A 57,671-nucleotide genomic window follows, 5' to 3' on the forward strand; every position below is an offset into this window, starting at 1 on the left:
ACTTTTAATACTTCCACGTTGTAAATCCCCCTTTAAATTTGTAATTGTAATTAAATATAATCATAAGTTAATTATAATTCATAATATATATTAAAGCAATAGAATTCTAGTCTTATTTACTAGAAAAATGTGTATTTATTAAAAATTATAGAAGAATTTTAGATTCATAAAAGATTTATATTGTTTAATATCTCATAAGTTAATATTAATTAAAATATATCTTATATAAGACATTAATGTCTTAATAAATTAATAAATTTAAAAAAAAGACTACTGTTTTCATAGTAGTCTTTTTTGTATATTATTTTGCATATTCAATTGCTCTTACTTCTCTAATAACATTAATTTTAATTTGTCCTGGGTATTCTAATTCTGCTTCAATTTGTTTAGCTATATCTCTACCCACTAAAACCATTTCTTCATCATTCACTTGGTCTGGAATCACCATTATACGAATTTCTCTACCCGCTTGTATTGCAAAAGATTTTTCAACACCTTTAAAGTTTTCTGCTATTTCTTCTAGTTTTTGTAATCGTTTTATATAAGTTTCTAACGTTTCTCTTCTAGCCCCTGGTCTAGCAGCTGATATAGTATCTGCCGCTTGAACAATAACAGCTATAATACTCTCTGGTTCAACATCTCCATGATGGGCTTCTAAAGCATTAATAACCACTTTAGACTCTTTATATTTTCTACATAAATCTGAACCGATTTGAATATGAGAGCCTTCCATTTCGTGATCAACAGATTTACCAATGTCATGTAATAATCCAGCTCTTTTAGCCAGTCTTATATCAACACCTATTTCTGCAGCAATTAAACCACATAAATGTGCAACTTCTATTGAATGTTTAAGTGCATTTTGGCCATAACTTGTTCTAAACTTCATTTTTCCTAGCAAACGAACAAGTTCCGGATGTATGCCGTGAACGCCTACATCAAATGTAGCCATTTCACCTTCTTCACGAATCATTGTTTCAACTTCTTTTTGAGCTTTTTCTACCATTTCTTCAATTCTTGCAGGATGTATACGACCATCTACAATAAGCTTTTCAAGTGCAATTCTTGCAACTTCTCTTCTTATTGGATCAAATCCTGATAAAATTACTGCTTCAGGCGTATCATCAATTATTAGATCAATTCCTGTTAAAGTTTCTAAAGTTCTAATATTTCTACCTTCTCTACCAATGATTCGACCTTTCATCTCATCACTTGGTAATTGTACAACAGATACTGTAGTCTCAGCTACATGATCAGCTGCACATTTTTGAATAGCAATTGCAAGTATGTCCTTAGCTTTTTTATTTGCTTCTTCTTTTGCTTTGTTCTCTAATTCTTTTACTAGAATGGCAGTTTCATGTTTCACTTCATTTTCAACGATTTCTAAAAGGTATTCTTTTGCCTGTTCGGAGGTGAGCCCAGATATTCTCTCTAATTCTTCCATTTGTTTTGATATCATTGTATCTACTTCTAATCTAAGATTATCAATTTCTTCTTCTTTACTAGCAAATTGACCTTCTTTTTTCTCTAACAACTCTGTTTTTCTATCTAAAGCCTCTTCTTTTTGAAGAAGTCTTCTTTCAAGTCGTTGTAGTTCATTTCTTCTTTCTTTGACTTCTTTATCAAGATCATTTTTTACTTTTAGAGTTTCTTCTTTTGTTTCAAGAAGAACTTCTCTTTTCTTAGATTCTGCATTTTTTAATGCATCATCAATGATTTCTCTTGATCTTTTTTCAGCCGATCCAATTTGAGCTTCAGCAATCTTTCTTCTATATGCTACTCCAAGCGCAAAAGCAATGGCTGCTACAAAGAAGAGGACTACAACAAAGATTATTATTGTTATAACATCTCCCACAGGTTGCACCTCCTTTATTAAGTTTTCATTGTACTAATATAAGTAAATATACGACAATTAAATTTTATAACTTTTTAGACATTATGTCAAGTTTAACAACTTTCTTTTTTGTATATTTTATTTTTTTTTTACTTGAACACCTCTAAATACCTATATAAAATCACTAATTTTTTATTGAATTTTTATGAAGTTATCTATTATCATTTTTACAAGACTTTATTAAATTTATAACAATCTTTTAGTGCATTATATACTATATATAAGCTACTTCTTTATTTATTTTGTTCATTTTCTTTAATGATCTTCATAACCAAAGAAGGGTTAAACCCTTTTCTCACTAAATAATAATATAGTTTTTGAATAGATTCTTTATTACTAGTATGGTTTTTTGTTTTTTTATGAATCAACGTCTTTATTATCTCTTCTTCATTCACTTCTATGTCTTTTAAAACATCAGAAATTATACTATCAGAAACACCTTTATTCTTTAATTCATATTTAATTTGGTATAGACTCTTTTTTTCTTTTTTTGCATTAAGATAGTTTGTTGCATATCTATAATCATCAATAATGTGGTAGTCTTTACAAAAAAATATAACTTTTTGTATAACCAAATCAATAAACCCTTCTTTTTTTAATTTCAAACAAACATCCTGTTCTGTTCTATCACAGTATTTTATGTAGTTTAATGCTTTTGATTTTGCCTTTTTATAGACTATATTGTCTATGATGCTATTAATTCTCTCTAGAGATAACTCTTGTTCTTCTTTTATGTCTAATTTTTTGATTTCTTTGTTTGTTAACCAAAAAAAGTATTCATCATTAAAATAAACTGATATTCTATCTTTTTTTGGGTCAACTATCAATTCAGTTACTTCCATTATTCTCTCCCTCTGTGTTTCTTTATAGTGTGTTGCTTTTTTAACAATGTTCATTATACACTAATATACATTACCCGACAAGTTTTTTAGTAGTAATTTTTAAAGTTATATATAAAAAGCCTTACTCTTGTAAAGTAAGGCCTAAATTAATTATTCATTAGATTGTTTTTTTTCTTTTTTCGGACTAGTAGCCACTTCTTCTTCTTTTTTAGCTGGAAGTTTATAATATTCTCTTACTAATCGTTCAACTTCGATTAATGTTTCAGGATTCTCAATTAAATATGCTTTAGCATTTTCTCTACCTTGACCTAATCTAATATCATTAAAAGAGTACCATGCCCCACTTTTGTTTATGATATTAATATTGGAAGCCAGATCAAGTATATCTCCTTCTTTAGAAATTCCCTTTCCAAACATAATATCAAATTCTGCTTCTTTAAAAGGCGGTGCTATTTTGTTTTTAACAACTTTTACTCTCGTTCTATTTCCAATCATCTCACTACTTTGTTTAAGAGTTTCGATTCTTCTTACATCCAACCTAATAGAAGAGTAAAACTTCAATGCACGTCCACCTGTTGTTGTTTCAGGGCTACCAAACATTATGCCTACTTTTTCTCTTAACTGATTAATGAAAATTACAATACATTTCGATTTATTAATAACTCCTGTTAGCTTTCTAAGAGCCTGAGACATAAGTCTTGCTTGCAAACCTACATGACTATCTCCCATCTCCCCTTCTATTTCCGCTCTAGGAACTAAAGCTGCTACAGAGTCAACGATTACAATATCAATAGCGCCAGAACGCACCATTGTTTCAGTTATTTCTAATGCTTGTTCCCCATTATCAGGTTGGGATATATATAAATTTTCAACGTCTACACCTATTTTACTAGCATACTCAGGATCTAAAGCATGTTCTGCATCAACAAATCCTGCTATACCACCTCTTTTTTGAACTTCAGCTACCATATGTAATGCTACTGTTGTCTTACCACTCGATTCAGGACCGTATACTTCTACTATTCTACCTTTTGGTACCCCCCCTGCTCCTAAAGCGATATCTAAACTTAAGGAACCTGTAGGAATTGTTTCAATATTCATATGCTCTCTAGATTGTCCTAATTTCATAACTGAACCTTTACCAAACTGCTTTTCTATCTGGGACAAAGCAGCGTCTAAGGCTTTTTGCTTATCATCATTCATAAATAAATCCCCCTTCAAACTTTTTCCGAACCTGTGTTCGTTTTTATTATAATACACTTTTATACGTCCGTCAACCTTAAATTTGAAAGTATTATTTTCAAACTTGCTTGCAAGGGTTTGAAAATAATACTTTCAAAGAAGCTTATGGCTTTTACAAGGTAAAAGGCATAAGGTGAGTTGTTATTTTCAAACTTGCTTGCAAGGGTTTGAAAATAATACTTTCAATGAAGCTTATGGCTTTTACAAGGTAAAAGGCATAAGGTGAGTTGTTGTTTTCAAACTTGCTTGCAAGGGTTTGAAAATAATACTTTCAATGAAGCTTATGGCTTTTACAAGGTAAAAGGCATAAGGTGAGTTGTTGTTTTCAAACTTGCTTGCAAGGGTTAGGGTTTGAAAATAATACTTTCAATGAAGCTTATGGCTTTTACAAGGTAAAAGGCATAAGGTGAGTTGTTGTTTTCAAACTTGCTTGCAAGGGTTAGAAGAACAAAAGTATAAAAAACAAACTCTGATTAAGAATTTGTTTTTATATTGTATTGTATTTAATTATTAAGCAGCTCTAATCTAAGTAAGTTTATAGCTGCTATAACGCTATTATTTCTTATTCTTTCCCTACTACCTACAAAATTGTATTCTTTAACAGTTGTTTTTCCATTTATATAACAACCAATATACACTAATCCAACAGGTTTATCTTCCGTTCCTCCTGTAGGACCAGCAATACCTGTTACAGATAATGATACCTCAGACCCAGAAACTTTAGCCATAGCCTCCACCATTTCTTTTGCAGTATGACCACTTACTGCACCATATTGATTAATTGTCTCTTCTTTTACACCTAGGTTTACCTTAGCCTCATTTGAATAAGTAATTTGACCTTCCTTATATACAGTAGAAATACCGCTACAGTTAATGATTCTACCACTAAGTAAACCACCTGTACAAGACTCTACAATTGAAAGGGTATATTCTTTTTCTAAAAGCAAATCCAAAACCACTTCTTCAAGGGTTTTGTCTTCATTGGTATAAATTGAATCCCCTAATATGTCATAAACGGCCTTTTCTGTTGGCTCTATTAATTCATAAGCTTCTTTTTCAGATAGAGCTTTTGCTGTTAGTCTTAAATGAACTTCCCCATCTTTTGCATAAGGTGCAATAGTGGGATTACTTTGACCATTAATTAACTCTGTTAATAATTCTTCTACTGTACTTTCTCCAATTCCTACAACTCTTAAAGTCTTAGAAGCAATGGTTTCAGAACTTATTTTTCTTATATAAGGCTTTACCTGCTCCTCAAATAAAGGCACCATTTCTTTAGGTGGTCCTGGTAATAATACTAATATTTTATTATCTTCGTTAACAATGAGGCCTGGTGCTGTTCCATTATTGTTTTCAAGAACAAGAGAACCTTCAGGAATTAAAGCTTGTTTTAAGTTATTACTAGCCATTTTTACTTTTCTTTTATTAAAAAAGTCTATAAGCTTTTTTTCAGTGTATTCATCCTTTACAAGAGGTTTATCAACTACTTTAGCCACAACCTCTTTTGTTAAATCGTCCTGTGTAGGGCCCAGCCCACCTGTTAAAAACACTATATCTGAACCTTGTAGTGCCCTTTTTATTGTCTCTTCTAACCTTTTTTCATTGTCCCCTACCACCGTTTGAAAAAACACCGAAAGACCTAACTCAGAACATTCTTCTGACAAGTACTTAGCATTGCTATTCAATATATTTCCCAGTAACAATTCTGTTCCCACTGAAATTATTTCTGCAATCATTTACTTGCTCCCTTCAGTTAAAACATGTTTGTTTTTAACCATATAGTCAACTGCAGATATTATTGTAAAGATTACTGCAATATAAACTAGAGCATTTTCAATATAGAATATATATTCACCATCAAATCTAGCCATTAATACTAAGATCATAACCATTTGAAAAACCGTTTTAATTTTTCCCCATTTACTAGCTGCAATAACCAATCCTTCTGATGCTGCAACCACTCTAAAGCCACTAATTAAAAATTCCCTACTAATAATAAGAATAACTACCCAAGGTGCTAACCATCCTAAATAAACAAAAGCTATTAAAGCAGATGCTACCAACAACTTATCTGCAAGTGGATCCATAAATTTACCAAAGTTGGTAACCAAGTTCATAGAACGGGCAAGGTAACCATCTAAAAAGTCAGTAAAACTAGCAACTGCAAATATAACCAATGCATAGATATGATTCATTGCAGTAAAATCCGTTAATATAAAAACAAGAAAAATTGGTATTAACATAACCCTTAAAATAGTAAGCTTATTCGCTATATTCACTAAATCATCTCCCCGATTAAATCGTATTCATTTGATTCTGTAATTAGCACTTTTATCATCTCTCCAGAAATAATTTCTTCATCAGCTTTTACAAAAACATACCCATCTACATTAGGTGCGTCTTTATAACTTCTACCAATATATACTTTATCTTCAGGTAAATAGCCCTCAATAAGTACATCAATGGTTCTTCCTATCATTTCTTTTGTCTTTTCAAAAGATATCTCTTGTTGTAGTTTCATAATGTCATTTTGTCTTTGCTTTTTAATTTTTTCTGTAATTTGACCTGGTAATAATGCCGCAGGAGTATCTTCTTCTTTTGAATAAGTGAATACGCCTAATCTGTCAAATTTCATTTCTTTAACAAATTCTACTACATTCTGATGTTGCTCCTGAGTTTCTCCAGGGAACCCTGTAATAATAGTTGTTCTTAAAGCAATATCTGGTACCAATTCCCTTATTCTATTGATTTTATTGCGTAAATCTTCTTGAGTGGTTTTTCTTCCCATTTTCTTCAGTATGGCACTGTCACCATGTTGAATAGGTATATCTAGATAATTACATATTTTATCATTTTTATTCATTACTTCTAATAATTCATCTGAAATTTCCTCTGGATAACAATAAAGAACCCTTATCCATCGTAACCCTTCAATAGTAGACAGTTCTTCTAACAACTTAGGTAAAAGATATTTACCATATAAGTCTATCCCATAAACTGTTGTATCTTGAGCAACTAGTATGATTTCTTTAATCCCTTTTTGTACTAAAAGAGTCGCTTCTTTAACAATGTCTTCAATTGGTCTACTTTTATACTTTCCTCTTAAGCTTGGAATAATACAATAGGTACAAAGTTTATCACAGCCTTCAGCAATTTTTATATAAGAATAAAAACCACCCGTTGTATTAATTCTATCTGTATAAGAAGACAAATTATCATTTACATCTTTATAAGAAGTAAATTTTTTACCTTCTAAAGCTTCATCTATAGCATTTAAAATCTCATCATAACTAGAGGTTCCCAGTAAAGCATCTACCTCTGGAATCTCTTTAATAATTTCATCTTTATATCGCTCTGATAAACAGCCAGCTGCAATTAAAACCTTACAAACACCTGTCTTTTTATGCTCAGCCATCTCTAAAATGGTATTAATACTCTCTTCTTTAGCATCACTAATAAAACAACAGGTATTAACAACAATTATATTAGCCTCTTCCTCATTATTGGTTAATTCATACCCTTTCTCTCTAATTAATCCTAACATTACTTCACTGTCAACTAGGTTCTTATCACAACCTAAAGATACAAACATAAGTTTCATTATAAGTGTTTCTCCTTCCAAAATTAAACAAATAGCAATTAATCGCTCTATATTTCATAACGCTCAAAATGACAAAGCTTTAAACTAAAACTTTGCCAATTGTAAAATGTCTTTATATTTTTCGCAAAAACAGCAAAAAACAACGGAATCTTATCTAGTGTATTCAAGGCATATATAATCTTATTGGCGTCGACCGGCTGAAAGGAACGGCAGCCAATAAGACTATATATGCCTTGAGTACACGTTCCATGAGCTTCCTCATTAAGTATTATACATCAATTCTTTAAAAAAAGAAAACCTTTTTAACCCAATCGCTCTGCAGACTGCACACAATTACTCATTAACATTGCAATGGTCATAGGCCCAACCCCACCAGGAACTGGCGTAATAGCACTAACATGTTCGACCACATCGTCAAAATCAACATCCCCACAAAGCTTTCCATCCACTCTGTGAATACCAACATCAATAACAACGGCTCCATCTTTAACAAACTCTTTCGTTACAAACTTAGGCTTCCCAATTGCAGCCACAAGTATATCTGCTCTTTTAGTAACTTCTTTTAAATCCTTTGTTCTAGAATGACATATTGTAACCGTTCCATTTTCTCTTAGTAATAACATACCCATAGGCTTCCCTACAATATTACTTCTACCAATTACAACACATTCTTTGCCTTCTATATCAATATTAGAACGTTTTAAAAGCTCTATAATCCCATACGGTGTACAGGAAACAAAACCTACTTGACCAATACTTAGTGCACCAACGCTTTCTGGATGAAAACCATCTACATCTTTACTTGGGTCAATGGCTTTTATCACTTTTTGTTCATCAATCCCTTTTGGTAATGGCAATTGAACTAGAATACCATGGACATCTTTTTTATTATTCAATTCATTAATTAAATTTAATAACTCTATTTCTGAAGTTTCTTCTGACATTTCATAAGATAAAGAGTGAATACCTATGTATTCACAAGCCTTCTTTTTATGAGATACATACACCTTAGAAGCTTCATCCTTACCAACTAAAACAACTGCTAAAGTTGGGGTAATGCCTTTGTTTTTTAATTCTGCTACTTTTCCCTTTAATTCTTCTTTAATATCATTAGAAATTTTCTTACCATCAATTAATTTTGCTGCCATCATCTCGTCCTCCCTTAACTTAAGCCTATTATTTTACCACTTTGATCCATATCTATATTTTCTGCTGCTGGTCTTTTGGGAAGCCCAGGCATAATCATAACATCACCCGTCACAACTACCACAAATCCAGCTCCTGCAGATACATACATTTCTCGCACATTAATTGTAAAATCTTTTGGTCTTCCCAGTAGATCTTTGTTATCAGATAAAGAATATTGAGTTTTTGCAATGCAGATAGGTAAATGCTCCATCCCTAATTCTTTAATTTGTTTAATTGTTTTTTCTGCACTTGCAGAATAAATCACGTCTTTTGCGCCATAAATCTCTCTAGCTACTGTTTCTACTTTTTCTTTAATAGTTGCTGAATCCTCATATAAAAGCTTAAAGTGACTTTCTTTGTTTTGCAATGTATAAAGGACTTTATTGGCAAGCTCGATACCACCTTCTCCCCCTTTTTCCCATACATTGGATAAAGCAAATTCACAGCCCAGTGTTTCACAATATTCTTTTACAAAATTGACTTCTTTATCTGTATCACTTACAAAGTGATTAAGGGTTACAACAATAGGCACTTGGTATTTCTGCATATTTTCAATATGTTTTTCTAAGTTTACTATTCCAGTTTTTAAAGCATTTAAATTCTCTTCTGAAAGACTTGCTTTATTTACCCCACCGTTATATTTTAAAGCTCTTATAGTTGCCACTAATACGATTGCATCAGGCTTTAATTTACTTTGTCTACATTTGATATCTAAGAATTTTTCTGCTCCTAAGTCTGCACCAAATCCTGCTTCTGTTACTACGATATCTGATAATTTTAAAGCCAATTTTGTAGCTCTTACACTATTACAACCATGTGCAATATTAGCAAATGGTCCGCCATGCATAATGGCAGGCGTATGTTCTAAGGTTTGAACCAAATTAGGTTTAATGGCATCTTTCAGTAACACAGATAAAGCACCTGTAATATTTAAGTCATTTACAGTAACAGGTTGACCTTTAAAATTATAAGCAATTATAATCTTACTTAATCTTTCTCTTAAATCATTGATATCTTCTGCAAGACATAGTATGGCCATTATTTCAGATGCTACTGTAATAATAAAACCGTCTTCTCTAGGGACACCTTGCATTTTCCCACCAAGACCAATTACAATATTTCTAAGGGCCCTGTCATTCATGTCCATGACTCTTTTCCAAACAATTTGCCTTGTATCAATTTCTAATAAATTCCCTTGTTGCAAATGATTATCCAGAATTGCAGATACTAAGTTGTGGGCACTGGTTACGGCATGTATATCCCCTGTAAAATGAAGATTAATATCTTCCATAGGAACGACTTGTGCATATCCGCCCCCTGCAGCACCACCCTTTATTCCCATACAAGGTCCTAATGAAGGTTCTCTAAGGGCTATAATAGCCTTTTGGCCTAGTTTACCTAAAGCTTGTCCTAATCCTACAGTAGTGGTTGTTTTTCCCTCACCTGCAGGTGTCGGATTGATTGCTGTTACAAGTACCAATTTGCCGTTTTTATTGTCTCCCACTTTGTCCCAAATTGAATCTGCAAATTTGGCTTTATATTTTCCATATAGCTCTAAATCATCATAGTCTACACCAATTGATTTAGCTACCTCTTCTATTAAATTTAATTTTGCCTCTTGTGCAATTGTAATATCATTTTTCATGTTTATGAACCTCCTAGAGTATTTGCTTATTTAATTGTACTTCTCTTTACTTTAATCCCCTACACTAAGGTCTTGAGGTACTTTAACTAAGCTTCAAGTTACCTTTATTATATCAGATTATATATATAAGCAATATTAATATTACTTAATAATATATTTAGCACAGCTAATAACTATTTTTTTCTAATAGGATTCATTGTTTGAATTAATATCTGCCATAGATTTTAACACTTTTCTTGGTTTAGAACCTTCATCTGGACCAACAATACCCGCTTCATGTAATTGATCCATTAATCTAGATGCTCTATTAAAACCTATTCTAAAAATTCTTTGAAACATAGATATAGATGCTTTTTCTTTTTCAGCAACAAGTTTTACTGCCTCATCAAAAAATTCGTCTTTTTCTTCTGCTGTATAACTTTGTTCAACTGTTGCGCTTGATATCTTTTCTATAACCTGTTCGTTATAATTGGCATCTTCTTGATTATTTTTAACAAATTCAACAATATTACTCACTTCTTTATCTGATATAAAAGCACCTTGGATTCTAAGTGGCTTTGTATAGCCTACTGGATAAAACAACATATCTCCTTTACCAAGGAGTTTTTCTGCTCCATTCATATCAATAATTGTTCTTGAATCCGTTCCTGATGACACAGAAAATGCTATTCTTGATGGTATATTAGCTTTAATGACGCCAGTAATGACATTTACAGATGGTCTTTGGGTAGCAATAACCAAATGAATACCTGCAGCCCTTGCCATTTGAGCCAAACGACAAATAGCATCTTCTACTTCTCCTGGTGCAACCATCATAAGATCCGCTAACTCATCTACAATAATTACAATTTTAGGCAATTCATTTTCATCTTCCATCTCTCTAACTTTTTCATTATAGCCATTTAAATCACGAACATTATATTCAGCAAACTTTTTATATCGATCTGTCATTTCTGCAACAGCCCAATTTAAAGCAGAAGATGCTTTTTTGGGATCTGTTACTACTGGTATTAACAGGTGTGGTATACCATTATACACACTTAATTCAACCATTTTAGGGTCTATCATAATCAATTTTACATCAGATGGTTTTGCTTTATAAATAATACTTGTAATTAATGTATTGATACAAACACTTTTCCCAGATCCAGTAGCCCCTGCCACAAGTAGATGTGGCATTTTTCCAATATCAGCAATTACGACTTTTCCAGCAATATCCTTACCAACAGAAAAAGCTAAACTTGAAGGGTATTTATCAAAATCATCTGTTTCAATTAAATCCCTAAGAAGTACCGGTTGATTATCCACATTAGGCACTTCAATACCAATAGCCGCTTTTCCTGGAATTGGTGCTTCTATTCTTAAATCCGATGCTGCTAAGTTAAGTTTAATATCGTCCATTAAGCTTACAATTCTACTAACCTTTACCCCTTGTTCTGGTTGTAATTCATATCGGGTTACCGTAGGACCACAACTTACATTTAAGATATTAACTTTTACGCCAAAGTTCTCAAGGGTTTGCTGTAGTTTATTTGCATTATCTATAATCAATTGTTTAGAATTACCAGTTTTATTGATTTTACCTTTTTGCAACAGTTCAATAGGAGGAAACTCATAGTTATAATCTCCTACAATGTTTTCTTTAGATATCTCTAGGGTTGTTGTTGCTGTCTCTTCTTTTTTTGTTCCTTCAGCTTTATTAGCTTCAACAGCACTTACTTCCTCCATAGGCATTGTCAGTTGTTCTATGTTTTCTGGCATAGTTACTCGCTCCAACATATTTGACTGATCTAAAGAGGCATAAGACAATTCTTTTTTGTTTTTTTTCTCTTCTTCATTACTATCTCCATCTACTTCTTGATAATGTTCTATGGTAAATGATTTTTTTTCTTTGTTTTCTTCTTTTTTAATCTTATTATTTTTAACTTGTTTGTTCAAATAATTATAGATAGATTTACTTACTTTATTCACTAATTTTACAAAAGACTTTTCCGTTAATAGAATCATTAATACAATAACCATACAACTTAAAACAATATATGTACCCCATCTACCAAAAAGCAAAATCATCATTTGCCCTATCATTCCACCTATTAAACCTCCACCTTCTTTTGTAGAAGATGAATAAGTAAAGTGGTCATATATGTTTCTAAATGTTTCGATTTCAATACCTTGAGTGATTTGCATAAATATGGTTACGACTAACAATAATAGTGATGAAAAAATCACTTTTCTTTTGGCCAATTGACTAGATTTATTAGCTAGTTTAAATATGGTTATAAAAATTAGATAAAAAGGTATTATATAAGCAGTAAAGCCAATCAAGCCAAAAATCACTTTATTAATCGCATTACCTACAACGCCAGCCCTTATTGTGTATATACTTATAAACAACAATAAGGCAATTGCTATCACAATTACGAGAGTGATTTCATCACTAAATATACTTTTTTCTTTTTTGTCTTTTTTAACTTTAGAACCTTTGGAACCTTTAGAAACAATTTGCTTCTTTATAGGTTTCTTTTTCACTGGTTTTTTCTGCATTAAAATGCCTCCTGTTATCTAATGACACTACTAATTATAGAAACAATCCCTACAACAACACAATAATAAGCAAAGTAGTGTAATTTTTTATTTCTAAGCAATATGATTAGAGTTTTAATACATATAAATCCTACTACCGCTGATGCTAAGGTACCTAATAAATAAGGTGCAGAGACCATATTATCAAAAGACTCGGTAACATCTCTTAATTCAAGTAATGTAGCACCTAGTACTGGGGGTATGGACATAATAAATGAAAATTTTATAGCAAAACCTTTGTCTAATCCATTTAATAATCCACCAACGATTGTTGATCCTGATCTTGATATGCCAGGGATTATAGCTAAACCTTGAAACAATCCTAAAACAAAAGCGTTTTTATATGTGGTCGTTTCTTCTGTTTTTTTCCCAACTTTAATTTTATCTGTTATGTATAATAGGGTTGCTGTTACCAGTAAAGCAATACCAACAACGAGCAAATTATTAAACAATCTATCCATATGATCTTTCATAAACAAACCAGCGATAGCTGTCGGGATAGTTGCAACCATAACCAACATTACAAATCTTCTATAAGGTGTATCAATGACTTTTCTATACTCTGGTTTTTTATTGGTTAATAGTCCCATGCCACTTTTAAATACATTAATTGTAAAATCTCTAACAATACATAAACCCTCAATAAACAACTGAATAATATCTTTATAGTAAACAGCAAATATCGCTAATAAAGTTCCTAAATGAACCATTACTTCAAATAAAATTCCCTCTGCCAAATCAAGTCCTAGTAAATTTCTTGCAAGGGCCAAATGTCCTGAACTACTTACAGGTAAAAATTCTGTAATACCCTGTACTATCCCCATTATTATTCCTTCTAATATACTCATCCTTTTATTTCCTCCTTTATCTATCTGGAATTATTGTACCTTTTTTACGGTATTTATTCAAGTTAGTTATACTATATTTATGGAATTTTTTAGGCATCACAAGTTAATTTAGCTTTGCATATAAAAAAAGAAAGCCTTACTTTTATTAAATAAGGTTTTCTTTACTTGATTTTTATTTTTCATTCATTAACTGGTTCATTCTTAATTCATTAAGCATTGCACCTGGTTGCAACTCTTTGTCCAAATAAGCAGCTGGATCAGTTGATATTATTCTATCAACTCTATAAGCGCTTCCTACTTTGCACACTTGTAATGTACAATTTTTTAGTGCAAATTCGTCGTATTGGTATTCTGTTTCCTCTTCTTTGTTTTTAAAAATATCTTCATCTGGAATAATTGTATATAACATTATATGACTTCCTTCCCATACCTAATTCATTGGGTTTTGATTGGGAGTTGGTTGAATCGCTGGGTTAATACTTGGGTTAATTGCTGGATTAATTGTCTCTGGAGCAATATTATTTATTGGATTTTGTTCATTGGTATTTTTTTTGACTTCAATAAATTCATAAAGCTTTGCTATGGCTTCATTAATGCCACCTATTTCGTTTATTAACCCTTCCCCTACTGCCTCTTTGCCCACTAAAATAGATCCTACATCTTTAGCCAATTGTCCAGTGTCTAACATCAAGTGTTTAAGCCTATCTTTTGAAATACTAGAATTTCTAGTAATAAATTCTAATATTCTTTCTTGCATTTTCTCAAAATACTCAAATGTTTGTGATATACCAATAACTGTTCCGCTCATTCTTACTGGGTGAATAATCATTGTTGCTGAAGGTACAATAAAACAGTAGTCTGCAGATACGGCTAATGGTACACCTATGGAGTGGCTTCCTCCTAAAACTAATGAAACAGTAGGTTTGCTAAGAGATGCTATCATTTCACTTATTGCTAAGCCAGCTTCTACATCGCCACCTACTGTATTTAATAGAATTAACAAACCTTCTATCTCTTCATTATCTTCTATGGATGCCAATTGTGGAAGTACATGCTCATATTTTGTTGTTTTATTCTGTTGAGGCAATGTCATATGTCCTTCTATTTGACCAACTATTGTTAATAAGTGTATTTTACTTTGTTTTACTTGATTTTCTAATGTTACCTGGCCAAATTCTTTTATTTGCTCACTTTGTATTTCATCTTTACTCTGTTGGTTTTTCATAATACGCCACCTTTTTATTTCACATTATCTATTAAAATGCAAAACTCCTTTTTCTAGTAGTATTATGCGAAGTCCTATAGAATTTAATTCACTCTAAAAACTAAAAATTAAACCTTTCTTACAAAGGGTTTAATTTTTTTCTAACTATTGTTCATATGTGATAATGACAGGTTGTAATTGTCTATCTTCAAGAGCTTCTAATATTGTTTCTGGTAATTTATTTAAATCCGCTACTAAGGAGCGTGGTTTTTTTCTATAATTATCTTGACCAAATGGAACAAAAAATAATCCCCTTGTGTTCATTAATGTTCCTAAATTTTTTAAATTTAATCCTAAACCATCGTTTGTAGAAATGGCAAGTACTACTGGCATACTATTTCTAAGAGTTGCTTTTATAGCCATCAAAGCAGCTGTATCTGTAATGGCATTTGCTAATTTTGCCATTGTATTGCCTGTACATGGTGCTACTACCAACATATCATATGGTTTGTTTGGACCTATCAATTCAGTTTCATTTATTTTTGTTTGGATTTCATTACCTGTGATCTCTCTAAATTTATTCATATTGTCTTCTGCCGTTCCAAATCTAGTATCCATAGAGATAGAGTTCTCTGACATAATTGGAAAAATAGTAGCACCCATCTCAATTAACCTTTTCATTTCTTCGAATATTTGTGGTATGGTACAAAAAGAGCCTGTGATTACAAATCCTATTTTAATGTTTTCAAATACTTTCATTATTCTTCCCTCCTCTAGATTGATTGCCAAGAATCATTTAACATTTCTAATGATGTTTTTATCTGTTAGTGTTTTATAAATGATTTCTGCTGCTGATTTGGGAGAATATTTTCCTGGGATACCTCTGGCATTTATTATTTTTGTTTTATTTATGATTTGATTATCCAACTGATTTGCAATATCAACAACTATTTGAGCTCTATTAATATGAGTAAAGTCAATATTCTTAACCAACCCTGCTGGAACAGTATTTATAATAAAATCAAACTCCCCTATATAATCATTTAATTCTATTTCTTCAATATTTAATGTGTTTAATCCCTTTATATTAGCCAAAGCCAATTGTGATTTATTTCTAGCACCAATAGTTACTGATGATCCCATTGCTTTTAATAAATCTCCTTGGGTTATACCACATTTACCAAATCCAAGAATTAAACTTTTACTGCCATAAATAGTAATTTCTGATCCCTGCATTAATAATTCAATAACCCCTTCTGCAGTAGGAATTGAATTATAAACTTCAAAGGCATCATCCTCCATTAACTCCACCAAAACCCCTTGATTCTTCTCAATAAACCCTTTAAACTCTTTGGTAAAAGCACCTCCAACAATGGTTTTATCGGAGAAATCTTTTTTATAAACATCCTCTAAAAACACATCTTCATTAGCAAAGGGTGCATAAATATCATTTTTATTTTTAGAAAATGGTATAGGAAAAATAATCGTATTGCTACAGTCAATAGCAACATCAAGATTATTGGTTTTGTGTATGGAAGGCAATAAATCTTTATGTTTATTCCCAAACACTAGTACATTTAATGAATCACTTAATTTATTTGCCAAATGAACAAGGCGTAAATCGCCACCTATAATTGAGATATTTCCACTTTTCGCCATAAAAACACCAGTGTTCTGTTTTAGTAATAAGATATGTTGGTACAAATTAAGTTGTGACTACTCACCCTTGACTTTATTTCTTCATCTCTCTAAAGAACTGATAATAGTTCTTTTCACGAACCGCCTCAGTTTATTGGAGGCCTATATTATAAATTTGGCGTCGACCCGTCGCAAGAGAAAGGCAGCCAAATTTATAATATAGGCCTTCAATAAACCCACAACATTTAACATATAAAACACTAACTCCAAGCTAATAGTAGCTTATAAAAACACAAAAAAAAGCAACAGTACATACTCATATACTATTGCTTTTTAGAGCTAAAGGTTACACTCCCGTATGTCCAAAACCACCTGAACCTCTTCCAGTTTCCTCCAGTTCAGTAGTCACTTCCCACTCTATCTGTTCAATCTTATTAATAACCATCTGAGCAATTCTTTCCCCACGTTTAATAATAAAATCCTCATCACCAAAATTAATCATAATCACTTTAATTTCACCACGATAATCTGCATCAATGGTGCCTGGCGTATTCACAAGACTTATCCCATGTTTTAATGCCAAACCACTTCTTGGTCTAATTTGAGCTTCATACCCATCTGGCAATGCAATTTTAATTCCAGTAGAGATCAATTTAATTTTACCTTTTTCTATGATTTCATCATTAACAACATTAGCATATAAATCCATGCCTGCCGCTTGTTCACTCATGTATTTAGGTAAAATTAAATCTTTTGCTTCTTCTAATTGTTGTATTCTAACTTTTATTCTTTTTCCCATAACTCTTTTATCCTCCCAATATCTAAATTATTGATCCTTCCTACTAATGAAAGGCTTAATTTATCATATTGTAGTATTTTATCTGTCAACACTTTGAAATCATCAAGGGTTACGCTATTAAGCTTCTCTATAATCTCATCTTGAGTTTTTACTCTTCCTAATAATATTATAGATTTTCCATTACTACTCATTTTACTATTGGTACTTTCTAATCCTATGATATAATTGCTTTTTAACTGTTCTTTTATTTTATTGAGTTCTTCTTCTGTAATCAAGTTTTCTCTTAACTTCTTAATTTCTTCTTTTATTTGAACAAAGACTTCTTCAACATATATAGGATTTGATGCTGCATAAATATATAATAATCCTGTATACTTATATGTGCTTGTATAAGAGTAAATTGAATAAGCTAGACCTTTTTCCTCTCTAATAGATTGAAATAATCTAGAATTCATTCCACCACCTAAAACCGTATTTAAAATAGCTAATGTATATAAATCTTTTGATAAGTAATCAATCCCAGGAAATCCTAGACACAGATGAGCTTGTTCAATATCTTTGTCTTTGTAAATAAAACTTTTATTGTATTCAGGATTGTATACCATTTCATTTTCAATATCACTTGGGATGTCTTTAAAGATTTCATTTAGAGCATTCATTATTTTAGTTTCTTCAAAATTACCTGCTACAGAGATCACAATATTTTGACCATAATAATTCTCATTAAAGTACTTTAACAGTTCATCTCTTTTTATTTTTTTTATGTTTTCTTTTGTTCCTAATATATTATAGCCTAAAGATTGACCTTGCCAAACATTCTGTTGAAATAGGTCGTGTGCAATATCTTCTGGACTATCTTCATACATATCAATTTCATCAAGTATCACTGTATGTTCTTTTTCAATATCTTCATCAGCAAATAAAGAATTTTGTAACATATCACCTAATATCTCCATAGCAATTTCTATATGTTCATCTAATGTTTGAGCATAATAACAAGTATATTCTTTTGCCGTGAAGGCATTAAGATGGCCACCTATAGCTGACATATCTTCTGCTATTTGTTTAGCAGTTCTATTTTTCGTTCCTTTAAACAGCATATGTTCAATAAAATGAGATATTCCATTATTCTCTAAATCTTCAAATACAGAACCTGTTCTAACCCAAACACCAACTGCCACAGAACGTACTGAATCCATTTTTTCTAATACAACTTTTATACCATTATCCAATGTATTTGTATTTATCATGTAAGCACCTCACTACAGTTTTTATCATCTACGCTTTTCTCATTTTTGAGAAACACCATTCTATTGATCATTGTTCTAAAATAGGAAAATGGCTTTTTCCCTAACATATAAAAACTTCTAATAATATAAGAAAACACAAACCTTAAAAGGTTTATGTTTTAGTATTTTACTCTGCATCATATTTTATTAAATTAATTCTTCCTTGGCCATCAATTTCTGCAACTTTTACTGTAATGACATCTCCAACTGAAACCACATCTTCAACATTTTCAACTCTCTCTTTTGAAAGTTTTGAGATATGAACAAGACCTTCTTTTCCTGGTGCTAATTCAACAAAAGCACCAAACTTCATAATCTTTGTCACTTTACCCGTATAAATTTGTCCTGCTTCTATTGTTTTTGTAATGGATTCAATAATTTCTAATGCTCGTTTAGCCATATCGGAATCTGGACCACAAATAAATACTCTTCCATCGTCTTCAATATCTATCTTAACTTTAGTTTCATCAATGATCTTATTGATTGTTTTTCCTCTTGGTCCTATAAGTTCACTGATTTTCTCTGGGTCTATTTTAATCTGAATAATTTGTGGTGCATATGGTGATAATTCTTTTCTAGGCTCTGAAATACATTTTAACATAACTTCATCAAGAATATACATTCTTGCTCTATTGGTTTGTTTAATAGATTCTCTTATGATTTCTCTTGTTAATCCTAAGATTTTCATATCTAATTGGATTGCTGTAATCCCTTTATGACTTCCTGCTACTTTAAAGTCCATATCTCCAAAAAAGTCTTCTAACCCTTGAATATCTGTTAGTAATACATAATCATCATCTGTATCACCTGTTACAAGACCTACTGAAATACCTGCAACAGCAGATTTTATTGGCACACCTGCAGCCATAAGTGCTAATGTAGAGGCACAGATACTTGCCTGAGATGTAGATCCATTAGAGCTTAGAATTTCAGAAACAAGTCTAATAGCATATGGGAATTCTTCTTCTGAAGGAATAACAGGTAATAAGGCTTTTTCCCCTAAAGCACCATGTCCAATTTCTCTTCTACCTGGTCCTCTTGATGGTCTTGCTTCTCCAACTGAGTACGCTGGGAAGTTATAGTGATGCATATAACGTTTGCTATCTTCTAATTCATCTAAGCCATCAATGACTTGAACATCTCCTAATGCACCTAAGGTAGCAACAGTTAATGCTTGTGTTTGACCTCTTGAGAATAAACCTGAACCATGTGTTTTTGGTAATATATCTACTTCTGCTGTTAATTTTCTTATTTCTTCTAAAGAACGTCCATCAGGGCGTTTGTGATCTTTTAATATCATTCTTCTAACTGTTTCTTTTTCGAACTTGTAAATTGCAGCACCAATGTATTGTGACCACTCTTCATTAGTTTGTTCAAAGTGACTTTTTACTTCATCTTTTAAAGCTGTCATTTGTTCATCTCTTACTTGCTTTATATCCGTAAATACAGCCGTTTCCATTCTTTCATCAGTAATATACTCTTTTACTGCTTGATATATTTCTGTTGGTAATGATGAACTTGGATACTCATGTTTTGGTTTTCCAACTTCTTTTACAATACCTTCTATGAATTCTACGATTTGTTTGTTAACATCGTCCCCTCTAAATATTGCTTCTAAAACAATATCATCTGGTACTTCATTGGCATTTGCTTCAATCATCATTACTTTGTCTTTAATAGATGCTACTGTTACAGCCATAGTAGATTTTTCTCTTTGAGCTGAAGTAGGGTTAATAACATATTCTCCATCTACATAACCCACAATTGTTGATCCTAATGGTCCATTAAAAGGAATATCTGATATAGATACTGCTATTGATGAACCAATCATAGCTGTTACTTCAGGACTAGCATCTTGATCTACAGATAATACCGCATTCACCACTGCTACATCATTTCTATAATCCTCTGGAAACAATGGTCTTAAGGGTCTATCAATAACCCTAGATGTAAGAACTGCATTCTCAGAAGGTCTACCTTCTCTTTTAATGAATCCTCCTGGAATCTTTCCTACTGAATAAAATCTTTCCTCATAATCCACACTTAAAGGGAAAAAATCAATGCCCTCTCTTGGTTTTGTTGAAGCTGTTGCAGTAGATAAAACCACTGTATCGCCATATTTTACAAGTGCTGCCCCATTTGCTTGTTCAGCTACTTTTCCTATCTCAACTGTTAATGTTTTTCCTGCTAACTCCATTGAATAAGTTTTTATCATATAAATCTCCTTTCTTGTTATCTTTTGTATTATTTTATTTTAATTCAAATCGCGTTATAGAGTTAAATTTAAAAGTATCATCTTTAAATAATATCTCCACTTTTACTTTAAAAATTATCAATCTAATATACAAAAATTGGAAGAATTAAAAAAGGTAAATAAATTACTTCGTCATGTAACGAAGCATTATCATAATTTTACAAGAAAGGATTTTTTCACTATGTTTATTCAAGAAATACAAAATGTACAAATTCATTTTATATTTCTTGAACAAACATTTTAGCTACTATTCCCAACCTATAAAATTATAGAGCGGATTCCTCCGCTCTCCAATTTATTATCTTCTTAATCCAAGTTTTGCTATTAAAGCACGGTATGCTTCAATATCGTTGTTCATAAGATATTTAAGTAAACCTCTTCTTTGACCAACCATTTTTAAAAGACCTCTTCTTGAATGATGATCTTTTTTGTGTGTTTTTAAATGCTCAGTTAATTGAGTAATTCTTTCTGTTAATAAAGCGATTTGAACTTCTGGTGAACCAGTGTCTCCCTCAGTTCTTCCAAATTCTTTCATGATTTCTTGTTTTCTTAATTTATCCATGTTAATCCTCCTAAAAGTATATTCACCTTATGCTAAGAAATGGGCGGAGATTCCTATTTCTGGGCATAGGCATTAATTTTTTACACTTTATTATATCATATGCAATTTTATTTGTAAACCAAATATGAAAGTCTAATCTGCAAACTTGCTTGCAAGGATTTGGAGATTAGACTTTCATTGAAACCTTGTGCCTGTAGCGTAGCGAAAGGCATGTTACAAGGTTGATATGAAAATATGATTTTCAAACTTGCTTGCAAGGATTTGGAGATTAGACTTTCATTGAAACCTTGTGCTGTAGCGTAGCGAAAGGCATGTTACAAGGTTGATATGAAAATATGATTTTCAAACTTGCTTGCAAGGATTTGGAGATTAGACTTTCATTGAAACCTTGTGCGTAGCGTAGCGAAAGGCATGTTACAAGGTTGATATGAAAATATGATTTTCAAACTTGCTTGCAAGGATTTGGAGATTAGACTTTCATTGAAACCTTGTGCCTGTAGCGTAGCGAAAGGCATGTTACAAGGCTTATCTAAACCTTCAAGTTTACACAGTGCTTTTCAGATAATTTTTAGCTTCTAAAATGTCTTTTACAATTTGGTTTTGTAACGTTTCAAACGAATCAAATTTTTGTTCTTCTCTCAAATACTTAAGCAATTCAACTTCTATAGTATGTCCATATAATTCTAAACTTATATCATATATATAAGTTTCCACTGTTCTATTTTTACCTTCACTATCTACAGTTGGATTAACCCCAATATTGGTAATACTATTATACCAAGTGTTGTCTATTCTTGTTCGAGTTGCATAGACTCCATTTGGTGGCAAAAGCTTATCTTTCTTGGTAACAAGGTTTGCTGTTGGAAACCCTAGTTTCCTTCCGATTTTCTTACCGTGATCTACTTTTCCAATAATCCTAAAAGATTCACCTAATAATTCTTTTGCCTTTTCCATATCCCCTTCTTTTATTGTTTCTCTTATCAGAGAGCTGCTAATAGCTATACCATTAATCTTCTTTTTTTCAATGATTTTAATTTCATAGCCATATGTAGAAGCATAGTTTTTTAAGAAATTGATATCCCCTTGCCTTTTATGACCAAACCTATAATCATTACCAACAACAATTAGTTTAGCATCTAATTGTTTGATTAATATTTCTTCAATAAAATTCAAAGGTGACATATGAAGGGTTTCTTCGTTAAAAGGATATTCAATTAAAACATCTATGCCTAATCTATCAAACTTGTTAGCTCTTTCTTCACCAACAAGAATAAGTTCTACTGGTTTTTTAGATGCAATAATATAACTTGGATGTGGATTGAATGTAAAGGCAACAGAAGTTAATCCCTCTTTTTTACCTTCTAGAACTTCCTTTAAGAGAAGTTGATGGCCTTTATGAATACCATCAAAATTACCAAGAGCTACTGCTGTATCTTTGAAGTTAAACTTTTTTTCTTTAACTATGTAGTTCATGTTATCACCTCAAAGAAATATTTTTATAGGCTTTAAAACTTTTTCATCTACAATATATTGGTACAAACCTATAAACTGATTGTTTTCATCATAAACTCTAATTATTTCATCAGGTTCCATAGTTATAGTAAGATTTAATTTATGGATATCTAATTTGTTACCATTGTATAAGTATTTGTATTGATCTTCTTTTACAATTGTAGAATTATATTCTTTAAATAAATCCTGAACAGGATATATATAGTCTTCTAGCTCATTATTGCTCATTAATATATCGATTTGATCAAGTGTAATACTTTGATCCACATTAAAAATACCTACTTCTGTTCTTTTCAGTGCCATCATATGACCACCACATCCTAATTTTTGTCCAATATCATGACATAGGGTTCTAATGTATGTGCCTTTTGAACATTTAACAACCATTTTAATTTCACTAGGCTTTATGTCTAGGACATTTATATAATGGATGAATATAGTCCTTGATTTTCTCTCTATTTCTATTCCTTCTCTTGCTAGTTCGTAGAGTTTTTTCCCTTTAACTTTAAGGGCTGAGTACATAGGTGGTATTTGATGATATTCTCCAATAAAGCTTTTAATCACTTCTTCTATTTGCTCCTGAGTTACTTCTATGGCTTTTTCTTCTAATATTCTACCTGTATGATCTTGGGTATCTGTTGTGATGCCCAGCTTTAACACAGCTTCATAAACTTTGTCTGTATCCGTTAATAGACCACTTACCTTAGTCCCTTTACCTAAGCATATAGGAAGAACCCCTTCTGCTTCAGGGTCTAAGGTTCCTGTATGACCTATTTTTCTTTGATTTAATATTCTTCTTAACTTGGCCACTACATCGTGGGATGTGTATCCTTTTTCTTTGTATACATTAATAATACCATTAATCAAATTTTATCACCCTTAAAGGATTTGTTGTTGAATCAGTTCAAGTATTTCATCTATAATTTTATTATAATCTCCTGTAATAGAACATCCAGCTGCTTTCGTATGCCCGCCACCATTAAATGCCATAGCAATTTTACATACATCAATTTTATCATTAGCTCTAAAACTTATTTTGAATGTACTATCTACAGTCTCATATAAGAAAAAAGCTACCATAACACCTTTTGTAACCCTTAAAGCATCAATAATTCCATCTGTATCTTTAAATGAACCATTATGCTTATTAAAATCCTCTGATTTTAGATAGGCGTAAATGCATTTACCACCAAAAGCTAATGATGCGTTCATTAAAGCTGCACCTAGTAATTTATTCTGTATATAGGTTTTTTCATTAAAAAGGAGATCAATAATATTTGAAAAATTAAATTGATACTCAATAAGATTACCTATAATTTCAAGGGTTTTTTTAGTTGTATTGCTATGCTTTAATCCACCTGTGTCAAATATTATACCAGTATACAATGCTTCCGCTATTTCTTTATTAATACAATCCTTTTCTATTAGGTCATATACCATTTCTGATGTTGAACTAGCATTTAATACATAATTTTCATTAGCAAATTTGGTATTGCTAATATGATGGTCAATATTAAAGGTTAAAGAAGCATTTTCAAAAATTTGAACTGCTTCTCCTAACCTTTCCTTATCTCCACAATCTAAGGCAATAAACAAATCATACTCATCTTTATCTATATTAGAAATAATCAATTCTTGACCCTTTAAAAAAGAATAGGTATCTGGCATGAATTCAATAAAAACATTAACTAATTTATCTGGATACACTTTTTTAATATACTGACCTAGAGCTAGAGATGAACCTATACTATCTCCATCAGGGTTCATATGTCCAGATAATATAATCTTATTACTGTTCTTAATAGCATCTAAGATTTTTTTTTTCAAAAGAATCACCTATTCGCTTTTTTTGTTTAAGTCATCTATTAGCTTAGACATATAAACACTTCGCTCAATAGAATCATCATTTACAAATTTAATTTCTGGTGTATTTCTTAAATTAATACGCTTTGCAATTTCTGTTCTAATAAAGGATGAGGCACTATTTAATCCTTTTATTGAATCATTCTGTTCAGTTTCATTGCCTAAGACACTAATAAATACTTTACAGTGCTTTAAATCACTAGTTGTATTAACATCAACTACTGAAGTCATAAGGTGTATTCTTGGGTCTTTTAATTGGTTTTGAATAATTGAACTGAGTTCCTTTTTAATTTCTTCATTAATTCTAATCATTCTTGATGAAGTTTTTTTCATGTTTTCCACCACCCAAATTTATTTTCTTGGTATTTCTTCCATGATAAATGCTTCTACTATGTCATTTTCTTTTAAATCGTTGAATTTCTCTAACATAATACCACATTCATATCCTGTATTAACTTCTTTTGCATCGTCTTTGAATCTTTTTAATGATGCCAATTGTCCTTCATAAATAACAATGCCGTCTCTTACAAGTCTTACACCTGCATTACGAACAAGTTTTCCATCTTGTACATACGCACCACCAATAGTACCTACACCAGATACTTTGAAGGTGTCTCTTATTTGAGCATGACCTATTATTTTCTCTGCAAATTCAGGATCTAACATACCTTTCATTGCAGCTTCAATGTCTTCAATTGCATTGTATATAATTCTGTATAATCTGATATCAATTTTCTCTCTATCTGCAACAGTCTTAGCACTTGTCTCTGGTCTTACGTTAAATCCTATTATAATAGCATTTGAAGCAGATGCTAATAATACGTCAGACTCTGTTACTGCACCTACACCACCATGAATTATTTTAATAACAACTTCGTCATTAGATAACTTTTGAAGGCTTTGTCTAACTGCTTCAACGGACCCTTGTACGTCTGCTTTAACAACTATATTTAATTCTTTAACTTTACCAGCTTGAATTTGGCTAAATAAGTCATCTAATGTTACTTTAGTGGCAGTATTTTGTATTAAATCTACTCTTCCTTTTTCAATTACTTTTTCAGCAACTTGGCGAGCTTCTCTATCGCTTTTTGCCATATAGAAAGGTTCCCCTGCAAAAGGCACTTCATTAAGACCTAATATTTCTACTGGCTTTGATGGTCCTGCTTCTTTTACTCTTCTACCTTTATCGTCCATCATTGCTCTTACTTTTCCATATGCACTACCTGCAACAATAGGATCTCCAACTCTTAATGTACCATTTTGAACCAATACAGTAGCAACTGGACCTCTACCTTTATCTAACTGAGCTTCAATGATAATTCCTCTAGCATTACGCTTTGGATTAGCTTTTAGTTCTGTCATTTCTGAAACAATAAGGACCATTTCTAATAATGTATCAATACCTGTTCCATCAATAGCTGAAACTGGCACAGCTATAGTCTCTCCGCCCCAATCTTCTACAACTAAACCATACTCTACAAGTTCTTGTTTTACGCGATCTGGATTAGCCCCTGGTTTATCAATTTTATTAATTGCTACAATTATTTCTACCCCTGCTGCTTTAGCATGGTTAATGGCTTCAATTGTTTGTGGCATAACACCATCATCTGCTGCTACAACAAGTATAGCTATATCTGTTGCCATAGCACCACGCATTCTCATTGCAGTGAACGCCTCATGTCCTGGTGTATCTAAAAATGTAATTTTGTTCCCATTAGATTCTACTACTGAAGCTCCAATATGTTGAGTTATTCCACCTGCTTCTCTAGAAGTAACATTGGTTTTTCTAATAGCATCCAGTAAAGAAGTTTTACCATGGTCAACATGCCCCATTACAACAACGATTGGTGGACGTGTTTTTAAATCCTTAGACTCACTAGGCGCTTCTTTAAAGAATTCTTCTAATATATCTACTTCATCTTCTTTTTCAACTAATATACCATATTTTTCTGCAATTTCTGTTGCTGTGTCAAAGTTTACTTCTTGATTGATATTAGCCATAATACCCATCAACATAAGTTCTTTAATGATTTCTGTGCTTCTTACTTCTAATTTTTCTGCTAACTCTTTAATAACAATTTTCTCTTGAACTTTTATTATGCCTGAATAGTCTTGAGTTGATTCTTCTACCTCTTCAACTTCATTTGCTACTTCTAATGCTTTCACTTGATTATCTTCTTTGATCTCTGCGATTTCTACCTTATTCTCTTCTTTCACTGAATCCTCTTTTCCGTAGTATTCCATTAATATGTTAATTTCTTCATCACTTAATGTACTCATATGACTTTGAACTTCAATGTCAAATTCCGTTAACGTAGTTATTAATTCTTTACTGGTTTTTCCTAATTGTTTGGCAATTTCATATACACGCACTTTTGACATGCTAACACCTCCATTTTTATTCCTGAGCCTTTACATAACTTTAAGGAACATATGTATAGCTCAATTCAGCAAATCTAGTTGTTTTTTTATGGCTTCACAAAAACCTTTATCTAGTACTGCTATTGAAGCACGGTAGGGTTTTCCAATGGCATGCCCTAATGAATCTTTATCACTATAAAAATACAAAGGGATATTTTTAGTATTACATTGATTTGTAAAAAGCTTTTTAGTATTAGCTGAAGCATCGTTAGCTACAATGACTAATAATGCTTTCTTCTCCCTAATAGCAGCTTCTGTTAAGGATTCTCCACTTGTTAGACTTCCTGATTTCATCATTAATCCTAACAGTGATAAAATTTTATTATTTTTCAAAACTTGACAATTCCTCCTTAAGTTCATTATAAACTTCTGCTGGAATACTTGTTTTAAATGATCTGTCCAGGCCTTTATTTTTAATAGCTAAGTTCAAGCAATCTGCACTATGGCAAATATATGCGCCTCTTCCGTTTTTCTTACCTGTGGTATCAATGACAAAGGTTTCTTCAGGTGTTTTCACTACCCGAATTAGCTCCCTTTTGTCTTTCATTGAATTACAACCCGTACATTTTCTTAAAGGTGTTTTTCTTTTAATCACTATTATCACTCCTTTAAGTTGAAGTCATTATTCTTCATCATCTTCTATAAAATTAATTTCATTAGCTTGTGATTCACTTTTAATATCAATCTTAAAGCCAGTTAATCTAGCCGCTAATCTTGCATTTTGACCTTGTTTTCCAATAGCAAGAGACAATTGGTAATCTGGGACAACAACTTTTGCTGTTTTTTCTTCTTCATTCACTCTTACTTTAACCACTTTAGCTGGACTTAAAGCATTTTCAATGTATGTAATTGGATTTTCACTCCAATTTACAATATCAATCTTTTCGCCTCTTAATTCTGTAACAATTACATTAACCCTTGCCCCATTTTGACCTACACAAGCGCCTACTGAGTCTACATCAGAATCGTTAGAATGTACGGCTATTTTTGTTCTAGAACCTGCTTCTCTAGATATGCTTTTGATTTCAACAATACCGTCATGGATTTCAGGCACTTCTTGCTCGAAAAGACGTTTTACTAACTCTGGATGTGTTCTTGACACAAGAATCTTAGGTCCTTTTGTTGTGTCTTTAACTTCAAGGATATATACTTTAAATCTTTCATTGTTATCGTAATATTCTCCAGGAACCTGTTCCGTTTCTGCCATTGTAGCATCTACTTTCCCAAGATTAATAATGACATTTCTACCAACATATCTTTGAACAATACCAGTAATTATATCTTTTTCTTTTCCTACGTATTGATTGAATAATACTTTTCTTTCTTCTTCTCTAATTTTTTGCACAACTACTTGCTTTGCTTTTTGTGCAGCAATTCTACCGAAGTTTTTAGGCGTGATTTCAATTTGAACCACATCACCATATCCGTATCTTTGGTTAATTCTTTTTGCTTCTTCTAAATTCACTTCTACTTGTGCGTCCTCAACTTCTTCAACTACAGTTTTTTCTGCATAAACTGAAATATCCCCATGTTCTCTATCAATTTCCACTTTAATATTATGTGCTGAACCATAATGATTTTTACATGCCGTTACCAAAGAAGTTTCAATTGCTTCAATTAATACATCTTTGCAAATCCCTTTGTCTTTTTCAATTTGATCTAATGCTTCAATAAACTCAGCATTCATTTTAAAAATCCTCCTCTTATATTTACAAAAAACTTTTTGTTTTAAAATACAATTGCTAAACGTATTAAAGCAATATCAGAACGGTTAAATTCGACTAATTCATTATTATCTAATTCAACTTTAATAGTATCTTTATCATATTCTCTTAATATGCCAATAAATTCTTTTTGTTTGTCTACAGCTTTATATAATTTTAACTCGATTAATTTATCAATACTTCTTTGGAAGTCTTTTTCTTTTTTTAGTGGTCTATCTAACCCTGGAGAACTTACTTCTAAAATATATTGAACAGGAATGAATTCTTTTTCATCTAGTTTTGCTTCAAGAGCTCTACTTACAAGTTCGCAATCGTCAATAGTAATGCCTCCTTCTTTATCAATAAATGCTCTTAAATACCAATTAGAGCCTTCTTTTACGTACTCTACATCTACTAATTCAAAGTTGTTCGCCTCTATTATAGGTTCTAATAGTCCTGTTGTTTTTTCTTCAATATTATCCTTTACTGACATGCTAACTTCACCCTTTCATCAAACAGTAAAACCAAAATAAATCCCTAGCATATAAGAAGAGTGGACTTATGCCCACTCTCATTTAGTATACCCTATTTATTGTCTTTATCATTATAGCATTATACTACCATTAATGCAAGTTTTATAATCCATTTTATACTATATATACCAATTTGTATACTATTATTTTACACATAAATCATTTTTTTAGTCATTCCACCATCAATAATAAAATTTTCTCCTGTAATAAATCCACCTTTTTCAATTAAAAACAAAACCATTTCACCAATATCAAAAGGATTTCCTACTCTTCCAACAGGATGTTGACTATGATCTTCTTTGCTTAATTCTACTTGATTCATATTAATAGATTTTTTCTTATAAGATGTTACATCAATCCAACCTGGACTAATGCAATTTACTCTTATAGCCGGACCTAAACTGACTGCTAAAGCATGGGTTAATGCAACAATCCCACCTTTTGAAGCAGAATAAGCTTCCGTATTTGCTTCAGACATAAAAGCTCTAGTAGAAGCAATGTTTATAATAGATCCTTTTGAATCTCTTAATTCTTTTTCTAATAACTTAGACATTAAAAACACACTTGTTAAATTTGTTCCAATTACTTTATTCCATTCTTCTAGTGTTAGTTGAGATATGGGTTTATTTATTGAAATACCTGCATTATTAATTAAAGCTATAATATTCATTTCCTGTATTTTTAGCTCATTAATTGTTTTTGTTAATGCCGTCTCATCTATAATATCGCAGACAACACCTTTAATACTCATATTGTTTTTTTCATCGTTAAGTTGACTAACTGCTTCAAAATCATTATCTAAAGAAATAACATTGTAATTGTTTTTTGCTAGAAGTAAGGATACTGCTTTTCCTATACCTTGGGCCCCACCTGTAATAATAACTGTACTTTTCATATTTTCCTCCAGTGCTTTATCTTCTATAAAATTCTTATTGTATTTATTATACTAAATATATGATTTACATCAATCCAAATAATTAGATAATTGTATAGTATATTGTTCTTTTCTACAGGTTCTTCATACTTAATAATAACTGAACCTTGGTATAATTTTTCACCATTATTTTTTTTGTGTTTTTGAGGAAGAATTAGTCTTGCATTATGATTATCAATCTTTATGGGTATTACCTGTGGATTTTTGCCATATGGTTCTAAGGTATGAAACGCATCTGAAATAGCCACCTCATGAAGGTTGTTATCAGAACGTATTAAAGATACCTGAACAAAACCATCTTCACCTACAAATCTGTTTTCACTTGTTTCTATCCAGTTTTTTGGATATCTAAGCATCACATTGTAAGATTCATTGTAATACACATTATCTAAATTCATAAAAATCCCTTTTTTATTAATATATGTAAAATGACAGATAAATACCAACTAAATTACACATACTTATAAAATAATATTATATTTATATACTTAGATGAAAGGTGATTCAAATATGGTTCTGCATAATTATTCTTTTAAGGCAACGAATAATCAAATTCAGTTAATACTTGAATTAGATAATAGCCTTTATGAGTTTGCAAATGAATTTAACAAGTTAAAACCTGATAAAGAAAGCATTCAAGTTTTAATTAAAAAAATCAATAAATTGTATCCTAATATTAAATTTACAGCCATTAATATTATGATTGGTTCTTTATTGGTAGCTTCTATTCCCATTTATAGTCAACAAGCCCAAAGTACAAATCTCCCTATTGTGAATGAAGTGAAACAAGAAACAAATCGTTTTAATATGACCTATTTATACTTTGGTAGTATGACAACTCAATATAATTCAGTAACTAAGGCAAAAGATACTTTACAGGTCATCTCACCTAGTTATTTTGATATTGACAAAAATGGCAAACTGATGCTTAATCATAATCAATTGAATACAAATTTTATTAATGCCATGAAGGCCCACAATATTCGAGTTGTTCCATTTTTAAGCAATCATTTTGATCGTGTCGCTGGCCAACTGGCATTGCAAGATTATATAGGACTAGCCAATGAATTGGCCTATTATATAGAGTTTTATAATCTTGATGGTATTAATGTGGACATAGAAAACATTAATCATACTGAAAAAAATCAGTTTACTAATTTTATTAAATATTTAAGAGAGATTGTACCAGAACATAAAGAAGTTTCTGTAGCCGTCCCTGCTAATCCTAAAGGATGGACCCTTGGGTGGCACGGCGCTTATGATTATACTGCCCTTGCTGAGTATGCAGATTATTTAATGATTATGGCCTACGATGAACATTATTTTAGTTCTAAGCCTGGGCCAGTGGCAAGTTATTCTTTTGTTGAAGACTCTATAAAGTATGCATTAAAGTATGCACCTAAAGAAAAGATTGTATTAGGTCTTCCGTTTTACGGAAGATATTGGCTAAATGGCGGTGCTACTGGTGGTCATGGCCTTCATTTAACACAGGTAGAAAGATTAAAGGACTTGTATCCTCATAAAGTTTATTATGATCATCACTTTAAGTCTCCTATGGTAGAAATCACCGTTAGGCAAACTGATCCTGTTACAAACATCCATGGCAGACCCCTAGCACCTGGCACATACACCATATGGTACGAAAATGATGATTCTATTAAAAGCAAATTATCCTTAGTACAAAAATATGACCTTAAGGGGACCGGCAGTTGGAGTTTAGGACAAGAAAATAACCATATCTGGAGTTTTTATAATTTATGGTTAAATGGCACATATTTTTCTGATATAGATACCACTTGGGCAAAAGACGCTATTTTAGAGATTGCAAATAGAAACTGGATGGTTGGTCTTGGAGAAACAAGGTTCGAGCCTAAGTCTAATCTAACTAGAGGGCAGGCTGCAACATTACTAACCAATATACTCAACCTACAAGTTGAAAAAAATCTAAATTCTAACTTTAACGATATCAATAACCATTGGGCAAAAGATTATATTAACACTGTATCTAAACATAATATAATGATTGGCTATGATAATGGCAATTTCAATCCAGACCAAGTGTTAACAAGAGAAGAAATGTCTATGTTACTCTTCAGAATACTAAGTTTAGATGATAATACGGTCTCAAATGCTGTTTTTTCAGATGTAGAAAATACTAGATGGTCTTTTGACGCCATACAAAGATTAGCCTCTAGTGGTGTTGTTCAAGGCTATGGAGATAATACCTTTAGACCTGCCCAACCTATAAAAAGAGATGAAATGGCTTCACTTTTATTTAGAATCTCTGATGAAATAGAGCAATTGTCTTTAAGTGATTAAGTAATCATAACAACGAAACCTTCCCTTACTTTAAAAGTAGGGAAGGTTTTATTTATTCTTTTTCTACAGCATCTTCTAATAACTTAAATAACTCTGGGAATTCTTTTTTTACATTAACTGGTTTAAATTCTTTAGTAACAAGTGCATGGATTGTTTCTCCAATATTAATAGCTTTTTCTCCATCATTTCTATATATACTGTATTCAAATACTATTTTGATGCCTTTAAAACTTTTTAAAGAAGTTTTGATGATTAATTCATCTTCATATAATGCTGGCTCTATGTATTTGCTTTTTAACTCTAACAAAGGAAAGAGTAAACCCATTTTTTCAATATCCGTATAAGTCATCCCTAATTTTTTTATTAAATCTGTTCTGGCAACTTCATACCATATAGGATAATTAGAATGGTGAACAACACCCATTTGATCTGTTTCTGCATATCTTACAATAACTTTGCTTTCTGAAATCATATTCTTATCCTTTCTATAAATAATTGACTGGTTATCTATCTAAATCTTAATGTGAATCATTACAACTTAATTGTTATTATATTACTTTTTCATAAACCACTTTAAAATTTACTTTATGAAGCTTGTCACAATTTTATCTTTTTAGAATATTATATACTATACCAACCAAAAGCGAGGTGATTTAATGTATTACGGTGGATATGGCTGTTATAAACCTTGTACAACTTGTCGTACCGGTTATGGAACTGGTTTTGGTGCTGGCTTCGGTGCTGGTTACGGTTTATACTCTCCTTGGGTAGGTTATGGTTATGGCTATGGCTACGGTTACGGTACTGGATTTGGTACAGGCTACGGTGCTGGTTACGGCTATGGAACTGGATTATTCTTCTAATCCAAAAAAGGGACAAGGATTTATCCTTGTTCCTTTTACATAGTAAATCACCTTACCCAAACAAAGACAATTGATTAGATTCTGGTAAATCCGATAATATATTATTATCCTTCATTATCTCAATAACGGTTTTACTTACTTTTGTTCGTTGTCTAAAATCATCTATAGATAAAAAGATACCATCTTCTCTAGCTTTTACAATGTTTTCAGCAGCCTTTTCTCCTAAACCTTGAATGGCACTAAGGGAAGGCATAATGCCTTCATCAAATATTTGAAAGTGCTTTGATTTTACTTTGTATAAATCTATTGGTACAAACTTTATACCTCTAGCATACATTTCTTGAACAACTTTCATATCTTTTAATGTGTCTTTTTCCTTTTTAGATAGATCATTACTTCTTCTTTTGTAGTCTTCAATATGACTATCCAATCTATCTTTGCCATTACACATTAATTCATAATCAAAATCAGAAGCTCTTATGCTAAAAAATGCTGTATAATATGCTTCTGGATAAAATACTTTAAAATAAGCAATTCTAAAGGCCATCATTACATATGCAACGGCATGGGCTTTAGGGAACATATATTTAATTTGTTTACAAGACCAAATATACCAGTCAGGCACATGGGCTTCTAACATAGCTTCTTCCCATTCTGGTTTTAAGCCTTTACCTTTACGAACACTTTCCATAATGGTAAATGATAACTCTTTGTCCATACCTTGGTTAATCAAGTATGTCATAATATCATCACGAGTCGAAATAACTTTTGAGATATCTGCCTTACCTTCTTTTATTAATGTTTGTGCATTATTAAGCCATACATCCGTTCCATGGGATAACCCTGATATGCGGACCAAATCAGAAAAGCTTTGAGGTTTTGTATCTAATAGCATCTGAATAACAAACTCAGTTCCAAACTCAGGAATTCCCAATGACCCAAGCGTACACCCACCTATATCTTCTGGCTTAATTTTTAAGACTTTAGTACTTTCAAACAAAGACATTACCTCTTTATTATCTAGCTTAATGGTGGTTGCATCTAATCCTGTTATATCCTCTAACATCCTTATCATAGTAGGATCGTCGTGACCTAGAATATCTAGTTTTAGAAGATTATGGTCAATAGAGTGATAATCAAAATGAGTTGTAATGATTTTTGTTTCCATATCATTAGCAGGTCTTTGTACTGGTGTAAAAGAATAAATCTCTTGATCTCTCGGAACAACGATTATACCACCTGGATGCTGACCTGTTGTTCTTCTAATACCCGTACATCTGCTAACCAAACGATTGATTTCTGCATTTTTTACTTGTAGTTCTCTTTCATCGTAATATTTTTTAACAAAGCCATAGGCTGTTTTTTCTGCCAAAGTCCCTATGGTTCCTGCCCTAAAAACATGACCTTCGCCAAATAATACTTCTGTATACTGATGAGCCTTACTTTGATATTCTCCTGAGAAATTTAAGTCAATATCTGGCTCTTTATTCCCTTTGAACCCTAAAAAAGTTTCAAATGGTATGTCATGACCTTCTTTTACTAAAAGGGTACCGCACTTAGGGCAGTCCTTATCGGGTAAGTCACACCCTGAATTTCCTGAATGTTGTTTTACCTCTTCTGAATCAAAGTCAGAGAATTTACATTCTGGACAAATATAATGGGCTGCTAACGGATTAACCTCTGTTATTCCTGCCATAGTTGCAGCAAAGGAGGAACCTACCGACCCCCTAGAACCTACTAGATAGCCATCTTCTAATGATTTCCAAACGAGTTTTTGAGAAATAATATACATCACAGCAAAACCATTAGAGATAATAGAATTCAATTCTCTCTCTAAACGACTGACAACTGGCTCAGGCAATTCTTCTCCATATAATGACCTTGCCTTTTCATAGCAAATTTTTCTTAGTTCTTCATCAGAACCTTCTATAACCGGTGGATACTTATCAGGTAATACTGGTGCAATTTTTTCTATCATACCTGCAACCTTTTTTGTATTATGTATAACCACTTCTTCTGCTTTTTCTTTGCCTAAAAAACTAAACTCTTCTAACATTTCTTCTGTTGTTCTAAAGTATAGGGGTGCTTGGTCATCTGCATCTGAAAAGCCTTTTGCAGCCATTACAATTCTTCTATATACTTCATCCTCAGGATCTAAGAAATGGACATCACAAGTTGCCACAACAGGTTTATTAAACTCTTCCCCAAGAGAAACAATTTCTTTTGCTATATCTTTTAATTCATCATAGGAGTTAATATTTATCTTTTCACTTTTCACCATAAATGCGTTGTTACCAATCGGTTGAATTTCAAGATAATCATAAAACTTTACAATGCTTATAATTTCTTCTCTTGGACTTTGACGAAGTATGGCTTGATACAATTCTCCTGCTTCACAAGCACTTCCAATTAAAAGACCTTCCCTGTTCTCCATAAAAACACTCTTTGGTATTCTTGGTCTACGCTTAAAGTAGTCAATATGGGACAAAGAAATTAACTTATAAAGATTTTTTAATCCTGTCCTATTTTGGGTAAGTATAATCCCATGGTATGTTGGTAGTTTTTTTATATCCTCAGGCGTCATTGTTAGCTCTTCATTTAGCTTATCTAGTGTGAAAATCTCTCTCTCTTTTAACCTAACTAAAAAATTTAGAAAAATCTCTGCAGTTGCTTTTGCATCATCTACAGCTCTATGATGGTTGTCTAGTTTAATATTTAATTCTTTAGCAATGGTATTTAACTTATATCGATTCAATTTAGGGAGTAACATTCTTGCCATCATTACTGTATCAAGAACTGTTACATCTAAGTTGTAATTTAATTCTGATGCAAAATAGTTGATAAAACTCATATCAAAATCTGCATTATGAGCCACAACAACACTATCACCTATAAAGTCAATAAACCCAGGTAATACCTCCTCAATTTTAGGAGCATCTTGTACCATAAAATCAGAAATTCCCGTTAATTTTTCTATTTCAGGAGGAATAGGTTGTTCTGGATTTACAAAAGAGCTATAATAATCAACAATCATACCATTATTAATTTTTACTGCGCCAATTTCCGTCACTTTATCTTTACCAGGTAAAAATCCTGTTGTTTCAATATCAAAAACAACATAGGTATCATCTAAACTTTGATTTTTACTGTTTTTAACGATATCCTTCAAGTCATCAACAATGTAAGCTTCAACACCATAAATCACTTTTATATCATCACCTGCAGCTTTATAAACTTCAGGGAATGCCTGCACAACACCATGATCTGTTATGGCAATAGCTTCGTGGCCCCAGGAAATGGCTCTTTTAATTAAATCTTTACCACTTACAACTGCATCCATATCACTCATCATGGTATGGGCATGTAGTTCAACACGTTTTAAATCTCTTCCATCTACACGATTGACTTTAAACGAGGGTATCTTTCTCATATTCCTTGCCATAACAACGATTTCTTTAGAAAAAGTATCATACTGAGCAATTCCTTTAACCTTAATAGTTGCCCCTACTTTAACTTCATCTTTAAAAGAAGCTTCAAACTGCTCTGTAGTAACAAAAACTTTTACAGTTATAGAGTCTTCATAGTCGGTTATATCAATAGCAACGATATACTTATCGTTTTTAATGGCTCGAGCTTCAAAAGATATAATACTTCCACGGATGATTACTTCACCCATTTCTTGCTCTATCTCTTTTATTTTTATTGTATCCCCTTCAAAAGCTTTACCATAAATCAAATCAGGATCTGCATTTTTTTGCTTAGGGCTTTGTTTTGTCTCTTCTTTTGGCGTTACTAATTCCACTGTTTCTTCCCGTACACTAGACTCTGCCATTACCTTCTGTACATACTCTAATTCAATATTTTTCTTTACCTGATCATAAGAGCTTTTTTCTTCCTCGGTAACACTGTCATATACAAATAAAACATTCAAACCCAAACCAAATCTTTCATTATATACATTCTCAACAAAAGAAATTAACTCTTTTTCCTTCAATCTAACAATAGGATTGTTCTTAACCTCTATAACAATACTATTGTTCTTAAGTTGCCACTTTGCTTTCCTTAAAATCCCATAACAAACAGGACTCATTTCTTTAAGCTCACAAAGAAGACTATCCGTATATAAAGAGATAATCTTATTAGGCGTATACTGATCCGATAACTCATAACGCTCACTAATTTTAAAATCAATATCATTGGTATTGTCTAAATGATTGCTTAAAATCCCTTCCATCTCAACAATAAAATTTCTATGTATCAACCTTTGACTAAGAACATACACCCTCAAAACATTCTTATCCTTATTAAGCGCCACCTTCTCAACAACAGTATCCCCAAAATAAAAATCCATATTTTCATTTAATCTAATATTACTAAATACCGCATTAAATGTTCTATTCATACAAACTCACCCATATTTTCTATAATAAGAAGTCATAATAAATTATCTTTAGTTCTTTTATACTCTTTTATATCTTCCTATATATTTAAGAAACCCGCCACCAGGTTAGGTTAAGGCCAATATTATAACTTTGGCGTCGACCGGCTGAAAGGAAAGGCAGCCAAAGTTATAATATTGGCCTTAACCTAACCCTTTCGCCAAACTCTAAAAAAAATAATAAAGGAGGAAACTATAATTTATTAATCTCCTCTTCCAATGCACTAAGCAACTCACATTCCTTAACCTTCTTAATAATCTGACCCTTCTTAAAAATCAACCCTTCGCCTTTACCACCAGCAATACCAAGATCAGCTTCTCTAGCTTCCCCAGGCCCATTAACAACACAACCCATAACAGCTATTTTAACACTCTTATTTAAATTCTCAACTAAAGTTTCTACTTTACTAGCAAGTTCAATTAAATTAATCTCTGTTCTACCACAAGTAGGGCAAGATATTAACTCAACACTATTTTTTCTTAACCCAAGGGTTGATAATATATGTTTTGCTACTTTAATTTCCTCTACTGGATCACCTGTTAATGAAACCCTTATGGTATCCCCAATGCCTTTGTATAAAATAATCCCTGTACCTATAGAAGATTTTACAGTTCCTCCCATAATGGTACCAGCCTCCGTAATGCCAATATGTAAAGGATAATTCATTTCCTTAACAATTAACTCATGTGCTTTTATACTCATAAGCACGTCTGAAGATTTTATACTTACTACTATATTATCATAATTCATCTCTTCTATCATAGTTATTTTTTTCAAGGCACTCTCAACGATGGCTTCAGCAGTTACTTTCCCATATTTTATCAGCAACTCTTTTTCAAGAGACCCACTGTTAACACCTACTCTCATAGGGATATTTCTCTCTTTTGATAATTTAACAATCTCTTCTACTCTATCTCTCGTTCCAATATTTCCAGGATTTATCCTGATTTTATCTGCACCATTTTCAATCGACTTAATGGCTAATCTATAATCAAAATGTATATCTGCTACTAAGGGGATATTAATTTGTTCTTTGATTGTTTTTAATGCCGTGGCAGCTTCCTCATTAGGTACAGCAACTCTTATAATATCACAACCAACTTTCTCTAATCTGTGAATTTGATTAACCGTTGATTCTATATCTTCAGTTTTTGTATTGGTCATAGATTGAATTAGAATTGGATTATTGCCACCTATTTTTTTATTGCCTATTTGAATTATTTTTGTATTCGCTCTCATTTCTCCCACTCCATTTTTTTAAATATTTCCCTATATTTTAAAGTAGGAAAGTTGGATTTTATCCAACTCTCCTACTTCCAATAAGTTATTTTTTTATTTAGTTATCGTGTTCTTATATTATGGATATCATTAAATAATAAAAACACCATTAAAACCATTAAGAAGGCAAATCCTATAAAATGTATAAAACCTTCTTTATCTCTATTAATCGGTTTTCCTCTAATGCCTTCTAGAATTAAAAATATAAGCCTTCCCCCATCAAGAGCAGGAATAGGAAGCAAATTCATAACCCCTAGGTTAAAACTAATAAGTATAATAAAGAATAGTAATACATATATGGCATTTAATGCACCACCTTGAACACCAGCTTGATATCCTTCACTAACAAAATTCACAAGACCAACAGGTCCAGCAACGTCTTCTCTACCTACATTCCCAGTAAAAATCATTCTTAGTGAAGCACTTATATATCTAACCCAATATCTAAATTCATAAACACCATATTGAAGAACTTCTAGTAAATTCCCTCTTTGAGATTGCATCGTAATACCAATTAAAAAGACATTGGTATCTACTTGGACAGGCTGAATAGTTGTGTTATATAATTGACCATCTCTTTCCAATTGAAAATCAAGAGCTCTTCCTTGTTCCACAGTAATAAACAAATTAATCTCATTTCTTGTGTTGACACTTTTATTATTTATTCTAACAATTGTATCTCCTGGTTGAACACCTGCAATACCGGCAGGCGCATTAGGCTCAACATCATAAACTGTTGTGTCTGTGAATCCAAAGATGCCTACCACCAATAAAGATGCTATAAATGCAAGTATAAAATTAAAAAATGGGCCTGCGCCAATCGTTGCCATTCTTGCTAAAACAGATTTTTTATTAAATGCTCTTTCATCTTCGACTTCATCATCTTCTCCAAGCATTTTACAAAATCCACCTAATGGAAGAAGTCTTATAGAGTACAAAGTTTCTTTTCCTTTAACACCAATCACTTTAGGACCCATACCAATTGCAAATTCTTCTACAAAAATACCATTTTTTCTAGCAACGATAAAGTGACCAAATTCATGCACTAAAACTACCAATGTAAATATTAAAAATGCCACTATAATTTGATTTGGTACTAAAAATATTAAAGCTAATAATATCACTAATCTCATAATATTTTTTTTATCCATTTAATCACCTGCTTTCTAATATTTCTTGTGTCCATTTTTCTGTTTCTAATATATCTTCAAGAGTTGGATTATTAATTGTACAGTGTTTTTCCATAGCATATTCAACTTCTACTGGAATATCTAAAAAAGCAATTTTATTGTTTAGAAATTTATTTACAGCATATTCATTAGCTGCATTTAAAACTGTCGGCATTGTCCCACCAATTTTTATAGATTCGTATGCTAAATTCAAACATTTAAAAGTATTGTAATCTGGTTCTTCAAAAGTTAATTGCCCTAATTTTAATAGATTGGTTGCTTTATGTTTTATATCTCTCCTAAGTGGATGATACAAGGCATACTGAATAGGGATTCTCATATCAGGTTCCCCTAATTGTGCTATAATTGAACCATCTATGTACTCAACCATAGAGTGAATAATGCTTTGGGGATGAATAACAACATCGATTTTTTCAATTTCAATGTCGAATAACCACTTCGCCTCTATAACTTCTAAACCTTTGTTCATTAAAGTTGCAGAATCTACTGAAATTTTTTTACCCATTGACCAATTGGGATGATTTAGTGCGTCTTCTAGTGTGACTTTTTTCAGCTCTTCTATGGACTTCCCTCTAAATGGACCTCCAGATGCAGTAAGTATCATTTTATCTACTGTATTTTTATCTTCCCCATTTAGGCATTGAAATATAGCACAATGTTCACTATCTATTGGAATAATTGGAACATCATATTCTTTTGCCAAAGGCATAATGATACTGCCCGCAGTAACTAAGGTTTCCTTATTTGCTAATGCTATTTTTTTTCTGGCTCTAATAGCTTCTATTGTTGGTTTTATGCCGATCATACCAACTAAGGCAGTGATTACTGAATCCACCTCATCTAAAGTGGCTATTTCTATTAGCCCTTCTATACCAGAAACTATCTGTACATCACTCATTACTAATCTTCTTTTTAATTCATTTGCTTTATCTTCAATCATAACACAAACTTTTTTAGGTTTATATCTGTATATTTGTTGTTCTAACAAATCAATATTTTGATAAGTCGATAATGCTACTACCTTTAAATCAGTATTTTTATCTACCACTTCTAAAGTTTGGGTTCCAATTGAACCTGTTGATCCAAGTATTGTGATTTTATTCATAAGTAACCTACCTTAATAATGTATTGGATTTTTGACTAATTCACACATTTAACTTAAAACCTGTGTATGAACAAAGGTATTAGTTTATAAATATAGTTACAACGTAATAAACAAAGGGTGCAGTAAATATTATGCTATCGAATCTGTCCAATATACCACCATGACCAGGAATAAGATTACCAAAATCTTTTATTTGAACTTTTCTTTTAATTGCTGATGCAGCCAAATCACCAATTTGAGATAAGATTGATGCAATTCCTGCCACAATAGCAAACAATACTATATATACACTATTTAAGTCATTAATCACAGTAAAAAAATATCCAAAGATACATGCCAAAAGAGTTGCTCCCACAACACCACCTATGGCACCTTCCTTTGTTTTTTTCGGACTTAACTCTGGCGCTAATAAGTTTTTCCCAATGGTTAATCCTGTAGCATAAGCAAAAGTATCACTTCCCCAAGCAGATATAAAAATTAACCAAACCAACCAAATACCATACTCAGGAATATTACGCACTAAATAGATATGGGAAAATAAAAAAGATACATAAAAAAAGCTAAAAAATACATATAAAATGGTATTTATTTCAAATTTTGGATATTGGAGTACAAATAGGATTAGTAAGCACAGTAAGTAAAAACTTATTAAATATGTCATATAAGTATTTTGATTATATGCAAGTATTATAAAATAAATAAAATGTGTAAAATAACCAATTACTTTAACACTCATACTTTTAACATTAAAGGCTCTAAATATTTCTACTAGACCTATAAAGGCAATTATTGATATGGATGTTAATAAAAGTAAATCTCCGTATATAACTATAAATAAAGCTATTGGGAACCCTATTATTGAACTTAATAATCGTATTTTCATTATATATGTCCTCCATATATTATATTTTACCAAATCTTCTATCTCTATTATTATAGTGTTCTATTGCTTCAATAAGATCTTTTTTTCCAAACTCAGGCCAATGTTTATCCGTAAAGTAAAATTCAGAATAAGCCAATTGCCATAACAAGAAATTTGACAATCTTTGCTCTCCACTTGTTCTAATTAATAAGTCCGGATTTGGAATGCCCTCTGTATCAAGATGTTTTTCAATTAAATCTTCATTGATATCCTCTATAGATATTACTTTATTTTCAATTTTATTAATAACGTTTTTCATTGCTCTAACCATTTCATCTCTACTACCATAGTTTAGAGCAATTTGTAAGCTTAAACCACTTAAATCTTTTGTTGCTTCTTCTAGAGTATTGATGCTGTCTCTTATATCTTTATCTAACTGCTCTCTATTTCCAATAATTCTTACACGCATATTATTCTTCTTAGCTTTTTTGATACTATCCTTAAGGAACTTCCTTAGTAAATTCATTAATGCCTCAACTTCTTCAGTAGGGCGATTCCAGTTTTCTGTAGAAAAAGCATAAACAGTAACATACTTTACACCTAATTTATCTGCTTCGCTACAAACTTTCTCTAAATTGTTACTACCTTGACTATGTCCATATGTTCTAGGCATATTTTTACTTTTAGCCCATCTTCCGTTTCCATCCATAATAATTGCTATATGTACAGGTATGTTTTTGCCTATTACCTTCCTAATCATGTTAATCCTCCAATAATACGCCTCTTTATATCTAATAAAGATAATTCTATAAATTTAAAGTCCCCTCATAGGAGGGGATTCTTTTTTATACCGTAAGTATTTCTTTTGCTTTTGCTTCAACCTTTTTATCAATAGATTCGATAAATTTGTCAGTGATTTTTTGAATTTCATCTTCAACATCTCTTAAATCATCTTCTGTTATGTCATTGTTTTTATGTAGCTTCTTATAAAAATCATTTGCATCTCTACGAATGTTTCTAATAGCTACTTTTGCACCTTCGCCTTTTTTCTTAACATCTTTAGATAAATCTTGTCTTCTCTCTTCCGTTAACTCTGGGAAAATAAGTCTAATTACTTTTCCATCATTATTAGGGGTTATACCGATATCAGATACATTAATTGCTTTTTCAATGTCTTTAATAATTGAAGAATCCCAAGGTTGAATTAAAATCATTCTTGCTTCTGGAACAGAAATATTACCAACTTGTTGTAATGCAGTAGGTTGTCCATAGTAGTCAACTTTAATTTTATCTAAAACATGAGGGTTTGCACGACCTGCTCTTATGGTATTAAAGTCTTCCTCTAACGTTTCAATTGTTTTTTCCATTTTGGTTTCAAATTGTTTTAAATCAGCTAACATAAAAATAAAATCCTCCTTATTTATATCGTTATATATGTTCCATTAAATTTCCCTTCAAGGGTATTAATTATTCCGTCTTTTTCATTTAAGCCAAATACCATCATAGGGATTTTATTTTCTAAACACATTATAGCTGCAGTTAAATCCATTACTTTAAGTTCTTTTTCAATAACTTCTTTTAGTGAAATTTCATTGAATTTTATTGCAGCACTATTTGTTTTTGGGTCTGAGTCATAAACACCATCAATATTCTTAGCCAATAATATTGTATCTGCTTTTATTTCTATTGCTCTAAGTGCAGCTGCAGTATCCGTAGAAAAGAATGGATGTCCTGTGCCTCCTGCAAAAAATACTACTTTGCCTTTACTTAGATATTTATGTGCTCTTTCTATTGAAAACAGTTTTGTAAATGTACCTACATTAAAGGGAGTCAATACTTCTGTGTGAAGTCCTACACTAGAAAATACTTCTGAAACATAAATAGCATTCATTATTGTGGCTAACATACCAATTTGATCTGCTTTTGATCTGCTAATATTCTGACTAGTTCTTCCTCTCCAGAAATTACCACCACCAATTACAACACCAACTTCAATACCTTTATCTATAGCTTTTTTAACTTGATTGGCAACTTCTAATACAATTTCTTCGCTAAAACCTGTATTTTGTTCTCCTGCTAAAGCTTCTCCACTTAATTTAAGTAATATACGTTTATTAGTCATGATTACACCTCTCATATCTAATTTATCACAAGTCAATTATTTTTTCTACACAAATATTATATTTATTTGAAAATATTTATTAAACTTTTATATTTTGCTCAATAAATATACTTTTTTCTCACTTAATTATTTCCAATCTTATTTAACTTATTTATAATCTTATTCTTTTTTTACTTTTTTAGAAAGAAATTCAGATGACAAAGTTTGTCAAAAAATCTCTAGTAGTTCATAAAAAAAGAAACACACATAAGTGTTTCTTTTTTTTATAATTTATTATTGGCCAAGTTGTCTTGCTACTTCCTCAGCAAAGTTTTCTTCTTTTTTCTCAATACCTTCACCAGTTTCGAATCTTACGAAACGTTTAACCGTTATAGAAGTTCCTAACTCTTTAGATACTTGCTCAAGATATTTACCTACAGTCAAGTCGCCATCTTTTACATATTGTTGATCTAATAAACAAACTTCTTTTAATTGTTTTGCTAATCTACCAACAATCATTTTATCAATAATATTTTCTGGTTTATCTGGATTTTCGTTCATTGCTTGTTGTTTTAATATTTCTCTTTCTTTTTCTTTAAACTCTTCAGAAACTTCATCGTTTGAAATATATTGTGGTGCAATAGCTGCGATTTGCATTGCGATATTTTTAGCTGCTTCCTTCGCGCTATCAGAAACATTATCAGTTGCCATTTCAACAATAACACCGATTCTTCCGCCACCGTGAATATATGACTCAACAAATCCATTTGATGCTTCATATTTTTCAAAACGTCTAATACTTAAGTTTTCACCAATTACTGCTATTTTTTGTACTAAAACTTCTTCTACAGTTTTAGAAGTATCTATTAACCATTGCTCTTTTAAGAATCCTTCTAAATCAGTAGCTGTAGTAACAGAAGCTTGAGCCGCTACATCAGCAGTAAATTTTTGAAAATCTTCATTTTTAGAAACGAAATCAGTTTCGCTATTAACTTCAACAATAGCTCCTACTTTAAAATCATCAGAAATATGTGCAGCTACTAAACCTTCAGCCGCAATTCTACCTGCTTTTTTTGCAGCAGCAGCTAGTCCTTTTTCTCTTAAAAATTCTATTGCTTTTTCCATATCTCCATTAGTTTCTGTTAAAGCTTTTTTACAATCCATCATTCCTGCACCAGTTGTTTCTCTTAACTCTTTTACCATACTCGCAGTAATAGCCATTTAAATATACCTCCAATATTATTTTATAAAATTAATATTATATATCAATTTGATACATATTTTTTCAATCATAATTTTTTATTCTGGGAAAGTACTTTCCTATTTTTAGAACAAAGTGACTTCGTCACTCTAAAAAACATTTGCCAACTCTTATCTAAGTCACCTTTGTTCTTGCGCATCAAGCTTTTAATCAATTTCCTATACAGTAAGAAATGCTTCAACCTAGCAGGCTGAAGCATAGAATGTCACAATTATTCAGCAACTTCTTTTTTTTCTTCTTTAGTATCAGTTGTTTGTACACCTTGATTTGCTTCGATAACTGCATCAGCCATTTTTGCAACAATTAATTTTACTGCTCTAATAGCATCATCATTACCTGGAATTACATAATCTATTTCTTCAGGATCACAGTTAGTATCTACTATACCAACTAATGGGATTCCTAAGTTATGAGCTTCTTGAATAGCAATTCTTTCTTTTCTTGGATCAACTATGAAAATAATATCAGGTATTTTTTTCATATCTTTAATACCACCAAGATTTCTTTCAAGTTTATCCATTTCATGTTTTAATTGAATTACTTCTTTTTTTGGTAATAATTTGAATGTACCATCTTGTTCCATAGCTTCTAACTCTTTTAATCTTCTAATTCTACTTTTGATTGTATTAAAGTTAGTTAACATACCACCTAACCATCTTTGGTTAACATAGTACATGCCACAACGTTCAGCTTCAGATTTCATTGAGTCTTGAGCTTGTTTTTTTGTACCTACAAATAATACAGTACCACCAGCTGCTACAGCATCTTTAATTGCTTTGTATGCATCGTCTACTTTGTGTACAGTTTTTTGTAAGTCAATGATGTAAATACCATTTCTCTCAGTATAAATATACTCAGCCATTTTAGGATTCCATCTTCTTGTTTGGTGTCCAAAATGTACACCTGCTTCTAGTAATTGTTTCATTGATATAACGCTCATTTTTCTACCTCCATGGTTTTAATCTTCCGCATAATTCATCCCTTTAGAATACCTGTCGGCACCTTTCTAAAGATCCATATGCGTGTTTTTTCACGATGGTAAGTATACCATACTCTCTATAACTTATCAAGATATTTTTTTAAAAAATTCAATATCTAACAAATAACTTATTTAAAATACACAAGCTAACATAGATACCTAATCTAAAAGATGATTATTTCGTTATCATTTCTAATATAGTGTCGTAATCTAAATTAATATTTAACGGATACCTTCCAGCAACAATTTTCTTTGTTAGATTTTGTTGTATAATATACCAATGAAAATCTTCTGAGTCTTCAATGATTCCTTTTTCGAATAACAAGTTGCTAACTTCTTGAGATGTCATCCCATAATTAATTCGAACAATTACATCTTCCTCAATAATCTGATCATCTTCATTAATAATCGTTTCATTAATATCATTATCATTGCTATCCGTTGGGAAAATCATACCTAAATTCTTAGCTTGTTCAATTATTTCATCATCTGTATAATTTCTAGAATTTTTCTCTAGAAATTCTCTTTGAGTTACCATTCCTAAATCCCTAGCTCTTAAAACAACTTCTTCATCACTTAGGGCGGTATTAGGTAGATTTGCAATTATAAGTATAGATGATAAAACAAGACCAATACCTAAACCTCTTATATAATATTTAGTTTTAATAGTCTTTCACCTCTTTAAACAAATCTAATACTAATTTCACTTCACCAATACCAATACCTAGTGCTTTAGCTATTTCTTTTACATCTTTTCCTTCATTAAAAAGTTGTAGTACTACTTGATTATTGTTAGTTACACCCTGGGCCATAGTAACACTTTGATAGGTCATTTCTTTTTTTACTTCTGTAACTTCTTTCTTAATCTCTAATATTTTTTCTACAGGCTCTTTTAGATCGTCTACATTTAAATTCTTAAGATTAGGTGTTTGATTTACTTTTTTCTCTTTTTCATTTATTAATTGGTACATAAATAACAATTCTTTATGCTTTTTCTCTATTTCTTCTAAAACAAAATCTGAGTATTCATTAATAGCAAGTAATTTTTGTGTTGTCTCTTCCCTATTAATCTCACTGTTATGCTCACTTTCTTTTATTGTATCAAATACATCCGTACTTTCATTCTGAACTTTATTCTTATTGCTATCCTTACTTTTAATAAAGAAGCTTATTGCTATAAGTATACAACCAAAAAAGAGCAAAAACATACTTATGAAATTTAAAGTGTTATTCACGTTTTCACTCCTATACTATCTATATTTTAATGTCAATGGTACTACCTAATTTATTATTATCTTCTATCTTTTTTGTATTCTTTTTCTTTTCTTTATTATTATTCTTGTTATAGCCATTACTACCTTTTTCCTTAGCATCGAAGGAGGGTTGATATTTCTCACTTTCATTTGACTCAATTACTTTTTGATTGTTTTTCAAGGAATTTTTATTAGCCTCATTAATGTTATTATTTTGGTCAAGAATATATTTTTGATTCTCTAAGCTTTTTAGATTGGATATTGGTTCAGTTCTTGGAATTAAAACTTGCATATCTAGAGGCCTAATAGACATACATCATCATCTCTCTTTCCTAATAACTTAACTTATACATAAGAAGCTATTTTGATATCTGCACCGTCTTTATATAGTGAACAGTACTTCTGTTCTTCTCTAATAAAATATTTAACATTACCAATAGTAACTCTAACCCCTGGATAAATAATATTCATTACTTTTATTCTACCTGCATTTTTGTTTTCTAATTCTTCCGAGAGTTCTTCAAATCTTCTATTACTTGTTTTCAATTTTCCTTCTAAGAAAATTTTATTTCTAGTTGCATTTTGTAACATTTGGATTTTATCAGGCTCTAATGTACCATTCTTAATTTGTCGAGTTTTAAGAAGGTTTATAATTTGATCCATTTTGTTCATTTCTTCTTTAATTTCTATTAATTCTTTATTAATTTGATTGTACTCATCAACAACTGATGGATCTATACCAACTGCAACATTAGTGATTGTTCCCATATGTGATCCTAGAATTTTAGTTCTAATTTCTACACCTGATCGAACTTCTCCACCAGTTACCATTCCTTTTTTACCTTCAACAATGATTTCGCCTTTTGCAGTAACATTACTATGTAGTATTGCATCGCTATGTATGTAGCCGCCTACTTTAACAGTAGAATTTTCAATAAATTTAGATATAAGATTGCCTTTAGCTTGTATAATGCCTTTTCCCATACCTTGCATACCACGTCTTAATATCACTTGGTTCTCACTAATAAGGGTTGCACCTTCAACAACACCATAAACTTCTATGTCACCTTTTGCTTTAATAGTAAAGCCAGTTCTTACATTTCCTTTTATTATAACTGTACCATCAAATACAATATTTCCCGTAGAGCTATCCACATCTGCAGCCACTTCATAGCAATCATAAACCACGATTTTATCGTCTTCAACGATTACAAAACCATCTTTTTCAGCATATAAGTTTAATTTATCATCAGAAATTCTTACATTTTTTCCGTATTTTAGAACCATTGGCTTTATTTTTTTAGGTTTTATTTCATTTCCTAATACATCTGTTCCAGTCTCACCTTCTTGTCCTGGAATAAGCTGTGCTAACAAATCATCCTTTTTAATATTATTAATAATATTTAAAGAATGAAAATCTACAGATCCATCTTCATTTACCATAGGCTTACCATCTAAATTCAATGAAAAAAAATAGTTAATTTCAGGTTGAATACCATCAATTACTTTTTTTCCTTTGGCAATAATATAATCTTTATAGTACTCTTTATTTTTTATAATTTGATTTATAAGCTCTATGTCAATACCAAATATAATATTTTTTTTATCTAACTCACTAATTAAAAAATCTCTAGTAATTTTTTCACCATTTCCGATTGGTGGAAAAAATCTTATAAACGCTTCTAATCTATCTTTAGAAATATTAATTTCAAAACTTTCATTAACATTACCTATAATACTCGTTGATATTTTAATTTCTTTTTCATCTTCAAGGTTTTTTACTGACTCTTTAATAATATCAGCATTATATTCTGTCAGCCCTTTGCTCTCAAGGGTTTTAAAAACTTTATTGATATCTATATCACTGCCATTATCCTTTCTTGGAAAGAGCTTCAAGAAAGTACCTTCATTATCTTTTACTATAATTTCAAAATAAGCATCATAAATATCCATCCCCATACATCCTCCAAATCAAAGTTATGTCTGTATTATAACATTATTATATCACTAAATTCACCTAATTTTAATCTCATCTTTTGTAGTGCTTTAGTATGAAGTTGGGAAATTCTAGATTCAGATACTTCCAAAATATAACTAATTTCTTTTAAAGTTAGCTCTTCAAAGTAATATAAAACAACAACTTTCTTTTCTTTTTCAGTTAACCCTTCAATAGATTCTTTTAAAGCTTTTTGCAATTCTTCTTTTTGTATGATTTTATCTGGTTGGTCATAATGTAAATCTTTTTTTGACGAGGTTATATTGGATTCGTATCCTTGTTCAATAAATTCATCTAAAGAAACCATATTAAGCATTTTTGTTTTTCCTAACCAATCGTGATATTGGTCAACGGACAATTCTAATGCTTCTGCCATTTCTTCATCAGTTCCTTGCCTACCTAGTTTATTCTCTAATGTGTAGAATGCCTCATCTATTTTCTTTTGTTTCTGCCGTAGAGAGCGAGGTATCCAGTCCATTTTCCTAATTTGATCTATAATAGACCCTCTTATTCTCAAGCTGGCATATGTTTCAAATTTTACACCTTTTAAATAGTCAAACTTGTCAATAGCATCAATCAAACCAAAAACACCATAACCTACCAAGTCTTCATATTCAACATTGTTACCTAAGTACATACTTAAGCGTCCTGCAACAAATTTAATTAAAGGTGCATATTCAATTATTAATTGATCTTTAATTTCTTTTGATTTTGTTTTTTTATATAATTCCCATAAATTATTTTTATTTACATCGTCCATAGACGCCTCCGAATAGAGTATTATGCTTTATTCTCTTTATTATTTAGTTCATCAATAACTTCAGTATTATCTAATTTATTATTTAGCTTTTTATTCTTAATTATTCTTAATAAAGAGAGACGTGCTAATAATCCAATGAAATAGAAGATTATTAGAACGACTAACAATATCTGTAATGAATAATCCAAAGAATAATTATTAATAATACTTATAACACAAGTAATTAAGCCCCCTAATAGCATAATAAATACTTGAATTAGACGTAGTTTCATAATATCATCCCAAATCACTATATTATTTTAGAATCTTTTCCTATGGTTTTTATTAATAAGTCACCATTTTCAGAGTAAAACTCAATTGTACGACCATAATTAGCTCCTGTATCTTCCGATAAAATTTTAATGCCTAATTGGTTCAATATGCGCTTAGATGCTTCTACATTTCTCTCACCAATTCTCATTAAGTCATTTGTAGAGCTAAAGGCAAACATTTGAGCGCCTCCGGCAAGTTTTGCAACTAATCTATCCTTTTTGGCTCCCATATTTACCATTTCATTTATCAACACATCTATAGCTGTGTCTGCAAATTTTGCCTTATTATCATTATTTCTAATTTGTGTACTATCTGGCAGCATTATATGAGCTAATCCAGATATTTTTTTTAATGGATCATAAAGTACTATCCCTACACAAGATCCTAATCCCAGCGTTGTTAAAATATTTGGTGCCATACAAGTTTTTAAATCAGCCATTCCAACCTTTATTGTTTCTGCCATATTAATCAACCCATTATTCCTAAAGTATTTAGTATAATATTGTATGACTCCATTTCTGGAATCAAAATAAAGTATCCTTTTACTTCTTCTTTTCCTTTGCCAAAGTCAGTTTGAATTAATAGAGCTTTATCACCAACTTTACCAAATTCTATGGCTGGAACACTGAGTATAGCCCCTGCCATATCCATAGCCATGTATGGGACAGATGCGATTATTTTTAATTCAGTCAAGCTAGACAACGATGATAAATATGCGCCTGCAATAATATTACCTATTTCATTTAATGCAGATAAATCCATTTCTGTAAATTCAGTAAAATCATCTAAGTCTCTTCCCATAAGTAAGTTGACTAAATTATGGGCAGATGATTGTTGCAATACAAACATCATCATACCATTAATTTGACCTTCTACATTTAGTAATATCCCAACAACAGGATTTTCAGCACCGCCAAGTATTTCAGATAAATCTTTAAACTCTAGAATATTTACTTTTGGTACTCCCATATCAATTTTTTTATTAATTAATTGAGAAAGTGCTGTTGTTGCGTTTCCAGCACCAATATTCCCAATTTCTTTTAACATATCAATATGTATTTCATTAAGCTCATTAAAATCCATCTTATCACTCATTAGAAAACTTCCTTTCCTAATTATTTATTATTGCATTAAGGTTTAATAATGATATTAATTCATCTCCTGATTTGCCAATTCCAGATAAAAAGTTAGCTTTTTCGCTACTAATGTCATAATTATTTTTTTCTATTAAGCTAGTATCCAATTGGACTACTTCTCTAACTTCATCAACTATTAATCCCATATCACCTTGTTCAAGCTTAACAATTATTATTCTTGTTTTATCTGTAAACTGATCTTGCTCTAGCTCAAATTTATTTCTTAGACTCATCACAGGAATAATTTCACCTCTAAGATTAATTACCCCCTTCAAATAATCAGGTGCTTTAGGCACTCTTGTTATTCTTTGCATTCTAACAATATTTTGAACGTATTTAATATTTATTCCATATTGCTCATTATCAAATTTTATAATTATATATTGTTTGTTTGCTGATTTGCTCATAAAAACACCCCCATTATACTAAAGTATTTATATCTAATATTAAAGCTACTTCTCCGTCGCCAAGTATTGTTGCACCAGCAACCATTTTTATATTGCTTAAATACTTTCCTAATGATTTAATTACTATTTCTTGCTGTCCAATCAAGCTATCTACAACAAAACCAGCTTTTCTATCACCTTTATTTACAATTACAACCGTAATATGTTCTCTTTCTTCAAGATCAAGATTATCTACTTGTAACATGTTTCCTAATCTTACAAGTGGGATAACATTACCTCTTAAGTGAATAACCTCTTTAGATTGTACATATTTTATTTCATTGATTTTAATGTCTTCAATGGTTTGTATTGTATTCAAAGGTATTGCATATTTTTCATTACCTAAGTTAACCATTAAAGCTTGAATAATAGCTAAAGTTAATGGCAATCTTATGATAAATTTACTTCCTTTAGTTAATTCAGTTCTTACTTCAATATCTCCACCAAGGGCTTCGATTTTCGTTTTAACAACATCAAGTCCCACACCTCTACCTGAAACATCTGAAATTTGATCAGCAGTAGAAAAACTTGGTTGGAACAATAGTTGAATCACTTCATTATCCGACATTCCTTGAGCTACTTCAGATGTAATTACACCATTAGCAAGGGCTTTTTTCTTAATCTTATCTACATTTATACCATTTCCATCGTCTTCTACTTCTATGACAACATTATTGCCATCTTGGTATGCTTTTAAATTAACAGTACCTGTTTCATTTTTACCAGCTTTTCTTCTTTCTTCTGGTATTTCTAGTCCATGATCAGCAGCATTTCTAAGTAAATGAACAAGTGGATCCCCAATTTCATCTATAACTGTTCTATCTAATTCTGTATCTTCACCTGAAATATAAAGCTCTATACTTTTATTTAATTTTCTTGATAAATCTCTAATCATTCTTGGGAATCTATTAAATACTCTTTCAATAGGTACCATTCGAACTTTCATAACAGCATCATGTAAATTGGTTGTAACTCTTTCTAAGTATTCAATGGATTCGTTAAAGTTTTGATTTTGATTGTCTAAATCTATTGTTTCTAGACCATTCTTAATAATGATAAGCTCACTAACTAAATTCATCAAATTATCTAGTCTCTCTATATCTACCCTAACCGTTCTATTGGTTTTAGGTTTGGTACTTTGTTGTCCTTTGTCAGATGGGCTTTCTTGCTCAAAATTAACATCTAATTCAGCCTGTACTGTTTCATTTGATTCAGTTGGGATTTGTCTTTCTTGCTCTCCAACAACTATTTCATCAATTAAAACTTCCCCAATCTCAGCTATGCTATTTATGTCATTTACTATTTTACTTTCGCTTTCACTAGATACTAAAAAAACGGAAAAATCATTATCAAAATTCTCATCCTCAATATCTTGTACAGATGGGTTTGATTTAATAACTTGTCCAAGTCCTTCAAGTGTTCTAAATATAATAAAGGCTCTTGCTGATTTTAGAATACAGGATTCCTGAATAAAAATTGTTAGTCCATAAACTTTATAGTCATCTTCATATGCTTTTAGAATTGCATTTTCTTCAAAATCTGTAATTCCTAACTTTTTATGTTTTCTTTTAGAATCACTTTCGTTAATTACAACTGTTTGTACTTCTTCTACAGTATTACTTTCTTTCTCTACACTATTATTCGTTTCACCATCTAAAATCTTATTAAGTGCTATTATTATTTTTTCAGTATCTTTTTCACCTTCTGAGCCAGTATTAATAATTGTATCTAAATAACCTTCTAGAGCGTCTAGACATTGAAATAATACATCTAGTAAATTTGGTGTAACACTAATCTTTCCATTTCTAATCTCTGACAATACATTTTCCATATCATGGGTTAATTTTTGAGTTCCTTTATAACCCATAGTTGCCGCCATACCTTTTAATGTATGTGCTGCTCTAAATACCTCATTAACAAGATTAATATTACTTGGTGTTTTCTCTAGTGCTAATAGTGATTCATTTAAATTTTGCAAATGTTCTCTTGATTCTTCAATAAATATTTCAAGATATTGGCTTATATCCATTTTAAAGCACCCCCACTTTATTTATTATGATTTCTGGGATATTCTCAAGTGGTACGATTTCATCAGCTAGGCCATTTTCCACTACTGATTTAGGCATACCATATACCACACAAGTTTCTTGGTTTTGTACAATATTATAAACTTTTTTTGTTTCACTAAGCAATTTTAGACCTTCAGTCCCATCAGAACCCATTCCCGTTAAGATAATCCCAATTATTTCGTCAAAATCACAGTCAATTAAAGATTCCATCATATTATTTACCGATGGTCGATGTCCTTGTCTAGGTTCACTATCACTTAATTTAATAATATGATGGTTTTGTTCTTTTTTAATTAACATATGATTTCCACCTCTAGCAATATAAACCGTTCCAGTTTGCAAAATTTCACCATCTTCTGCTTCTTTTACATTAATTTGGCTTAATTCATTTAAACGATCTGCTAAAGATTTTGTAAAACCTTTGGGCATATGTTGAACAATAACGACGCTTGAATTTAATGTTTTTGGTAATAAAGGTATTATATTATGTAATGCTTTTGGTCCTCCAGTTGAACACCCTAATGCAACAATTTTATTGTTTTTTTTATTTGTGTTCCCTTTGTTTTTTACGTAATTCATACTAAAACTCTTTCCAATATTACTCTCTACTTTTTTTGATTCTATAGCTAATGTTAATTTTTCTTTAAATATATCTATAAAATCGTTATTTTTCATGCTAAAAAGATTATCAGGTTTTGCTATAAAATCAAAGGCACCACCTTCAAGTGCTCTGATTGTTTCAATAGCATCTTTAGTTGTTATAGTACTAACAACTAACACAGGAATATATGGTTTTTTTTGTAATTGACTTAACATTTCAAGGCCATCCATAACCGGCATATTAATATCTAAAATAACAGCATCCGGTCTTTTATTCTCAATTAACTTTAAGCCTTCAACACCATTATTTGCAGTGCCGACAACTGTAAATGTCTCATCATTATTTAGTATATCAGATAATACCCTTCTCATAAATGCAGAGTCATCAATTACTGCGATTTTTTTACTTTTTTCCATATTAATCTCCTTTCCTGTCTTATTTTGTCCAGATGAAAGTTATCAATAGGAAGATAAACATATTTTATACTTTGTTTTTCTTTCTTTGTCTTCTTTCTTCCTCAAAGATAAATTTTATTATTTGTTCTTGATCTTCTATGTCAATGTTTTCAAATTGCACTCTATATTCATATTTTCTATCTTTTTCAATATACAAGTCATTAGCTGTTAATACTTTTCCTTCAACTGCTAAATTAATTTCTTTATTATTGGAACATAAGCTTAAATTACATACGATTAAATCATCAACTTTAAGCTTTTCTTTTGAAGTTATTCTTAATCCTCCACCACTTAAATCATTAATTGTTCCCTCGTGCCAAGTAGCATCTTTTTCTTCTTTTTTATATTGGAACATTAACACACAGTTTAATCTATAAAATTTTCTTCTTTGGTGTTTTTGTAACGAAGTAAGGAGTTCAATCAAAGTAAAATGTTGATTGTCTTCCTTACTTCTGTCTTTTACTTTAAATTTTGATTTGTATAAACTATTTTTTGAATAAAAACATATACTATATTCTTCACCTACTGTAAGTGGAATAATTTTCCCACCCTCAATTGGTGTTGCTACTTTTAAAGATTTTTCGTCTAGAATTTCTAATACTTGACTGATATAATTCTTATGGTTTTTATTTTTATCTACCACAGTAATATCAATTTTATCACCTAATGATACAATTTTACTAATCATAATAGACCCCCACCCTATTTAAAAAGTTTTTTTATTTTTATAAAATTTGTTAAAAACTGAGACATACTATTTTTATCTGTTTGACGATCCTGTTCTACCTCTAATAATTTCTCTGCAATTTCTTTAAAAGCCTTAGAAGCACTTGAGTTTGGGTATAATAAAGATATGGGTTTTTGTTCCATTACTGCTCTTTGAAGGTTCTGATCTTGTGGGACGATTCCTAAATGCTCAATTTTCATATCTAGAAACTTGTTTACAACTACATTGAGTTTAGAATAAACATTTTCTCCTTCTTTTACAGATGAGGCTCTATTGGTAATAACTTTAATTGAAGTATTTTCTTGATCAAAGGTATCTAGTTTTTTTAAGGCTTTAAGTAATGCATATGAATCCGTTATAGACGTTGGTTCTGGTGTTGATACAAGCAATACTTCTTTACTTGCTAAAACGAATTCTAATACACTACTTGATATACCTGCACCCGTATCAATAATAATAATATCTGCTAAATAATCTATTTCATTTAATTTTTGTAATAAAAAAAATAGTTGTTCTTTGCCTAGGTTTGTAAGTTCCTGAATACCAGATCCTCCAGATATAAATTCAATACCTAATGGTCCTGGTGTTAATATGTCTTTTATTTCTTTTCCATTAAACATTACTTCACCCAAATTTGACCCTGGAATTATGCCAAAAAGAACTTCTATATTGGCTAATCCAAAGTCAGCATCTAAAATAATTACTCTTTTACCCATTTTCTTAAATTGTATTGCTAAATTAACAGATACATTTGTTTTTCCCACGCCACCTTTTCCACTAGTAACGGTTATTACTCTTGCAGAGGTCTTATGCTGGTTTTGTTGCTTTATCATATTTCTTAATTGCGCAGCTTGATCCATTTCATTCATTGCCCCCTAATAAATGCTTAGCAATCTCTTGCACATCAATTTCTCCAATATCATCTGGAACATTTTGCCCAAATGTGGCATAGGAAAGGTTTGCT

Annotated in this window: 57 protein-coding genes (2 of these 57 running past the window's edge); 2 read left to right on the forward strand and 55 right to left on the reverse strand. The window is 31.2% G+C overall.

All coding sequences use genetic code 11. The annotated features are described in order from the left end of the window. The 30 genes from EDC18_RS07845 to EDC18_RS07990 all read right to left on the reverse strand — a co-directional run. Positions 1-17, reverse strand: the beginning of a protein-coding gene (locus tag EDC18_RS07845) for a stage V sporulation protein S (protein ID WP_132251947.1). 247 nt of this gene lie to the left of the window's left edge; 17 of the gene's 264 nt are visible here — the first part of the coding sequence; its start codon is at positions 15-17; the stop codon falls past the left edge of the window. Positions 18-301: 284 nt separating this feature from the next. Then, positions 302-1,798 (reverse strand): ribonuclease Y, encoded by a 1,497-nt coding sequence (rny, locus tag EDC18_RS07850; protein ID WP_442929353.1) that lies wholly within the window; start codon positions 1,796-1,798, stop codon positions 302-304. A 329-nt stretch (positions 1,799-2,127) separates the two neighbouring features. After that, complete coding sequence (locus EDC18_RS07855; protein ID WP_165878516.1) at positions 2,128-2,736, reverse strand: regulatory protein RecX; 609 nt, start codon at positions 2,734-2,736, stop codon at positions 2,128-2,130. 150 nt (positions 2,737-2,886) lie between these two features. Further along, positions 2,887-3,939, reverse strand: coding sequence for a recombinase RecA (gene recA, locus EDC18_RS07860; RefSeq protein WP_132251952.1), 1,053 nt, complete (start codon positions 3,937-3,939; stop codon positions 2,887-2,889). A 542-nt stretch (positions 3,940-4,481) separates the two neighbouring features. After that, positions 4,482-5,714, reverse strand: a complete 1,233-nt coding sequence (locus EDC18_RS07865; protein WP_132251954.1) for a competence/damage-inducible protein A — start codon at positions 5,712-5,714, stop codon at positions 4,482-4,484. Continuing rightward, the gene (gene pgsA / locus EDC18_RS07870) at positions 5,715-6,257 is read right to left on the reverse strand and encodes a CDP-diacylglycerol--glycerol-3-phosphate 3-phosphatidyltransferase (protein ID WP_132251955.1); all 543 of its coding nucleotides are present in this window, start codon (positions 6,255-6,257) and stop codon (positions 5,715-5,717) included. It lies immediately after the preceding gene. Then, the gene (rimO, locus tag EDC18_RS07875; protein WP_132251957.1) at positions 6,257-7,579 is read right to left on the reverse strand and encodes a 30S ribosomal protein S12 methylthiotransferase RimO; all 1,323 of its coding nucleotides are present in this window, start codon (positions 7,577-7,579) and stop codon (positions 6,257-6,259) included. Before rimO ends, pgsA begins: the two co-directional genes overlap by 1 nt. A gap of 302 nt (positions 7,580-7,881) precedes the next feature. Further along, positions 7,882-8,727 carry a bifunctional methylenetetrahydrofolate dehydrogenase/methenyltetrahydrofolate cyclohydrolase FolD gene (gene folD, locus EDC18_RS07880; RefSeq protein WP_132252074.1) on the reverse strand — a complete coding sequence of 282 codons (846 nt, stop codon included), beginning with the start codon at positions 8,725-8,727 and terminating at the stop codon, positions 7,882-7,884. A gap of 14 nt (positions 8,728-8,741) precedes the next feature. Further along, on the reverse strand, positions 8,742-10,412 hold the full coding sequence (locus EDC18_RS07885) for a formate--tetrahydrofolate ligase (protein ID WP_132251959.1): 1,671 nt from the start codon (positions 10,410-10,412) through the stop codon (positions 8,742-8,744). Positions 10,413-10,595: 183 nt separating this feature from the next. Beyond that, a complete protein-coding gene (locus tag EDC18_RS07890; protein ID WP_132251960.1) occupies positions 10,596-12,956 on the reverse strand; it encodes an FtsK/SpoIIIE family DNA translocase in 2,361 nt (786 codons plus the stop codon). A 14-nt stretch (positions 12,957-12,970) separates the two neighbouring features. Beyond that, entirely contained in the window at positions 12,971-13,843 is an 873-nt protein-coding gene (locus EDC18_RS07895; RefSeq protein WP_132251962.1) for an undecaprenyl-diphosphate phosphatase, read from the reverse strand. 172 nt (positions 13,844-14,015) lie between these two features. Further along, positions 14,016-14,252: a YlzJ-like family protein gene (locus EDC18_RS07900; protein WP_132251963.1), complete on the reverse strand. Its 237-nt coding sequence runs from the start codon at positions 14,250-14,252 to the stop codon at positions 14,016-14,018. Between the two features lie 21 nt (positions 14,253-14,273). Then, a complete protein-coding gene (locus EDC18_RS07905) occupies positions 14,274-15,068 on the reverse strand; it encodes a ClpP family protease (protein ID WP_132251965.1) in 795 nt (264 codons plus the stop codon). A gap of 144 nt (positions 15,069-15,212) precedes the next feature. Continuing rightward, positions 15,213-15,806, reverse strand: coding sequence for a dipicolinate synthase subunit B (locus EDC18_RS07910; RefSeq protein WP_132251967.1), 594 nt, complete (start codon positions 15,804-15,806; stop codon positions 15,213-15,215). A 33-nt stretch (positions 15,807-15,839) separates the two neighbouring features. After that, complete coding sequence (locus tag EDC18_RS07915) at positions 15,840-16,706, reverse strand: dipicolinate synthase subunit DpsA (RefSeq protein ID WP_132251969.1); 867 nt, start codon at positions 16,704-16,706, stop codon at positions 15,840-15,842. A 325-nt stretch (positions 16,707-17,031) separates the two neighbouring features. Beyond that, positions 17,032-17,484: a dUTP diphosphatase gene (gene dut / locus EDC18_RS07920; protein WP_132251970.1), complete on the reverse strand. Its 453-nt coding sequence runs from the start codon at positions 17,482-17,484 to the stop codon at positions 17,032-17,034. Continuing rightward, positions 17,469-18,734 carry a M16 family metallopeptidase gene (locus tag EDC18_RS07925; protein WP_132251972.1) on the reverse strand — a complete coding sequence of 422 codons (1,266 nt, stop codon included), beginning with the start codon at positions 18,732-18,734 and terminating at the stop codon, positions 17,469-17,471. The genes dut and EDC18_RS07925 overlap by 16 nt, the downstream gene beginning before the upstream one ends. A gap of 166 nt (positions 18,735-18,900) precedes the next feature. Further along, positions 18,901-20,988: a polyribonucleotide nucleotidyltransferase gene (locus EDC18_RS07930; RefSeq protein WP_132251974.1), complete on the reverse strand. Its 2,088-nt coding sequence runs from the start codon at positions 20,986-20,988 to the stop codon at positions 18,901-18,903. A 337-nt stretch (positions 20,989-21,325) separates the two neighbouring features. Next, positions 21,326-21,589, reverse strand: a complete 264-nt coding sequence (gene rpsO, locus EDC18_RS07935) for a 30S ribosomal protein S15 (RefSeq protein ID WP_132251975.1) — start codon at positions 21,587-21,589, stop codon at positions 21,326-21,328. Positions 21,590-22,132: 543 nt separating this feature from the next. Beyond that, a complete protein-coding gene (locus EDC18_RS07940; RefSeq protein ID WP_132251977.1) occupies positions 22,133-23,062 on the reverse strand; it encodes a bifunctional riboflavin kinase/FAD synthetase in 930 nt (309 codons plus the stop codon). Positions 23,063-23,071: 9 nt separating this feature from the next. Continuing rightward, a complete protein-coding gene (truB, locus tag EDC18_RS07945; protein WP_132251979.1) occupies positions 23,072-23,968 on the reverse strand; it encodes a tRNA pseudouridine(55) synthase TruB in 897 nt (298 codons plus the stop codon). Between the two features lie 12 nt (positions 23,969-23,980). Further along, complete coding sequence (locus EDC18_RS07950) at positions 23,981-24,928, reverse strand: DHH family phosphoesterase (protein WP_132251981.1); 948 nt, start codon at positions 24,926-24,928, stop codon at positions 23,981-23,983. A gap of 9 nt (positions 24,929-24,937) precedes the next feature. Continuing rightward, complete coding sequence (gene rbfA / locus EDC18_RS07955; RefSeq protein ID WP_132251983.1) at positions 24,938-25,297, reverse strand: 30S ribosome-binding factor RbfA; 360 nt, start codon at positions 25,295-25,297, stop codon at positions 24,938-24,940. An 18-nt stretch (positions 25,298-25,315) separates the two neighbouring features. Beyond that, a complete protein-coding gene (infB, locus tag EDC18_RS07960) occupies positions 25,316-27,346 on the reverse strand; it encodes a translation initiation factor IF-2 (RefSeq protein WP_132251984.1) in 2,031 nt (676 codons plus the stop codon). A 60-nt stretch (positions 27,347-27,406) separates the two neighbouring features. Further along, positions 27,407-27,718 carry a L7Ae/L30e/S12e/Gadd45 family ribosomal protein gene (locus EDC18_RS07965; RefSeq protein ID WP_243115091.1) on the reverse strand — a complete coding sequence of 104 codons (312 nt, stop codon included), beginning with the start codon at positions 27,716-27,718 and terminating at the stop codon, positions 27,407-27,409. Further along, a complete protein-coding gene (gene rnpM / locus EDC18_RS07970) occupies positions 27,708-27,983 on the reverse strand; it encodes an RNase P modulator RnpM (protein ID WP_132252076.1) in 276 nt (91 codons plus the stop codon). The genes EDC18_RS07965 and rnpM overlap by 11 nt, the downstream gene beginning before the upstream one ends. Before the next feature lie 24 nt (positions 27,984-28,007). Further along, positions 28,008-29,072, reverse strand: coding sequence for a transcription termination factor NusA (nusA, locus tag EDC18_RS07975; RefSeq protein WP_132251988.1), 1,065 nt, complete (start codon positions 29,070-29,072; stop codon positions 28,008-28,010). 41 nt (positions 29,073-29,113) lie between these two features. Further along, positions 29,114-29,581, reverse strand: a complete 468-nt coding sequence (gene rimP / locus EDC18_RS07980) for a ribosome maturation factor RimP (RefSeq protein ID WP_132251990.1) — start codon at positions 29,579-29,581, stop codon at positions 29,114-29,116. A gap of 188 nt (positions 29,582-29,769) precedes the next feature. Next, positions 29,770-30,516: an SDR family oxidoreductase gene (locus EDC18_RS07985; RefSeq protein WP_132251991.1), complete on the reverse strand. Its 747-nt coding sequence runs from the start codon at positions 30,514-30,516 to the stop codon at positions 29,770-29,772. A gap of 23 nt (positions 30,517-30,539) precedes the next feature. Continuing rightward, on the reverse strand, positions 30,540-30,953 hold the full coding sequence (locus EDC18_RS07990) for a hypothetical protein (protein ID WP_132251993.1): 414 nt from the start codon (positions 30,951-30,953) through the stop codon (positions 30,540-30,542). Positions 30,954-31,065: 112 nt separating this feature from the next. On the opposite strand from EDC18_RS07990, the gene EDC18_RS07995 reads away from it, so the two are divergent. After that, entirely contained in the window at positions 31,066-32,874 is a 1,809-nt protein-coding gene (locus EDC18_RS07995; protein ID WP_165878517.1) for an S-layer homology domain-containing protein, read from the forward strand. A gap of 52 nt (positions 32,875-32,926) precedes the next feature. On the opposite strand, the gene EDC18_RS08000 is transcribed toward EDC18_RS07995, so the two are convergent. Next, positions 32,927-33,346: an acyl-CoA thioesterase gene (locus EDC18_RS08000; RefSeq protein WP_132251997.1), complete on the reverse strand. Its 420-nt coding sequence runs from the start codon at positions 33,344-33,346 to the stop codon at positions 32,927-32,929. Positions 33,347-33,654: 308 nt separating this feature from the next. Between EDC18_RS08000 and EDC18_RS14870 the strand changes: the two genes are divergently transcribed. Next, entirely contained in the window at positions 33,655-33,780 is a 126-nt protein-coding gene (locus EDC18_RS14870) for a hypothetical protein (protein WP_279230915.1), read from the forward strand. A gap of 9 nt (positions 33,781-33,789) precedes the next feature. Here the strand turns inward: EDC18_RS14870 and EDC18_RS08010 are convergent, their stop codons facing one another. From EDC18_RS08010 to flhF, 24 genes are all read right to left on the reverse strand, one after another. Then, on the reverse strand, positions 33,790-38,139 hold the full coding sequence (locus tag EDC18_RS08010; protein ID WP_132252001.1) for a PolC-type DNA polymerase III: 4,350 nt from the start codon (positions 38,137-38,139) through the stop codon (positions 33,790-33,792). 229 nt (positions 38,140-38,368) lie between these two features. Next, positions 38,369-39,415 (reverse strand): flavodoxin-dependent (E)-4-hydroxy-3-methylbut-2-enyl-diphosphate synthase, encoded by a 1,047-nt coding sequence (ispG, locus tag EDC18_RS08015; protein ID WP_132252002.1) that lies wholly within the window; start codon positions 39,413-39,415, stop codon positions 38,369-38,371. 101 nt (positions 39,416-39,516) lie between these two features. Then, entirely contained in the window at positions 39,517-40,605 is a 1,089-nt protein-coding gene (gene rseP, locus EDC18_RS08020) for an RIP metalloprotease RseP (protein ID WP_132252004.1), read from the reverse strand. Between the two features lie 4 nt (positions 40,606-40,609). Continuing rightward, positions 40,610-41,749 carry a 1-deoxy-D-xylulose-5-phosphate reductoisomerase gene (locus EDC18_RS08025; RefSeq protein ID WP_132252006.1) on the reverse strand — a complete coding sequence of 380 codons (1,140 nt, stop codon included), beginning with the start codon at positions 41,747-41,749 and terminating at the stop codon, positions 40,610-40,612. Between the two features lie 79 nt (positions 41,750-41,828). Next, a complete protein-coding gene (locus EDC18_RS08030) occupies positions 41,829-42,632 on the reverse strand; it encodes a phosphatidate cytidylyltransferase (protein WP_132252008.1) in 804 nt (267 codons plus the stop codon). 19 nt (positions 42,633-42,651) lie between these two features. Further along, a complete protein-coding gene (gene uppS, locus EDC18_RS08035) occupies positions 42,652-43,371 on the reverse strand; it encodes an undecaprenyl pyrophosphate synthase (protein ID WP_132252010.1) in 720 nt (239 codons plus the stop codon). Positions 43,372-43,456: 85 nt separating this feature from the next. Further along, the gene (gene frr, locus EDC18_RS08040) at positions 43,457-44,011 is read right to left on the reverse strand and encodes a ribosome recycling factor (protein WP_132252012.1); all 555 of its coding nucleotides are present in this window, start codon (positions 44,009-44,011) and stop codon (positions 43,457-43,459) included. A 20-nt stretch (positions 44,012-44,031) separates the two neighbouring features. Beyond that, complete coding sequence (pyrH, locus tag EDC18_RS08045; protein ID WP_132252013.1) at positions 44,032-44,733, reverse strand: UMP kinase; 702 nt, start codon at positions 44,731-44,733, stop codon at positions 44,032-44,034. A 273-nt stretch (positions 44,734-45,006) separates the two neighbouring features. Beyond that, positions 45,007-45,933: a translation elongation factor Ts gene (tsf, locus tag EDC18_RS08050; RefSeq protein WP_132252015.1), complete on the reverse strand. Its 927-nt coding sequence runs from the start codon at positions 45,931-45,933 to the stop codon at positions 45,007-45,009. A gap of 251 nt (positions 45,934-46,184) precedes the next feature. Further along, positions 46,185-46,913, reverse strand: coding sequence for a 30S ribosomal protein S2 (gene rpsB / locus EDC18_RS08055; RefSeq protein ID WP_132252017.1), 729 nt, complete (start codon positions 46,911-46,913; stop codon positions 46,185-46,187). Between the two features lie 214 nt (positions 46,914-47,127). After that, positions 47,128-47,490 carry a hypothetical protein gene (locus EDC18_RS08060; protein ID WP_132252018.1) on the reverse strand — a complete coding sequence of 121 codons (363 nt, stop codon included), beginning with the start codon at positions 47,488-47,490 and terminating at the stop codon, positions 47,128-47,130. A gap of 124 nt (positions 47,491-47,614) precedes the next feature. Continuing rightward, positions 47,615-48,187, reverse strand: coding sequence for a DUF6115 domain-containing protein (locus tag EDC18_RS08065; RefSeq protein WP_132252020.1), 573 nt, complete (start codon positions 48,185-48,187; stop codon positions 47,615-47,617). Between the two features lie 19 nt (positions 48,188-48,206). Then, a complete protein-coding gene (locus EDC18_RS08070; RefSeq protein WP_165878518.1) occupies positions 48,207-48,518 on the reverse strand; it encodes a hypothetical protein in 312 nt (103 codons plus the stop codon). A 32-nt stretch (positions 48,519-48,550) separates the two neighbouring features. Next, positions 48,551-50,164: a flagellar assembly protein A gene (locus EDC18_RS08075; RefSeq protein WP_132252023.1), complete on the reverse strand. Its 1,614-nt coding sequence runs from the start codon at positions 50,162-50,164 to the stop codon at positions 48,551-48,553. A gap of 29 nt (positions 50,165-50,193) precedes the next feature. Next, positions 50,194-50,961, reverse strand: coding sequence for a FliA/WhiG family RNA polymerase sigma factor (locus EDC18_RS08080; RefSeq protein ID WP_132252025.1), 768 nt, complete (start codon positions 50,959-50,961; stop codon positions 50,194-50,196). A gap of 20 nt (positions 50,962-50,981) precedes the next feature. After that, positions 50,982-51,233 (reverse strand): hypothetical protein, encoded by a 252-nt coding sequence (locus tag EDC18_RS08085; protein ID WP_132252026.1) that lies wholly within the window; start codon positions 51,231-51,233, stop codon positions 50,982-50,984. Between the two features lie 17 nt (positions 51,234-51,250). Further along, positions 51,251-51,736 (reverse strand): chemotaxis protein CheD, encoded by a 486-nt coding sequence (locus EDC18_RS08090; protein WP_132252028.1) that lies wholly within the window; start codon positions 51,734-51,736, stop codon positions 51,251-51,253. A 5-nt stretch (positions 51,737-51,741) separates the two neighbouring features. Next, positions 51,742-52,368 carry a chemotaxis protein CheC gene (locus EDC18_RS08095; protein ID WP_132252030.1) on the reverse strand — a complete coding sequence of 209 codons (627 nt, stop codon included), beginning with the start codon at positions 52,366-52,368 and terminating at the stop codon, positions 51,742-51,744. A 16-nt stretch (positions 52,369-52,384) separates the two neighbouring features. Continuing rightward, entirely contained in the window at positions 52,385-52,816 is a 432-nt protein-coding gene (locus EDC18_RS08100) for a chemotaxis protein CheW (protein WP_132252032.1), read from the reverse strand. Between the two features lie 13 nt (positions 52,817-52,829). Next, positions 52,830-54,884, reverse strand: coding sequence for a chemotaxis protein CheA (locus tag EDC18_RS08105; RefSeq protein ID WP_132252034.1), 2,055 nt, complete (start codon positions 54,882-54,884; stop codon positions 52,830-52,832). Position 54,885: 1 nt separating this feature from the next. Next, the gene (locus tag EDC18_RS08110; RefSeq protein ID WP_132252036.1) at positions 54,886-55,941 is read right to left on the reverse strand and encodes a protein-glutamate methylesterase/protein-glutamine glutaminase; all 1,056 of its coding nucleotides are present in this window, start codon (positions 55,939-55,941) and stop codon (positions 54,886-54,888) included. A 64-nt stretch (positions 55,942-56,005) separates the two neighbouring features. Then, positions 56,006-56,668 carry a flagellar brake protein gene (locus tag EDC18_RS08115; protein WP_132252038.1) on the reverse strand — a complete coding sequence of 221 codons (663 nt, stop codon included), beginning with the start codon at positions 56,666-56,668 and terminating at the stop codon, positions 56,006-56,008. 14 nt (positions 56,669-56,682) lie between these two features. Then, on the reverse strand, positions 56,683-57,567 hold the full coding sequence (locus tag EDC18_RS08120) for a MinD/ParA family protein (RefSeq protein ID WP_132252040.1): 885 nt from the start codon (positions 57,565-57,567) through the stop codon (positions 56,683-56,685). Between the two features lies 1 nt (position 57,568). Then, positions 57,569-57,671, reverse strand: partial view of a flagellar biosynthesis GTPase FlhF gene (gene flhF / locus EDC18_RS08125; protein WP_132252042.1) — the 3' end only. It continues 1,058 nt past the right edge of the window; the window shows 103 of its 1,161 coding nt (coding positions 1,059-1,161); its start codon lies off the right edge, out of view; the stop codon is at positions 57,569-57,571.

Source organism: Natranaerovirga pectinivora (genome assembly GCF_004342165.1).
In the GTDB taxonomy this organism is placed as follows: domain Bacteria; phylum Bacillota; class Clostridia; order Lachnospirales; family DSM-24629; genus Natranaerovirga; species Natranaerovirga pectinivora.

Excerpts from the sequence above, each read along its gene's own strand:
- EDC18_RS07855 (WP_165878516.1), bottom strand. The coding sequence starts at position 2,736 with ATGGAAGTAACTGAATTGATAGTTGACCCAAAAAAAGATAGAATATCA.
- recA (WP_132251952.1), bottom strand. The coding sequence starts at position 3,939 with ATGAATGATGATAAGCAAAAAGCCTTAGACGCTGCTTTGTCCCAGATA.
- EDC18_RS07865 (WP_132251954.1), bottom strand. The coding sequence starts at position 5,714 with ATGATTGCAGAAATAATTTCAGTGGGAACAGAATTGTTACTGGGAAAT.
- rimO (WP_132251957.1), bottom strand. The coding sequence starts at position 7,579 with ATGAAACTTATGTTTGTATCTTTAGGTTGTGATAAGAACCTAGTTGAC.
- folD (WP_132252074.1), bottom strand. The coding sequence starts at position 8,727 with ATGGCAGCAAAATTAATTGATGGTAAGAAAATTTCTAATGATATTAAA.
- EDC18_RS07885 (WP_132251959.1), bottom strand. The coding sequence starts at position 10,412 with ATGAAAAATGATATTACAATTGCACAAGAGGCAAAATTAAATTTAATA.
- EDC18_RS07890 (WP_132251960.1), bottom strand. The coding sequence starts at position 12,956 with ATGCAGAAAAAACCAGTGAAAAAGAAACCTATAAAGAAGCAAATTGTT.
- EDC18_RS07895 (WP_132251962.1), bottom strand. The coding sequence starts at position 13,843 with ATGAGTATATTAGAAGGAATAATAATGGGGATAGTACAGGGTATTACA.
- EDC18_RS07900 (WP_132251963.1), bottom strand. The coding sequence starts at position 14,252 with ATGTTATATACAATTATTCCAGATGAAGATATTTTTAAAAACAAAGAA.
- EDC18_RS07905 (WP_132251965.1), bottom strand. The coding sequence starts at position 15,068 with ATGAAAAACCAACAGAGTAAAGATGAAATACAAAGTGAGCAAATAAAA.
- EDC18_RS07910 (WP_132251967.1), bottom strand. The coding sequence starts at position 15,806 with ATGAAAGTATTTGAAAACATTAAAATAGGATTTGTAATCACAGGCTCT.
- EDC18_RS07915 (WP_132251969.1), bottom strand. The coding sequence starts at position 16,706 with ATGGCGAAAAGTGGAAATATCTCAATTATAGGTGGCGATTTACGCCTT.
- dut (WP_132251970.1), bottom strand. The coding sequence starts at position 17,484 with ATGGGAAAAAGAATAAAAGTTAGAATACAACAATTAGAAGAAGCAAAA.
- EDC18_RS07925 (WP_132251972.1), bottom strand. The coding sequence starts at position 18,734 with ATGATAAATACAAATACATTGGATAATGGTATAAAAGTTGTATTAGAA.
- EDC18_RS07930 (WP_132251974.1), bottom strand. The coding sequence starts at position 20,988 with ATGATAAAAACTTATTCAATGGAGTTAGCAGGAAAAACATTAACAGTT.
- rpsO (WP_132251975.1), bottom strand. The coding sequence starts at position 21,589 with ATGGATAAATTAAGAAAACAAGAAATCATGAAAGAATTTGGAAGAACT.
- EDC18_RS07940 (WP_132251977.1), bottom strand. The coding sequence starts at position 23,062 with ATGAACTACATAGTTAAAGAAAAAAAGTTTAACTTCAAAGATACAGCA.
- rbfA (WP_132251983.1), bottom strand. The coding sequence starts at position 25,297 with ATGAAAAAAACTTCATCAAGAATGATTAGAATTAATGAAGAAATTAAA.
- infB (WP_132251984.1), bottom strand. The coding sequence starts at position 27,346 with ATGTCAAAAGTGCGTGTATATGAAATTGCCAAACAATTAGGAAAAACC.
- nusA (WP_132251988.1), bottom strand. The coding sequence starts at position 29,072 with ATGAATGCTGAGTTTATTGAAGCATTAGATCAAATTGAAAAAGACAAA.
- rimP (WP_132251990.1), bottom strand. The coding sequence starts at position 29,581 with ATGTCAGTAAAGGATAATATTGAAGAAAAAACAACAGGACTATTAGAA.
- EDC18_RS07985 (WP_132251991.1), bottom strand. The coding sequence starts at position 30,516 with ATGAAAAGTACAGTTATTATTACAGGTGGGGCCCAAGGTATAGGAAAA.
- EDC18_RS07990 (WP_132251993.1), bottom strand. The coding sequence starts at position 30,953 with ATGAATTTAGATAATGTGTATTACAATGAATCTTACAATGTGATGCTT.
- EDC18_RS07995 (WP_165878517.1), top strand. The coding sequence starts at position 31,066 with ATGGTTCTGCATAATTATTCTTTTAAGGCAACGAATAATCAAATTCAG.
- EDC18_RS08000 (WP_132251997.1), bottom strand. The coding sequence starts at position 33,346 with ATGATTTCAGAAAGCAAAGTTATTGTAAGATATGCAGAAACAGATCAA.
- EDC18_RS14870 (WP_279230915.1), top strand. The coding sequence starts at position 33,655 with ATGGCTATGGCTACGGTTACGGTACTGGATTTGGTACAGGCTACGGTG.
- EDC18_RS08010 (WP_132252001.1), bottom strand. The coding sequence starts at position 38,139 with ATGAATAGAACATTTAATGCGGTATTTAGTAATATTAGATTAAATGAA.
- ispG (WP_132252002.1), bottom strand. The coding sequence starts at position 39,415 with ATGAGAGCGAATACAAAAATAATTCAAATAGGCAATAAAAAAATAGGT.
- rseP (WP_132252004.1), bottom strand. The coding sequence starts at position 40,605 with ATGGATAAAAAAAATATTATGAGATTAGTGATATTATTAGCTTTAATA.
- EDC18_RS08025 (WP_132252006.1), bottom strand. The coding sequence starts at position 41,749 with ATGAATAAAATCACAATACTTGGATCAACAGGTTCAATTGGAACCCAA.
- EDC18_RS08030 (WP_132252008.1), bottom strand. The coding sequence starts at position 42,632 with ATGAAAATACGATTATTAAGTTCAATAATAGGGTTCCCAATAGCTTTA.
- uppS (WP_132252010.1), bottom strand. The coding sequence starts at position 43,371 with ATGATTAGGAAGGTAATAGGCAAAAACATACCTGTACATATAGCAATT.
- frr (WP_132252012.1), bottom strand. The coding sequence starts at position 44,011 with ATGTTAGCTGATTTAAAACAATTTGAAACCAAAATGGAAAAAACAATT.
- pyrH (WP_132252013.1), bottom strand. The coding sequence starts at position 44,733 with ATGACTAATAAACGTATATTACTTAAATTAAGTGGAGAAGCTTTAGCA.
- tsf (WP_132252015.1), bottom strand. The coding sequence starts at position 45,933 with ATGGCTATTACTGCGAGTATGGTAAAAGAGTTAAGAGAAACAACTGGT.
- rpsB (WP_132252017.1), bottom strand. The coding sequence starts at position 46,913 with ATGAGCGTTATATCAATGAAACAATTACTAGAAGCAGGTGTACATTTT.
- EDC18_RS08060 (WP_132252018.1), bottom strand. The coding sequence starts at position 47,490 with ATGGTAACTCAAAGAGAATTTCTAGAGAAAAATTCTAGAAATTATACA.
- EDC18_RS08070 (WP_165878518.1), bottom strand. The coding sequence starts at position 48,518 with ATGTCTATTAGGCCTCTAGATATGCAAGTTTTAATTCCAAGAACTGAA.
- EDC18_RS08075 (WP_132252023.1), bottom strand. The coding sequence starts at position 50,164 with ATGGGGATGGATATTTATGATGCTTATTTTGAAATTATAGTAAAAGAT.
- EDC18_RS08080 (WP_132252025.1), bottom strand. The coding sequence starts at position 50,961 with ATGGACGATGTAAATAAAAATAATTTATGGGAATTATATAAAAAAACA.
- EDC18_RS08085 (WP_132252026.1), bottom strand. The coding sequence starts at position 51,233 with ATGAAACTACGTCTAATTCAAGTATTTATTATGCTATTAGGGGGCTTA.
- EDC18_RS08090 (WP_132252028.1), bottom strand. The coding sequence starts at position 51,736 with ATGGCAGAAACAATAAAGGTTGGAATGGCTGATTTAAAAACTTGTATG.
- EDC18_RS08095 (WP_132252030.1), bottom strand. The coding sequence starts at position 52,368 with ATGAGTGATAAGATGGATTTTAATGAGCTTAATGAAATACATATTGAT.
- EDC18_RS08100 (WP_132252032.1), bottom strand. The coding sequence starts at position 52,816 with ATGAGCAAATCAGCAAACAAACAATATATAATTATAAAATTTGATAAT.
- EDC18_RS08105 (WP_132252034.1), bottom strand. The coding sequence starts at position 54,884 with ATGGATATAAGCCAATATCTTGAAATATTTATTGAAGAATCAAGAGAA.
- EDC18_RS08110 (WP_132252036.1), bottom strand. The coding sequence starts at position 55,941 with ATGGAAAAAAGTAAAAAAATCGCAGTAATTGATGACTCTGCATTTATG.
- EDC18_RS08115 (WP_132252038.1), bottom strand. The coding sequence starts at position 56,668 with ATGATTAGTAAAATTGTATCATTAGGTGATAAAATTGATATTACTGTG.
- EDC18_RS08120 (WP_132252040.1), bottom strand. The coding sequence starts at position 57,567 with ATGGATCAAGCTGCGCAATTAAGAAATATGATAAAGCAACAAAACCAG.